The 54820-nt window shown below is 48.7% G+C and carries 47 protein-coding genes and 2 rRNA genes (1 of these 49 only partly in view); 27 read left to right on the plus strand and 22 right to left on the minus strand.

Translation table 11 applies throughout. The features are described from left to right. Nucleotides 1–831: the 5' portion of a translation elongation factor Ts gene (gene tsf / locus GMA8713_RS02050; RefSeq protein WP_062705263.1), read on the minus strand. The gene continues 12 nt to the left of window position 1, outside the view; the window shows 831 of its 843 coding nt (coding positions 1–831); it begins with the start codon at nucleotides 829–831; the stop codon falls past the left edge of the window. A gap of 131 nt (nucleotides 832–962) precedes the next feature. After that, nucleotides 963–1691 (minus strand): 30S ribosomal protein S2, encoded by a 729-nt coding sequence (rpsB, locus tag GMA8713_RS02055; RefSeq protein ID WP_002536376.1) that lies wholly within the window; start codon nucleotides 1689–1691, stop codon nucleotides 963–965. A 319-nt stretch (nucleotides 1692–2010) separates the two neighbouring features. Here rpsB and map point away from each other — a divergent pair, with 319 nt between their 5' ends. The 3 genes from map (at nucleotide 2011) to GMA8713_RS02070 (ending at nucleotide 6027) form a co-directional block, all read left to right on the plus strand. Then, a complete protein-coding gene (gene map, locus GMA8713_RS02060) occupies nucleotides 2011–2808 on the plus strand; it encodes a type I methionyl aminopeptidase (RefSeq protein ID WP_062705265.1) in 798 nt (265 codons plus the stop codon). A gap of 52 nt (nucleotides 2809–2860) precedes the next feature. Then, the gene (gene glnD / locus GMA8713_RS02065; RefSeq protein ID WP_062705267.1) at nucleotides 2861–5482 is read left to right on the plus strand and encodes a bifunctional uridylyltransferase/uridylyl-removing protein GlnD; all 2622 of its coding nucleotides are present in this window, start codon (nucleotides 2861–2863) and stop codon (nucleotides 5480–5482) included. Between the two features lie 167 nt (nucleotides 5483–5649). Further along, the gene (locus tag GMA8713_RS02070) at nucleotides 5650–6027 is read left to right on the plus strand and encodes a DUF3461 family protein (protein WP_062705269.1); all 378 of its coding nucleotides are present in this window, start codon (nucleotides 5650–5652) and stop codon (nucleotides 6025–6027) included. Nucleotides 6028–6069: 42 nt separating this feature from the next. Here the strand turns inward: GMA8713_RS02070 and truC are convergent, their stop codons facing one another. Beyond that, on the minus strand, nucleotides 6070–6801 hold the full coding sequence (truC, locus tag GMA8713_RS02075) for a tRNA pseudouridine(65) synthase TruC (RefSeq protein ID WP_062705271.1): 732 nt from the start codon (nucleotides 6799–6801) through the stop codon (nucleotides 6070–6072). Between the two features lie 11 nt (nucleotides 6802–6812). Next, entirely contained in the window at nucleotides 6813–7133 is a 321-nt protein-coding gene (locus GMA8713_RS02080) for a YqcC family protein (RefSeq protein ID WP_062705273.1), read from the minus strand. Nucleotides 7134–7362: 229 nt separating this feature from the next. Between GMA8713_RS02080 and GMA8713_RS02085 the strand changes: the two genes are divergently transcribed. From GMA8713_RS02085 to GMA8713_RS02100, 4 genes are all read left to right on the plus strand, one after another. Further along, nucleotides 7363–8400, plus strand: coding sequence for a DUF3549 family protein (locus GMA8713_RS02085; RefSeq protein ID WP_062705275.1), 1038 nt, complete (start codon nucleotides 7363–7365; stop codon nucleotides 8398–8400). Between the two features lies 1 nt (nucleotide 8401). Next, entirely contained in the window at nucleotides 8402–8710 is a 309-nt protein-coding gene (locus GMA8713_RS02090) for a DUF3301 domain-containing protein (RefSeq protein ID WP_002536363.1), read from the plus strand. 1670 nt (nucleotides 8711–10380) lie between these two features. Then, a complete protein-coding gene (locus GMA8713_RS02095) occupies nucleotides 10381–10614 on the plus strand; it encodes a DUF2789 domain-containing protein (protein WP_062705277.1) in 234 nt (77 codons plus the stop codon). Nucleotides 10615–10681: 67 nt separating this feature from the next. Next, nucleotides 10682–10960 carry a DUF5320 domain-containing protein gene (locus GMA8713_RS02100; RefSeq protein WP_062705279.1) on the plus strand — a complete coding sequence of 93 codons (279 nt, stop codon included), beginning with the start codon at nucleotides 10682–10684 and terminating at the stop codon, nucleotides 10958–10960. A gap of 16 nt (nucleotides 10961–10976) precedes the next feature. Here the strand turns inward: GMA8713_RS02100 and GMA8713_RS02105 are convergent, their stop codons facing one another. Together GMA8713_RS02105 and syd are read right to left on the minus strand one after the other, a co-directional pair. Then, a complete protein-coding gene (locus GMA8713_RS02105; protein ID WP_062705281.1) occupies nucleotides 10977–11750 on the minus strand; it encodes a Zn-ribbon-containing protein in 774 nt (257 codons plus the stop codon). 6 nt (nucleotides 11751–11756) lie between these two features. Next, nucleotides 11757–12302, minus strand: coding sequence for a SecY-interacting protein (gene syd / locus GMA8713_RS02110; protein WP_062705283.1), 546 nt, complete (start codon nucleotides 12300–12302; stop codon nucleotides 11757–11759). 62 nt (nucleotides 12303–12364) lie between these two features. Between syd and queF the strand changes: the two genes are divergently transcribed. From queF to xni, 5 genes are all read left to right on the plus strand, one after another. Next, complete coding sequence (gene queF / locus GMA8713_RS02115; protein ID WP_062705285.1) at nucleotides 12365–13210, plus strand: NADPH-dependent 7-cyano-7-deazaguanine reductase QueF; 846 nt, start codon at nucleotides 12365–12367, stop codon at nucleotides 13208–13210. 77 nt (nucleotides 13211–13287) lie between these two features. Then, the gene (locus tag GMA8713_RS02120) at nucleotides 13288–15558 is read left to right on the plus strand and encodes a tetratricopeptide repeat protein (protein ID WP_062705287.1); all 2271 of its coding nucleotides are present in this window, start codon (nucleotides 13288–13290) and stop codon (nucleotides 15556–15558) included. 130 nt (nucleotides 15559–15688) lie between these two features. Then, nucleotides 15689–17245 (plus strand): GGDEF domain-containing protein, encoded by a 1557-nt coding sequence (locus tag GMA8713_RS02125; protein WP_062705290.1) that lies wholly within the window; start codon nucleotides 15689–15691, stop codon nucleotides 17243–17245. A 208-nt stretch (nucleotides 17246–17453) separates the two neighbouring features. Continuing rightward, nucleotides 17454–18824: a nucleotide 5'-monophosphate nucleosidase PpnN gene (gene ppnN / locus GMA8713_RS02130; protein WP_062705291.1), complete on the plus strand. Its 1371-nt coding sequence runs from the start codon at nucleotides 17454–17456 to the stop codon at nucleotides 18822–18824. A gap of 63 nt (nucleotides 18825–18887) precedes the next feature. Beyond that, nucleotides 18888–19658 (plus strand): flap endonuclease Xni, encoded by a 771-nt coding sequence (gene xni, locus GMA8713_RS02135; RefSeq protein ID WP_062705293.1) that lies wholly within the window; start codon nucleotides 18888–18890, stop codon nucleotides 19656–19658. Nucleotides 19659–19708: 50 nt separating this feature from the next. Here xni and rlmM read toward each other — a convergent pair whose 3' ends face one another. The 4 genes from rlmM to GMA8713_RS02155 are packed head-to-tail and all read right to left on the minus strand — an operon-like array spanning nucleotide 19709 to nucleotide 22742. Then, complete coding sequence (gene rlmM, locus GMA8713_RS02140; protein WP_062705295.1) at nucleotides 19709–20776, minus strand: 23S rRNA (cytidine(2498)-2'-O)-methyltransferase RlmM; 1068 nt, start codon at nucleotides 20774–20776, stop codon at nucleotides 19709–19711. Between the two features lie 57 nt (nucleotides 20777–20833). Continuing rightward, complete coding sequence (locus GMA8713_RS02145; RefSeq protein ID WP_062705297.1) at nucleotides 20834–21208, minus strand: DUF423 domain-containing protein; 375 nt, start codon at nucleotides 21206–21208, stop codon at nucleotides 20834–20836. Then, nucleotides 21205–21840, minus strand: coding sequence for an alpha/beta family hydrolase (locus GMA8713_RS02150; RefSeq protein WP_062705299.1), 636 nt, complete (start codon nucleotides 21838–21840; stop codon nucleotides 21205–21207). Before GMA8713_RS02150 ends, GMA8713_RS02145 begins: the two co-directional genes overlap by 4 nt. Continuing rightward, entirely contained in the window at nucleotides 21837–22742 is a 906-nt protein-coding gene (locus GMA8713_RS02155; protein ID WP_062705301.1) for a transcriptional regulator GcvA, read from the minus strand. The genes GMA8713_RS02150 and GMA8713_RS02155 overlap by 4 nt, the downstream gene beginning before the upstream one ends. A gap of 385 nt (nucleotides 22743–23127) precedes the next feature. On the opposite strand from GMA8713_RS02155, the gene GMA8713_RS02165 reads away from it, so the two are divergent. From GMA8713_RS02165 to phaC, 6 genes are all read left to right on the plus strand, one after another. Beyond that, a complete protein-coding gene (locus tag GMA8713_RS02165) occupies nucleotides 23128–24351 on the plus strand; it encodes an aminotransferase class V-fold PLP-dependent enzyme (protein WP_062705305.1) in 1224 nt (407 codons plus the stop codon). Nucleotides 24352–24390: 39 nt separating this feature from the next. Then, a complete protein-coding gene (csdE, locus tag GMA8713_RS02170) occupies nucleotides 24391–24816 on the plus strand; it encodes a cysteine desulfurase sulfur acceptor subunit CsdE (protein WP_062705307.1) in 426 nt (141 codons plus the stop codon). A 551-nt stretch (nucleotides 24817–25367) separates the two neighbouring features. Then, nucleotides 25368–26108, plus strand: coding sequence for an SDR family oxidoreductase (locus GMA8713_RS02175; protein WP_062705309.1), 741 nt, complete (start codon nucleotides 25368–25370; stop codon nucleotides 26106–26108). Nucleotides 26109–26124: 16 nt separating this feature from the next. Then, entirely contained in the window at nucleotides 26125–27336 is a 1212-nt protein-coding gene (locus GMA8713_RS02180) for an acetyl-CoA C-acetyltransferase (RefSeq protein ID WP_062705311.1), read from the plus strand. Between the two features lie 49 nt (nucleotides 27337–27385). Next, nucleotides 27386–27733 carry a phasin family protein gene (locus GMA8713_RS02185; protein ID WP_062705313.1) on the plus strand — a complete coding sequence of 116 codons (348 nt, stop codon included), beginning with the start codon at nucleotides 27386–27388 and terminating at the stop codon, nucleotides 27731–27733. Between the two features lie 64 nt (nucleotides 27734–27797). After that, a complete protein-coding gene (phaC, locus tag GMA8713_RS02190; protein WP_062705315.1) occupies nucleotides 27798–29621 on the plus strand; it encodes a class I poly(R)-hydroxyalkanoic acid synthase in 1824 nt (607 codons plus the stop codon). Nucleotides 29622–29681: 60 nt separating this feature from the next. Here phaC and tcdA read toward each other — a convergent pair whose 3' ends face one another. Together tcdA and GMA8713_RS02200 are read right to left on the minus strand one after the other, a co-directional pair. Beyond that, the gene (gene tcdA / locus GMA8713_RS02195) at nucleotides 29682–30482 is read right to left on the minus strand and encodes a tRNA cyclic N6-threonylcarbamoyladenosine(37) synthase TcdA (RefSeq protein WP_062705318.1); all 801 of its coding nucleotides are present in this window, start codon (nucleotides 30480–30482) and stop codon (nucleotides 29682–29684) included. A 76-nt stretch (nucleotides 30483–30558) separates the two neighbouring features. Beyond that, on the minus strand, nucleotides 30559–31464 hold the full coding sequence (locus tag GMA8713_RS02200; protein ID WP_062705320.1) for a LysR substrate-binding domain-containing protein: 906 nt from the start codon (nucleotides 31462–31464) through the stop codon (nucleotides 30559–30561). A gap of 123 nt (nucleotides 31465–31587) precedes the next feature. On the opposite strand from GMA8713_RS02200, the gene GMA8713_RS02205 reads away from it, so the two are divergent. From GMA8713_RS02205 to GMA8713_RS02215, 3 genes are all read left to right on the plus strand, one after another. Then, nucleotides 31588–32907: an aspartate aminotransferase family protein gene (locus tag GMA8713_RS02205; RefSeq protein ID WP_062705322.1), complete on the plus strand. Its 1320-nt coding sequence runs from the start codon at nucleotides 31588–31590 to the stop codon at nucleotides 32905–32907. A 9-nt stretch (nucleotides 32908–32916) separates the two neighbouring features. Beyond that, on the plus strand, nucleotides 32917–33750 hold the full coding sequence (locus GMA8713_RS02210; protein WP_062705324.1) for a beta-keto acid cleavage family enzyme: 834 nt from the start codon (nucleotides 32917–32919) through the stop codon (nucleotides 33748–33750). 121 nt (nucleotides 33751–33871) lie between these two features. Further along, entirely contained in the window at nucleotides 33872–34840 is a 969-nt protein-coding gene (locus GMA8713_RS02215) for a TAXI family TRAP transporter solute-binding subunit (protein WP_062705326.1), read from the plus strand. A gap of 65 nt (nucleotides 34841–34905) precedes the next feature. Here the strand turns inward: GMA8713_RS02215 and mltA are convergent, their stop codons facing one another. Continuing rightward, the gene (gene mltA / locus GMA8713_RS02220; RefSeq protein WP_062705363.1) at nucleotides 34906–35988 is read right to left on the minus strand and encodes a murein transglycosylase A; all 1083 of its coding nucleotides are present in this window, start codon (nucleotides 35986–35988) and stop codon (nucleotides 34906–34908) included. A 235-nt stretch (nucleotides 35989–36223) separates the two neighbouring features. Here mltA and GMA8713_RS02225 point away from each other — a divergent pair, with 235 nt between their 5' ends. After that, nucleotides 36224–36445: a hypothetical protein gene (locus GMA8713_RS02225; RefSeq protein WP_062705328.1), complete on the plus strand. Its 222-nt coding sequence runs from the start codon at nucleotides 36224–36226 to the stop codon at nucleotides 36443–36445. Nucleotides 36446–36448: 3 nt separating this feature from the next. Here the strand turns inward: GMA8713_RS02225 and GMA8713_RS02230 are convergent, their stop codons facing one another. Continuing rightward, nucleotides 36449–36727 carry a DUF2850 domain-containing protein gene (locus GMA8713_RS02230; protein WP_232314322.1) on the minus strand — a complete coding sequence of 93 codons (279 nt, stop codon included), beginning with the start codon at nucleotides 36725–36727 and terminating at the stop codon, nucleotides 36449–36451. 242 nt (nucleotides 36728–36969) lie between these two features. Between GMA8713_RS02230 and argA the strand changes: the two genes are divergently transcribed. Further along, nucleotides 36970–38325 carry an amino-acid N-acetyltransferase gene (gene argA, locus GMA8713_RS02235; RefSeq protein ID WP_198159440.1) on the plus strand — a complete coding sequence of 452 codons (1356 nt, stop codon included), beginning with the start codon at nucleotides 36970–36972 and terminating at the stop codon, nucleotides 38323–38325. Here argA and recD read toward each other — a convergent pair. Further along, a complete protein-coding gene (recD, locus tag GMA8713_RS02240; RefSeq protein ID WP_062705334.1) occupies nucleotides 38291–40288 on the minus strand; it encodes an exodeoxyribonuclease V subunit alpha in 1998 nt (665 codons plus the stop codon). The genes argA and recD overlap by 35 nt on opposite strands. Then, on the minus strand, nucleotides 40275–43874 hold the full coding sequence (gene recB / locus GMA8713_RS02245) for an exodeoxyribonuclease V subunit beta (RefSeq protein WP_062705336.1): 3600 nt from the start codon (nucleotides 43872–43874) through the stop codon (nucleotides 40275–40277). The genes recD and recB overlap by 14 nt, the downstream gene beginning before the upstream one ends. 501 nt (nucleotides 43875–44375) lie before the next feature. Here recB and GMA8713_RS02250 point away from each other — a divergent pair. Next, the gene (locus tag GMA8713_RS02250; RefSeq protein ID WP_232314324.1) at nucleotides 44376–45929 is read left to right on the plus strand and encodes a methyl-accepting chemotaxis protein; all 1554 of its coding nucleotides are present in this window, start codon (nucleotides 44376–44378) and stop codon (nucleotides 45927–45929) included. A gap of 26 nt (nucleotides 45930–45955) precedes the next feature. Here GMA8713_RS02250 and recC read toward each other — a convergent pair whose 3' ends face one another. Next, nucleotides 45956–49351 carry an exodeoxyribonuclease V subunit gamma gene (gene recC, locus GMA8713_RS02255; RefSeq protein WP_062705340.1) on the minus strand — a complete coding sequence of 1132 codons (3396 nt, stop codon included), beginning with the start codon at nucleotides 49349–49351 and terminating at the stop codon, nucleotides 45956–45958. Nucleotides 49352–49477: 126 nt separating this feature from the next. After that, nucleotides 49478–50434: a TDT family transporter gene (locus GMA8713_RS02260; protein ID WP_479687079.1), complete on the minus strand. Its 957-nt coding sequence runs from the start codon at nucleotides 50432–50434 to the stop codon at nucleotides 49478–49480. 133 nt (nucleotides 50435–50567) lie between these two features. Between GMA8713_RS02260 and GMA8713_RS02265 the strand changes: the two genes are divergently transcribed. Beyond that, nucleotides 50568–51476 (plus strand): LysR substrate-binding domain-containing protein, encoded by a 909-nt coding sequence (locus GMA8713_RS02265; protein WP_062705343.1) that lies wholly within the window; start codon nucleotides 50568–50570, stop codon nucleotides 51474–51476. On the opposite strand, the gene GMA8713_RS02270 is transcribed toward GMA8713_RS02265, so the two are convergent. Beyond that, nucleotides 51473–52159 carry a DNA-3-methyladenine glycosylase I gene (locus GMA8713_RS02270; RefSeq protein WP_062705345.1) on the minus strand — a complete coding sequence of 229 codons (687 nt, stop codon included), beginning with the start codon at nucleotides 52157–52159 and terminating at the stop codon, nucleotides 51473–51475. The two genes, GMA8713_RS02265 and GMA8713_RS02270, sit on opposite strands and share 4 nt — an antisense overlap. Before the next feature lie 81 nt (nucleotides 52160–52240). On the opposite strand from GMA8713_RS02270, the gene GMA8713_RS02275 reads away from it, so the two are divergent. Both GMA8713_RS02275 and dapD read left to right on the plus strand, forming a co-directional pair. Next, on the plus strand, nucleotides 52241–52537 hold the full coding sequence (locus tag GMA8713_RS02275) for a YebG family protein (protein ID WP_046303019.1): 297 nt from the start codon (nucleotides 52241–52243) through the stop codon (nucleotides 52535–52537). 227 nt (nucleotides 52538–52764) lie between these two features. Next, complete coding sequence (dapD, locus tag GMA8713_RS02280; RefSeq protein ID WP_062705348.1) at nucleotides 52765–53796, plus strand: 2,3,4,5-tetrahydropyridine-2,6-dicarboxylate N-succinyltransferase; 1032 nt, start codon at nucleotides 52765–52767, stop codon at nucleotides 53794–53796. Nucleotides 53797–53857: 61 nt separating this feature from the next. On the opposite strand, the gene GMA8713_RS02285 is transcribed toward dapD, so the two are convergent. From GMA8713_RS02285 to GMA8713_RS02295, 3 genes are all read right to left on the minus strand, one after another. Then, nucleotides 53858–54220 (minus strand): DUF2799 domain-containing protein, encoded by a 363-nt coding sequence (locus tag GMA8713_RS02285; protein WP_062705349.1) that lies wholly within the window; start codon nucleotides 54218–54220, stop codon nucleotides 53858–53860. A 139-nt stretch (nucleotides 54221–54359) separates the two neighbouring features. Next, a 5S ribosomal RNA gene (gene rrf / locus GMA8713_RS02290) occupies nucleotides 54360–54475 on the minus strand. Nucleotides 54476–54721: 246 nt separating this feature from the next. Continuing rightward, nucleotides 54722–54820, minus strand: a 23S ribosomal RNA gene (locus GMA8713_RS02295); the annotation flags it as partial.

Raw genomic sequence — 54820 nt, forward strand, 5'->3', positions numbered from 1 at the left:
AGCGGCTGCAACTTCTTCTGCGAAGCTCATGCCAGCAGCTTTCTCGATACCTTCACCCACTTCCAGGCGGATGAAAGTAGAAACAGAAGCGCCTTTCTCTTTCAGGATGTCACCTACAGATTTCTTAGGTTCCATGATGAAAGGTTGACCAGTCAGAGAAACTTCGCCAGTGAATTTCTTCATGCGGCCTTCAACCATTTTCTCTGCGATTTCTTTAGGCTTGCCTTCGTTCATCGCGATTTCCACTTGAACTTCGCGCTCTTTAGCAACTACGTCAGCTGGTACGTCGTCAGGAGTTACGTACTCTGGACGTGATGCAGCAACGTGCATTGCGATGTGCTTCAGCGTTTCTGCATCGCCTTCACCAGCAACAACAACACCGATGCGCTCACCGTGACGGTAAGAAGCCATCGCTGAACCTTCAACGTAAGCTACGCGACGAATAGAGATGTTTTCACCGATTTTGGCAACCAGCGCTACGCGATCGTCTTCGAACTTCGCTTGCAGCTCTTCTGCAGTGGCTTTAGTTGCCGCTGCTTCATCAGCAACTGCGTTTGCGAAAGCAGTGAAGTTGCCGTCTTTAGCAACGAAGTCAGTCTGGCAGTTAACTTCAACCAGAGCAGAAACACCATCAACTTCTTTGATGATGATTGCGCCTTCAGCAGCTACGTTACCTGCTTTCTTAGCAGCTTTAGCAGCGCCTGACTTACGCATGTTTTCAATCGCCAGCTCGATGTCGCCGTCAGTTTCTACCAGCGCTTTTTTACATTCCATCATGCCTGCGCCAGTGCGTTCGCGCAGTTCTTTTACCAGGGCAGCGGTAACAGCCATTGTTCATTCCTCGATTCGAAACTATTTGGGTAAAAATCAGGGGCCCATAGTTGGCCCCTGCTAACCTACTTAGCTTACAGTGCTGTCTGTGACAGTCTGATGGCTAAGAACGCTCACAAGGAGCAAGTGTCTTATTCAGCGACTTCAACCAGCTCGTCTTCTGCTTGAGCTACGATGTCCTGGCTACGGCCTTCAGTATATGACTGAGCTGCAGCGTTCAGGTACAGTTGAACTGCGCGAATCGCGTCGTCGTTACCTGGGATAACGAAGTCAACGCCGTCTGGGTCAGAGTTGGTATCAACTACCGCGTACACTGGGATACCCAGGTTGTTTGCTTCTTTAATAGCAATGTGCTCGTGATCAGCGTCGATGACGAACAGTGCGTCTGGCAGACCGCCCATGTTTTTGATACCGCCCAGAGACTTCTCAAGTTTCTCCATTTCACGGGTGCGCATCAGAGCTTCTTTCTTAGTCAGCTTTTCGAAAGTACCGTCAGTTGACTGAGTTTCCAGATCTTTCAGACGTTTGATTGACTGGCGAACAGTTTTCCAGTTAGTCAGCATACCGCCCAACCAACGGTTGTTCACGTAGTACTGATCACAGCTTTCTGCTGCTGCTTTAACAGATTCGCTAGCGGCACGCTTAGTACCAACGAACAGTACTTTACCCTTACGCTCACCAACTTTGGTCAGCTCAGCCAGTACGTCGTTGAACATTGGTACAGTTTTTTCTAGGTTGATGATGTGAACCTTGTTACGTGCACCGAAGATGAACGGCTTCATCTTAGGGTTCCAGTAACGAGTCTGGTGACCGAAGTGAACACCAGCTTTCAGCATGTCGCGCATTGAAACAGTAGCCATTTTAATTCCTCTTGGGGTTAGGCCTCCACATATCCCATACATCCGACCCGCAAAGGGCACCCCGGAGCATGTGCCGATATGTGTGTGTGTTAAAAATAAGTGTTTGTCGAAACCACCTAAACAGAACCGGAAGACCCGATTAACCATTAAGGCGTATTTCGGCGCGCTTTATACCATAAAACGTGCCTTTGAATCCAGTATAAAAAGTCAGTGAGTCACTAAGTGAGGTTCCCACATGGCGATGCGATTGATAATATGTAGTAATAGCAGTCAATTCCTCCCTTGCTATATAGACAGGGGAGCCAACCGAGAGAAAGCAATGAGCGTCACTATTAAATCGGCTGAAGAAATCGAAAAAATGCGTGAGGCCGGTCGCCTTGCGGCAGAAGTGCTTGAGATGATCGAACCGCATGTGAAAGCGGGCGTGACGACTGAAGAGCTGGATGATATTTGCCACAAATACATCACTGAGACACAGCAAGCGATCCCAGCACCGCTAAACTACCACGGCTTTCCAAAGTCAATCTGTACCTCAATCAACCACGTTGTTTGTCACGGCATCCCGAACAAAACTGACGTGTTAAAAGATGGCGACGTCATCAATATCGACATCACTGTAATTAAGGACGGTTATCACGGTGACACCTCGAAAATGTTCATGGTGGGTGAAGTGTCTGCGGAAGACAAAGCACTGTGTCACGTTGCACAGGAAAGCCTCTACCAAGCACTGAAAAAAGTTAAACCAGGTGCACGCATCGGCGATATTGGTACTGAGATCCAGAAATTTATAAAAAACCGTCCGCGCCGCTACTCAATCGTAAAAGACTACTGCGGTCACGGCATTGGTGCTGAGTTCCATGAAGAGCCACAAGTGGTGCACTACAAAAACAGTGACCGCACAGTGATAAAAGCAGGTATGTGCTTTACTATCGAACCAATGATCAATGCGGGTAAATTCGGCACGCTATTGGATGATGAAGACGGCTGGACGGTATATACCGTTGATGGCAAGAAATCGGCGCAATGGGAACACACGATTCTGGTGACGGATACCGGTTGTGAAATCCTGACTCTGCGCAGTGAGGAAAAACTGCCTCGCATTTTGAACAACGCATAATTTGAAAAATAGAAGTCGGCCAATGTGCCGACTTTTTTTATCAAGGATGACAATGAACGACGTTTTGCTCTCGCCCAATGAACTGACCGCAGAGCAGCTGAATCTTACTGAGCTTAAAAATCAGCTGTCACTGTTTGGTGAACAACAGAAAGCCGCTTTTCTTGAACGCAAGCCCGTCACGGATTTGGTTTACCAGCGTTCAGATTACATTGATGCCGTACTCGAAAGGCTGTGGCAACATTTTGAATTCCACCATCATCCCAACCTGTCACTGATCGCGGTTGGCGGTTACGGACGCAGAGAGCTCCACCCTCTTTCTGATATCGACCTTTTGATTCTCTCTGAAAACGGCGTAGATAAAAGCTACCAAACCCGTCTCAGCGAGTTCGTGACACTGTTGTGGGATTTAAAACTGGAAGTCGGTCATTCAGTGCGTACTCTCGCTGAGTGCATTGATGTAGGTCTAGACGATTTGACCGTCGCCACTAATTTGCAGGAATCCAGATTGCTGTGCGGCAGTGAACGGATCTTTCACGAATTGAAAAACCGTATTCACTCTGAGCAGTTCTGGCCCAGTGAAAAGTTCTTCAAAGCCAAAATCAAAGAGCAAAAAGAGCGTCATGCCCGATACCATGACACGGCCTACAGTCTGGAACCAGACATCAAATCCAGCCCGGGCGGCCTTCGTGATATCCATACCCTGAGTTGGATTGCCCGCCGTCATTTTGGTGCCACCAGCCTGCGAGAAATGAGCAAATACGGCTTTTTGACTGACGCTGAATTCCGTGAACTCGACGAATGCCAGACGATGCTGTGGCGCATCCGCTTTGCCCTGCATCTTGAACTTCGTCGTTATGACAACCGCCTCACCTTCGCCCATCAACCTTCTGTTGCTGAAACTCTCGGTTACCAAGGAGAAGGAAACCGTGGCATTGAGCTCATGATGAAAGACTTCTATCGCACACTGGGAAGAGTTTCTGAGCTCAACAAAATGCTGATCCGCCTGTTTGCACAGGCGATTGAAAACGAGCCCGACAGCAAAACCATTGAAGTGCTGAGCGATGATTTCCAGCGTCATGGACGCCAGATTGAAGCGCGCAAGCCTGCACTTTTCCAGGCTCGTCCCGACACCATCATCGACATGTTCCTGCACATCGCTAACGACAAGTCGATTGAATCTATCTCAGCACCGACGCTCAGACAGCTCCGCACCGCGCGCCGACGCTTGAACCGCTTCCTGTGCGATGTACCGGAGGCGAAAGAGAAGTTTATTGCCCTGACCCGCCACCCAAATGCGCTGCACAAAGCCTTCCCTTTGATGCATAAGCACGGTGTGTTGTCAGCCTACCTGCCGCAATGGAGCCAAATAGTCGGCCAGATGCAGTTTGACCTTTTCCACGCCTATACCGTGGACGAGCACACTATCCGCCTGCTCAAACACATTAATGGCTATAGCTACGAAGAAAACCGCGACAAGCACCCAATCTGTTGTGATGTTTACCCTCGCTTGGCGAAACCGGAGCTTCTGTTACTGGCAGCGATTTTCCATGACATCGGTAAAGGCCGCGGTGGCGATCACTCAGAAATTGGCGCAGAAGAAGCCTATAGCTTCTGTATCGATCACGGCTTCTCTCGCCCTGAAGCGAACCTTGTCAGCTGGCTGGTCGGCAATCACCTCCTGATGTCTGTAACCGCTCAGCGTCGCGATATTTACGATCCGGAAGTCATTACTGAATTTGCCCAGAAAGTGCGTGATGAAGAACGCCTCGACTACCTGATTTGCCTGACCGTGGCCGACATCAACGCCACCAACCCAGAGCTTTGGAATAGCTGGAAACGAACCCTTCTGGCAGAGCTTTACTACTCCACCCAGAAAGCACTGCGTCGCGGGTTGGAAAACCCGCCAGATATTCGTGAACGTATCCGCCATAACCAACATTTGGCATCAGCCCTGCTGCGTAAACACGGTCACACACCGCGGGAAATTGAGCTGCTTTGGCAGCGTTTTAAAGCGGATTACTTCCTGCGTCACACCCACAAGCAAATCGCCTGGCACAGTGAGCACATTCTGAGCCACGAAGGTGATGAGCCTTTGGTACTGGTCAGCAAGAATGCCACCCGTGGTGGCACCGAGATTTTCGTTTACAGTCAGGACAGACCAAGCCTGTTTGCCCGTGTGGTCGCCGCGCTTGATAAGAAAAATCTCAGCGTCCACGACGCACAAATCATGACCAGTAAAGATGGTTTCGCACTGGACACCTTTATGGTGTTGGACTCACATAACGAAGCGATTCAACCCGACCGGCACGAGAAAATCCGCGAGGGTGTCACATTGGCGCTCACTCAGGATGGGCCGATCACGATTCCGGTCAAACGTGCGTCCCGTAAGTTGATGGCCTTTAATGTGAAAACGCAGGTCTCTTTCCTGCCGACTCGCACGGGACGTCGCACACTCCTTGAACTGGTCGCGCTGGACACACCGGGCCTCTTGGCACGTGTCGGAGCAGTATTCGCCCGCGAAGGAGTGTCTCTGCAAGCGGCGAAAATCACCACCATTGGTGAGCGTGCAGAAGACTTTTTCATCGTCACAGATGGTGAACGCCAGGCACTTTCTGATGAACTCCAGAAAACGTTGAGAGAAGCACTATTTGATGCCTTAAATGACGCAAGCTAATTGAATAAGGAACTGGGAAATTCCGCCCACTCAGCATATTGGGCGATTTCGACCACAAGTCTCAGACATTGATCATATCAATGGTTGGGACTGGAGAAGGGATGCTGCTAAAGTGAACAATAAGTGATTGAAACCGTAGTCTGATCTGACAAATAGAGGGGCAGTTTATGTATCAGAACCTGCAAAATATCGGTATCGAACATCCAGAGAACATCGAACGTTACACCCTGCGTCAGGAAGCCAATTCAGACACGCTGAAAATCTACTTTCACAAAGCCAAAGGCGAGTTGTTTGCCAAGAGCGTTAAGTTCAAATATCCACGCCAGAGAAAGAATGTGGTGGTTGACAGTGGCAGCGGCCGCTTCCGTGAAGTCACGGAAATCAATCGCAGTTTGTCGCTGGTCGTAGATGAATTGGATAAGATCGTTCGCCACGAGAAAAGCGAGCAGGATACCAAGAAGAAAATCCTTCGTGACCTGCGTCACTTAGAAAAAGTGGTTGCCAGCAAGATCGCCGAGATCGAAGCCGATCTGGAAAAACTCTAGAAAAAAGGTCTCAGGATCTAGGATCCTGGGACCTGCTCTTCCTCAGAGCGCTTTGCCCCATCCCAAACCTTCAAGCACCCTTCGCCAAACTTCATCAACCTTGGCCTCAATCACCAGGTTTTCACCCGTTACCGGATGCTGAAATTCCGTGCGTGACGCATGAAGCAGCAGTTGATGGCATTCAAATTCCTGACGGAACAGGCGATTGTGTCGCCCGTCGCCATGATTCACATCACCCACGATATGGTGACTCAAGTGATGCATGTGACGGCGGAGCTGGTGCTTACGGCCAGTATGCGGTTTCATTTCCACCAGCGTGTAACGGCAGCTTTGGTAACGCCCCATAGGGATCGGTAACTCCGCATGCGCAACCGGTCGGTACTCAGTGACCGCCTCTTTAGCTTCTGGCTCAGCCGTCGCGAATTTATCAGCCACCTTATCCAGTTCTTCTTTGAGTGGATAATCTAGTGTTGCACCTTCTTTAATCCAGCCACGCACAACCGCATGATAGGTTTTGTGAATGTCGCGCCCGGCGAACTTTGGCATCATTTGTGAAGCCATTTCGGACGAAAGTGCAAAAAGCAAAATACCAGAGGTTGGGCGGTCCAACCGATGAAGAGGAAAAACATGCTGACCAATCTGGTCTCGCAACGTTTGCATGACAAAGCGGGTTTCGCCTTTGTCGAGCCAAGAGCGGTGCACCAACATACCTGAAGGCTTGTTAACGGCGATCAGCCACTCATCGCGGTAAATAATTTCTAGTTCAGTTTGCATCTTAAAAACGGTTATTGCGGTGTAAACAGAGCATCAATGCCCATCGAAACACGGGTAATGTCTGCATGCCCTTCCTGACCACGCATGGCTTCTTCCACATAAGGAGCAATAGAAAATGACTCTGGCAGAGGCTGGCCGTGTTGCAACAGAAACGCCATTTTCGGGATAAAAATCCATTGAAGCCATTCAGCGCAACTCAGGGTATCAACCGCGAAAGGCTCGACACTTGAAAGAGCCTCGCTCGAGGGAGGCTCACTTTGCCAGTGACCATGCACTTCAAGCATATCTTTGAGTGCCAACAGCAAGGTACCGACTTTTTCGTGTTTGCTCATAGAATTTGCTCTCTTTTACCCGCTTTTGCGTCCAATGGGTTGAAATATCAAACTGGCGCAAGCATATCACTAATCAACGCTAAACGATCTGAAATCCACACTCCCATCGTTCAGCAGCATTCAGTGAAAAGCGCTGTTACGAATCCTTCGCCGCCAACAGGCGCGAGAATGGTACACTCACCGCTGTTTCACTCATCGCCAATGAAGGCAACACAAATTAGAAGTCATCATGGAAAATACGCTTTCTCTTAACGCCATATTGAGTCAGGCAAACTGCGAATTTCTGGTATTCGATCTCAGCCGACGCGTCACGCCAATCAGTAACAAAGACTTTGTGGCGATTGAAGAAAACCGCATGCCCTATCCTTTTCCTGCGCAGCAACATGCGCAAATCGGCATTGCATTCTGGCAACCGAATCAAGCCCCATGGATCTGGTTTTTAAAAATGCCTTTGGATGAACGTGGCCTTCTCAACCAGGCAGCACTTGGCGATTTCATCCAATATGTGGCGCAAGCCATGGGCGCGACACTGGATAAAACCCCAACGGAAGAAGAACAGGAAAAGCTTGCTGCAAACCCTTATACCTTCAATCCGCAGGATGATAAGAAAGCCATTTTCCATGCTTTCCTGACCGCTAAGCTGAACCAGCCTGCCAGCCAGTATTATGACCATGCGCAACATTACGCGTCAGGTGAGCTTGGCTGGAAAGAGTGGCAAGGAGTAGGTCTTCAGGGAATTGCCGATCTGTGCGCACGCATCGACAAACACAACAACCTTACCCGTTTGCGTAAAGCCCTCTCAAACATGCCGCAGCCACCCAAATATGCATTACTGGGCTGTCTCGAGCATTGCGATATTCCGGACTCACTGGCTGCACATCTTGAAGAAGACATTCAGGCCATGCTGTCTGGCGACGAAACCGACCTGTTCCTCCTCACTGCTCATGTTAGGGCATTGGCCGGCGCCAAGCCGGACGTTGTGCATGGTGTCATTGAACGTATGCTGGCAACTGAAGCGCTCCGTCACCGTGAAATGTTGATTGCGATTGCAGGGCGCTGTTGGCAAGCACTATCAAATGAACCACTATTAGACGCCTTTCTTATCGCTGTTGCTGATCAAAAAGATCAGGCTTTCTTCCAGCAGATGGTGGCAGATCTAGTGATGATCCCAGCACTCCGCCCACAAGTCTTGGGGCTGCTACATGGCTCTGCCTCTCCAGCTTTGCTTGATGCCGTGAAGCAACTCCAGCAATCCGTGAAGGCTTAAAATGACTGCTGATCTGTTTTGGATATTACTTATCGCTATCGTTGCCAGCTTGTTCTGGCAACAACGCCGGCAAAGTGAACTGGCAAAAAACTATATCGTCCGTCGATGCCAGCAAACCAATGTGCAGTTGATTTCGATTGCGCGGGGCAGTCATTCCTTTGGTTGGCCCAAAGGGCCATTGGATATTCAAACCCGCTACTACTTTGAGTTTTCTGTGAATGGTCTGGATTGCTATCAGGGCTATGCCGTGATGAAAGGGATGCGAATCAAAGAGATTTATATGCCGGCGTATCCGGTGTTGGAGGAGTGATACCAATCGTAGTAAATATCTGCTCATCCTAGCTTGTTAAAATGCTCGATAACTGCGTTGAAAAATTTGATTGTAGAACAACCACTTATCGAAATTTTTCGCCTTGTTCTCGAGCATTTTTCCTGCGCTATTTCTGATCATCTACCTACTGTGATTGGTATAATCTTTTTCGTTTTCCAAACGCACAAAAAAAGAACGGGCGCGACTTTCGTCGCGCCCTTAAGGTCTTACTTGCAGCTATCCGGCTACGAAATTTGCTCCCTGCATCAATCCTTGATCAGTAGCTGATTCCTTCAGCGTTATCCTTATCTCTCCTTCCTGGAGGTGTCCTTCGGTCTTACCTTGACCCATCGAGCTTTCCCAGTCTCGACTCTCGTCCTCATCCTGAGGGTGTCCTTTACTTCGTCCTGAAGTGATTCCTTAAGCCCCCAATCCCGGGTTGTCCTAAGTGTCTTCCTGACCAGTAAACTTCCTGTCTACTGTACGGTTACTTCCGTGTCCCTAATCCGCTTTCCTTGCTGGTAATACAATCCTTGCATTACCTGCTCTTCCTGAGCTGCCAAGTTCCGTGGCGTTAGTTCCTGTTCCGTGTGTCAGTATCCTTCCGACACCGCAAAGATTACGCGAACCAATTTCCAAAACAACCAACTACAGGGTGATTAAACTCACATTTTTATACAGAGTCAGATGCAATATATCTATCTATTTGTTTTTTAAAGAATTAAAAAATTAATCTTTCTGGAAATCTTACTTTAAAACAGCGCATTCCCACGCCCTTGTAAGAGATCTCTCACAAGCTTGTAAGTCATCGCCACGGAATAAACATACTGTTCTATAAATCAGAAATGATAAAGATCAGTATATGTCTCTAGATTGTTATCAAGATGTAATCAAAGTAACTAGTGATAGGAAAAAGAGAAGAAGATCCTGAGGTGTAAACACGATGAGGTTTGCTCGTCTAGTACGCTTTAGAAACGCACAAAAAAGAGCGGGCGCGACTTTCGTCGCGCCCTTAAGGTCTTACTTGCAGCTATCCGGCTACGAAATTTGCTCCCTGCATCAATACTTGATCAGTAGCTGATTCCTTCAGCGTTATCCTTATCTCTCCTTCCTGGAGGTGTCCTTCGGTCTTACCTTGACCCATCGAGCTTTCCCAGTCTCGACTCTCATCCTCATCCTGAGGGTGTCCTTTACTTCGTCCTGAAGTGATTCCTTAAGCCCCCAATCCTGGGTTGTCCTAAGTGTCTTCCTGACCAGTAAACTTCCTGTCTACTGTACGGTTACTTCCGTGTCCCTAATCCGCTTTCCTTGCTGGTAATACAATCCTTGCATTACCTGCTCTTCCTGAGCTGCCAAGTTCCGTGGCGTTAGTTCCTGTTCCGTGTGTCAGTATCCTTCCGACACCGTAAAGATTACGCGAACCAATTTCCTAAGCAACCCACCCAAGTCGGACTGCAGTCACAAATTTAGCCTCCTAGAAAAGAATCAAAATTAACTCATTGTTTTTAATTAATTTGATAAAAAGTAAAAAGATATCTCCTTGTGAGAAAACAGGATAATCCCACTGGTTTGTAAGAGATCTCTCACAAGCGATTGAGACAGGTTTAAACACGAACCTCTATACTTTCGAAACATAACTTAAGCTGTAGGACCCACAGAGGAAAACATTAATGGAAGTGTTTAACCACAATCTAGAAAACCTGTTTCAGCAATTAGGACTCCCTTCTGATAGCGAGGCGATTACTACCTTTATTGCTAACCATCATCTGCAAGCTGGCGAAAGCCTAACCTCTGCTGGCTTTTGGTCAGCCAGTCAAAAACAATTTCTCGAGGAAGCTAAGCTGCAGGACGCTGATTGGGTAGAGCAAATTGATACCCTCGATACCTTGTTGCGTAAGAGCTGAAGTTAAGGTATTCATTGCCCTCAGCCACTTCGTGTAAGCCACGGATTTTAAAATTAGGGAAGAGACAATGAGTACTGATTTTACCCCCTTACTTGAACAAGCCATTCAATCTTTAGTGAATGAGGGGAAAGAGCCGACCGTCGCGTTAATTAAAAGTCGGCTTGCCAGCCCGGTGCCTATGCCGCTTGTCATCAGCGCGCTTCAGCGATGGAAGAAAAGCGGCACTGTGCCAAAAGTTGAACTGGTAAAAAAGGAAGACGGTGCGGAAACCCGCATTAAAGCCTTAGAAGAAGAGGTGAAAGCGCTGATAGAACGTCTTGAAGCCCTTGAGCAACGCCTTCCTTAAATGGGTTAAAGCGGGATTACTGAAAGTCCCATGATAAGTTCGATACCAACCGACAACCGTCGCATTTGAAGTGGAATACATCGTGCAGTGGTGACTCAAGCAACCAGTCTCCACCGCATTTCGGGCATTGTCGAGCCAACTCCGATTCCGCATCCTTCCCGCCAACTCGGTACTGATAGTAATAGGTGGGCACTTTGGTCAGATACTCGATACGTCCGCGAATGTCCCAGCCTTTTCGGAACAGCAGACTCTCTACGTCCTGGATTTCTGCCAGCGCCGCGTGTTCGGCTTTGAACGCCCCAGCCATCTGAATTTCATCACACGCTTGCCATTCAGTTTGCCACTTCACTTCCGCTTTATGATCGCCGTTAAAGGTCGCAGGGATGCGGTAAAGCGGTATGGGCAGTAAGGTTTCACCGCAACGCAACGGTGAACAGGTATGAACGTAAGTGGTGTACATCACCTGCCAGCTGCGCTCAATCTCTGGTGCGCTCTCTTCAGAATTGATATCACGCCCTAACACCTTCACCTTGGGTGATAAAAGGCTCGCATCTGCCAGTTGGTTCAGCTTCTGCTTAACCTGCGGGCTACTGTATTTAGGGTTCAGGCTGTCTTTTTCCGGACAGACTGCACGGACATGGAACTGCCCCTCTCCCAACACCATTGGGAACTCGCGCCCCAATACCTGACCATTGTAGCGAAGAGCATCCATTAGCCCATTTACCGCGCGGTCTACTGCAGAAATTGTTGTATCGTCGAAGCACTCAAACGTTAGCTCAACCACATACATAGATGATTATACCTCGGGCTCGAGTTGCTCAAGAAACGCTTCGATATTAGGTGCCAGTATCATTCGCTCCTTGGTACCAATACGTTCCTTGATCACTTCACCGCTGACGTTACAAATAGAGATCACGTCCAGCTCATCATCTGTCGCAGCAATAAAAATGGTCGGGTTTTGCTTGAGGCGCTTTTGCATCAGAAGATGGCCCAGCATGTTCTCCTGAAGTCGCGGTAAATCTTCTTCACTCCACACCTGAATGATTTCGAGTGAATGTCCGTCAAATTTTGCCGCCATGTCTCCACAATACTGAGCCGCGTAGAACGACTTAATATCCTCATGCAGAGAAATACCAATACCTTCTTCCACATTAGAGAAGTCCGCCAGCTCTTCACGTTGAACCGGTTGCCAAATCACCACCTCGTCAGTTTCCTGCACAACACATGGCGATTCCAGATCAAAATACGCATCGCTTTGTGGCTTAGAACCATGTTTCTGATGCCAGGCGTCCACAAAGCGCTCACTGAAAGACCAAAGCGCACGAGAGACAGAGTGATTCATTAGCAAGATTCCTCAAGATTCAGTAAACTTTGCGCATTCTAATCGATCCGTGGCAAAACCGTATGAGCAAATATCAAGATGCAAAAGAACTTGCTGGCCTGACGTTGGGTCAGAAAACGGACTATCAGGAGCACTATGCCCCTGAGCTGCTGCAACCCGTACCAAGAAGCCTTAACCGCGATGACCTTGATTTAGGTGATTCGCTGCCATTTACCGGGTACGATATCTGGACGCTCTACGAACTGTCTTGGTTGAACAAAAAAGGGCTGCCACAGGTGGCAATTGGTGAAGTTCGCCTGCCAGCCACGACACCAAACCTGATTGAATCCAAGTCTTTCAAGCTTTACCTGAATAGCTTCAATCAGACCAAGTTTGAAAGCTGGCAGGAAGTGGTAGACGCGCTAGCAAAAGACTTATCAGCGTGTGCGGGTGCTGATGTGGACGTAACGCTTTCCCCTTTGGAAGAATTCACCAACACTCCAGTGATTGCTTTTGGTGGCGAAAACATTGACGAGCAAGACATCGAAATCGACAACTATGAGTTCGATTCATCACTGCTCGAAGGCGCGGCTGACGGCCCAGAGGTCACTGAAACCCTAAATAGTAATCTGCTGAAGTCTAACTGTCTTATCACCAGCCAGCCTGATTGGGGTTCTGTGCGCATTGCTTATAAAGGTAAACGCATTAACCGCGAAAAGCTGCTGCGCTACATTGTGTCGTTCCGCCGCCATAACGAGTTCCACGAGCAGTGTGTTGAACGTATCTTCACTGACCTGATGAAGTACTGCCAACCAGAACTATTGACCGTTTACGCGCGCTACACCCGTCGCGGCGGCCTAGACATCAACCCATACCGTACTAACATGGGTAAAACGCCAAGCGAAAACACCCGACTGGCACGTCAATAAAGCTTTATAAAGGCTCTGACATCAGGGCCTTTTTCTTTAGTCCGGTCTGTTGACCCAGGGAACGAAAATACTTAGCCATGCGATTCTTGTCAGCCGCACTGCTCTCCTGCACTTTGCTTTTCTCCGCCTATGCTGACGCAAGGCTTTATTCCACACCGATTCTGGCAGAGGCTGAAGCACTGCTCCCTTCTGCTCCGGAAAAAGCGCTCGAAGTGACCAAGCGCTACCTGCTACAACGTCGGTTGGCAGTGTCCACCAACCGACCACACAGCAGCAACGAATCAGACCGTTCCATTCGAACACCGCTGAATACGGTGCACGCCTATCTCATTACTGCCAAAGCCCATAGTGCACTTGGCAACCATGACGCAGCCTGGGAAGCACTAGACAAAGCCAAGAGTATGGCAGAAGAAAACGCCATGAAGCATGCAAAGCTTGAAATCATGCTGACGCAAGCAAATATTCTCTTTTATCTGGATGGTAAACCCGATGATGCCGCAGCCATGCTGGATATCCTCCTCAGCAACATTGCTGAGACAACAGGTCGGCGCCCAACAAGTACCGACCGCCTCGATTTCGAAGCCAAGATGCTAAACGCCATCATCACTACTGAAAACGAAACAGAAGCTGAGAACCTTGCCCAGTTTGCCGAAGTAGAAAAGGCGCTTGGTCGACAGCCTGATATCGAACAGAAAGTTCGTTACCAAATTGCTATCGGTAACTATTATTTAGGGATTAAATCTTATGAACTCGCCCTGTCAGATCTTCTGAGCGCTTACTGGCTTGCAAGCGAAAACGATTTATCTGCACAGATCGCCAGCGCTAGCCTTTCACTGACAAAACTATACAAACAGCAAGGCGCGATGGATAAAGCGCTGCAACACGCCAATCAGGCGGCAGAATTCTACGAACAATACGATTTAAGCCGTGGCTTGTCAGAGACTCAAACATTATTAGCTAATATCTACAGCCAACAAGGCCGTTACAACTTTGCGTTGGTGCATTACTTTAATGTCCTCGACATCGAAAATATGCTGTCACGCGCCACCAATATTGCCAACATCAATGTGTCTATTGCAAGTACGTATCTCAAGCTGCTTCGGTACGCCCAAGCTGACGAGTACGTCAACCGCGCAATCAGTGTTGCGCGTAATCACGACCTCACCCAGCCCTTAGCTCAGGCACTACTCCTAAAAGGAGAACTGGCCATGCTGGAGAACGAACCAGACATAGCGATTGATGCCTTAAAACAGGCTATGCAAAACGCCGAATCACTCAAAAACCGAGGGTTGATGCTAGAATGCCTTGCGCGTTTGTCCCAAGCCTACGAGCAAAAAGGCGATTTCAAACAAGCATTACAAATTCAGCGCCGCTTTGACTTGCTCAATAAACGCAACGAAAGCCAAAAACAAGTACAGGAAGCTGAATCCTTCAAACATCGTCAACGCGTGATCGAACGCCAGCTTCAACTTGAAGACATGCAGCGGAAACAGGCTGAGGATGAAGAAATCATCGTCGAGCAGAAAAAAATCAATCTATTTCTCATTGACAGCCTTGCTGTGATCCTGCTGATATTAGTGCTGAGACACCGCGTTGCGCGATTGCGCCAACATCAACTTGAAGACCTGCAAAAAGAGCTTTACGCCCACCCCAGAAGCGGACTGAGAAACCTGCGTATGTTGAACGATCGGCTCTCCAATTCACTGGCTAAAAGCAGCGCACACTTCGAGCAGTGGTATTTAGGCGAAATGATTCATGAACCATTAAGTGACAAGCTAAGCTTTGCAATGTTCGAAGTGCCTTTCCTAAAAGTGGTGTACCTACAACACGGCTACCATCAGGGATTGGAGTTGGAGCGTAAACTCGGCGATTACCTGCAAACGCACATTGAAAAACCAGCGCGCCTTTATCACTTCTCTGACGCAATGTTCATCTACATTGAGCCGAATGCCGAAACGCTTAATGAACCGGAGAAACTGGCAGGAAAAATTCAGTCGCTGATTGATAACTTTGTCCAAGAAAGCAGACTAAAAGACGTCGATGACCGTCTTCGTATCGGGATGGCGGATTACCCTTTCCTTCCCCGTGCATTTACGTCAATTAACGACAAAGAACTTATCGACATCCTACTGATGGCAACAAGTGCAGCGCGTCAGGCCAGTAAACTGGAACATACCAGTCATTGGGTACATTTGAGTGCTATAGACTCAACGCCAGCCGCCTGTTTTGCTAACAATAACATTCGCCACGCGTGTCTGGACGGCATCAACACCGGCCTTATCAAGGTCAAAACTTCGGCACTCAGAGGAATTAACTGGCAGACGGTTCACGAATCTGATAAAAACTGACGCCAATCTATTGATAGCCCTAGCAATAAACCGTTATAGCTTACCATTGCACACATGTAATGGTGAAATAATGGCTCCACTTGCAGACTTTTATGCGCTGCTCTGGAGATTGGAGATGTAGTCGCGTTTTATGTCCAACTTCTCGTCAGATGACGATGTCATCCTATTTAAAGAAAAGTTGCAGCATTCCCAGCTGGTTTTCCGTGATTTGGCACTTAAATCACGGCGCGAAGCGACGATCCTGAAACGTCTCATTTCACGATTAGTTGCCGCCTCCCAAGTGCATGACGATCCGCTTCTCAGCGAACGACTCTCACAAATCAGACGCGAGCTTGACTCTCAGGAAGATGTCAGTAGATTGATACCGCAGCTTGCATTGGTAGAGAGAATGGTTAATAGACACAATCAGGCAACGGAACGTGCCAAAGACTCGCTGGAATGCCAATTCCAGCAAAGTGGGGAAACGCTTAAATGTCTGCCAGGCCTGCCTGCGCAATTAAAACGCGATTTGCGTACCCTGTTGACCACCCCTGCCGCAGAACAAAAAGGTAGCACCGATAAAATCGTTGCACTGCTTCAGCTATATGAACGCGCCTTAAAGCTGCTCTCTCTTCCATCTAGTGGTCACAGCGCCCGCGATCTCCTGAACATTGACCGGATCAACCAGCTTTGCAGCGAACTTCAACACCTGATCACCGAACTCGACTTTGATGGTGAAGTCGGCGATAGATTATTGGATATCAGAAGCCGCCTGCTGCTGTCGCCGGACGCCCAAACCTTGCTTGAGCTGACCCTTGAATCGGTCCAGCTTATCCTTGACGGCACACGTAACGAGCGCAAAGCCTCTCAAGCCTTCCTTTCACAGCTCAATGACGATTTGTCGATTCTACAGCGCCACAATGGCCGCTCTATCGACAACTCACAGGCCATTGCTACCCAGCGCAGTTCGCTCAATGAGGAATTGGCCGCATCAGTTGACTCTATCCACAACCATCTTCAGGAAGCGGAGTCGCTTGAAGAGCTGAGACCGAACCTGTCTCAGGTCGCCGTAAACCTTGCTTCTCTGGTTGCGCGTAACCGCGAGTTGGAAGAGCGCGAACAGCTGTTGATGGAACAGTTGCAGCACAACGAACAGAAGCTTGAGGCTCTGTATCAACAGACAATGGATTACCGTCGCCGTCTTGGCGATCAGGAGCGCAAGCTGCTGCTTGACCCTCTGACCAAAGTTTACAACCGTGCTGCCCTTGATGACCGCCTGGAACATGAATACCGCTGCTGGGTTCGCTACCAGACACCTTTCTGTCTGGCGATGATCGATATAGACCACTTTAAGAGTGTGAATGACCAATACGGTCATTTGGTCGGTGACAAAGTGCTGAAAGTGGTTGCCCGCACGGTCCACCAGTGTCTACGCGATACTGACTTTATCGCCCGTTTCGGGGGAGAGGAGTTTGTAGTACTATTGCCAGATGCGGATGAAGACACCCGCAAAGCACTGTTGAACAATGTGCGTGAAACCGTTTCAAAACTGCCATTCAAGTTCAAAGATACCCGCTTGACCATTACGGTTTCAATTGGTGCCAGCCTGTTCAAAGATAACGACAATACCGTTGATGTGCTGGAGCGTGCTGACAATGCGCTTTACAATGCTAAACACAACGGCCGCAACAAACTGGTGTGGGCATAGTCGGTCTGCTATCAATTACCTACTCTCTTTTCTTACCCTACAGCGTTTTTATTTTTTAATACCTGAGCTGGCTAAACCGCTTTTCTGTGTGTATGGTTAATTAACACACTGATTTTTAAACCATTGAAAATAAATTCTGATAAAACGAAATGGTGTCACCTACACCCTCCCTCTAATACAGTGTGCTTTCTCTACACAGGAGGTGATTATGATCACTCACATCAGCCCAGTCGGGGCAATGGATCTTCTTTCCCAGCTTGAAGTAGACAGACTGAAAGATACTGCTAAAAGCGACCTCTACCGCCTTTACCGCAACTGTTCGTTGGCGGTGTTGAATTCTGGCAGCCACACTGACAGCTCCAAAGAGCTGCTGGAAAAATATAAATCCTTTGATATCCGCGTAATGCGCCGTGAACGTGGCGTGAAGCTTGAGCTCATAAATCCACCTGAACATGCTTTTGTGGATGGCCGCATTATCCGCGGTATCCAGGAGCATATGTTCTCAGTGTTGCGCGACATCATTCATGTCAATGTACAACTGGAACATGCCAAGGTTTTTAACCTGACCAATTCCAGCCATGTTACTAACCTGATTTTCGATATCCTACGCAATGCCAAAACGCTGGTGCCGGGCAAAGATCCGAATCTGGTGGTTTGTTGGGGCGGTCACTCCATTAACCCTATCGAGTACCAATACACCCGCGAGGTCGGCCATGAACTTGGCCTTCGAGAACTGAACATCTGCACCGGTTGTGGACCCGGCGCGATGGAAGGCCCAATGAAAGGGGCAGCGATTGGTCATGCTAAACAACGCGTTAAAGGCAGTCGCTTCCTCGGCTTGACCGAGCCTTCCATCATTGCAGCTGAACCACCAAACCCTATTGTGAATGAACTGGTGATCCTGCCGGATATTGAAAAACGCCTTGAAGCCTTTGTACGTGTTGGGCATGGCATCATTATCTTCCCGGGCGGTGCGGGTACAGCAGAAGAGTTACTGTATCTTCTTGGTATTTTGATGCACCCAGATAACGCTGACCAGCCAATGCCTGTGGTTCTCACTGGGCCAAAAGAAAGCGCCAATTACTTCCGCGTCATTGATGAGTTCATCCGTGATGTAATTGGTGAGGAGGCCACCAAGTACTACCAAATCGTCATCGGCGATCCGGCAAAAGCGGCGCGTATCATCAAGCAAGGTATGCCTGCGGTAAAAGAGCACCGCCAATCAACGGGTGATGCCTACTCATTTAACTGGTCACTGAAAATTGCGCCTGAATTCCAACTGCCGTTCGAGCCGACCCATGAAAACATGGCAAACCTCGATCTGCACATGAATCAGCGTCCGGAACTACTGGCTTCGGCGCTTCGCCAAGCCTTCTCTGGCATTGTTGCCGGTAACGTGAAAGAGGAAGGTATTAGGGAAATTGAGCGTAATGGCCCGTTCAAGATCAATGGCGATGCCGTGCTGATGAAGAAGATGGATAAACTCCTTCGCGGGTTTGTGGAGCAGCAACGCATGAAGCTGCCCGGCTCAGAATATATTCCCTGTTACGAGATCGTTCAGGGCTCTGATGGGCGATAGGCTTTCATTTATCTCTCAAGCAATTAGAATGGCCCCAACGGGCCATTTTTATTTGGGTAATCCATGTCAATTCACCTTGTCATCATTGATGCCATGAACCTCATCCGCCGGGTGCACGCTGCGCAGCCAGATCCGGAAGACATCGCTTCAACCATCCAAGTTTGCAACCGTGCTTTGACCAAGATTATCCGCTCTTCAGAACCCACCCACATTGTCGCTGTGTTCGACCATACAGAGCAGGACAGAGGCTGGCGGGCTGAGCTGGTTCCCGAATACAAGCAAGGCCGAAAACCCATGCCAGAAGCGCTACAAGCTGGACTGGATAAGATTCAGGATGCGCTTTGGGATATCGGCATTGATTCCCTGCTTTCGTCCGGCGATGAAGCCGATGACATGATTGCAACTCTCGCGATCAAAGTCGCCAGCCGAGATGGTCAGGTCACCATCGTTTCTACCGATAAAGGCTATTGCCAGTTACTGCAACCAACGCTGCGCATACGCGATTATTTCCAGCAACGCTGGCTCGACAGTCCGTTTATTGAAAAAGAGTTTGCCGTTCAGCCTCAACAACTGACTGATTATTGGGGGCTGACAGGCATTAGCTCTAGCGGTGTTTCTGGCGTGCCAGGTATTGGCCCCAAAACCGCAGCTACCCTCCTGCAGCGTTATGGCAACTTAGAACAACTTTATGCAGCTGAAGATGTTGAGCCCAAATGGCAGAAAAAGTTGGACGGAACAAAAGAACTGGCACTTCGTTGTAAGCAAGTCGCGACGTTGAAAACAGATATAACGCTGGGTTTTAACCTTCAGGATATCCGCTACACTGCCCCCTAACTCTTACAGACCCCAAATGCGAAGAAGGCGGCCGATTGGCTGCCTTCTTGTTATTTCAGTACACGAATATGAACTGTAATTTCTTCACGGTCGTGATAAAGATGCTTCGCCTGCATCTCAAATTTCACACCGTTTTCAATCAGGAACTTTTTCAGGTTCTGCAGATCGTCTTTTACCTGATCGAAGCGGCGGCTCATCGGCAATTTAAGGTTAAAAATGGTCTCTTTCGCCCAACCTTGAATTAACCATTCCCCCATCAACTGTGCCACACGGTAAGGCTTTTCAATCATGTCACACACCAGCCAGGTCACGTTCTTACGTGGTGGCTCGAACTTAAAGCCGTCAGCAGCATGGTATTTCACCTGCCCGGTTTCCATCAGGCTTTCCGCCATCGCACCGTTATCCACCGCGTGAACGAACATTGAGCGTTTCACCAGTTGGTACGTCCATCCCCCAGGACAAGCGCCAAGGTCAACCGCCCACATGCCGGGTGCCAGTCGCTCATCCCACTCTTCACGTGGAATAAATGCATGGAAAGCTTCTTCCAGCTTTAACGTCGAACGGCTTGGCGCATCCGCAGGGAACTTCAAGCGATGGATACCCATGTAGTGTGTTGAGTTGTTATTCGACAGTGAGTAGCCGACAAAACAGCAGCCCGGCGCGGTGAAACACACATGCAGCACCGGCTTTTTAGGGTTGTCTTTTGCCAGCAATACACCGCGTTTACGCAACGCCTGACGCAATGGCACAGTGAATTTTCGGCAGAATTTCAGCAGCTCTTTTGCTTGCGCGGTATCTGGCGTTTCTACGCGGATATCACCACATTTAGGCAGCTCTCCGCCGAGCGCAAGAATTGGTGAGATACGGTCACCCGGATCCAAATCGTTCAGGGTATCCACCACAACAATCATCTGACGCGCAAAAATCAATGAGGTCAGCGGCAGCGTCTGAAGCAGTTTTTCTGCATCGCCTTGCTGGTAACACTCAAACAGCACGTAGCCAGTGTTTTTTTCCACACGTGGAAAACCATACACTTCGACTCCTGTCGCTTTGTCCTGAATCTCACCCGCACACTCTTTTTCAAAGCCCTGGCGGCAATACAATAAAATCTGGTTCATCTCTGGCCTGTTACCTATAAAAATGACGCGACATTATGATGAAGCAGGGTGCTAAACTCAAGCTTTGCGCCAGAGTGTGACAGCAGCGAGGAACCATCCCACTAAGAAGCTGGTACCACCAAGTGGCGTAACAGGCCATAGCCATCGCCAATCTGTCAGCGCCAAACCATACAAGCTGCCACTGAAACAAAGCATACCGATGGCAATAAACCCGCAAGCAAACGAAAGCATACGTTGAGGTTGGATATGATTCCAAAACCCCAAGGCGATTAATGCCAGAGCATGCCAGAATTGATACTGCACACCCTTTTCGATAATAGAGAGCTCATAGGCGGGAAGCTGCGCTTTTAAGGCGTGAGCTGCAAACGCCCCAAGTGCCACTGCAATACCAGCAAACACACAACCAAGCGAAGCGTATTGGCGCCCAGTCATTGGCACACCGCTTTGATAAAAGCCACGATGTAATCAGCTGCCATCTGACGGTTACCGGTTTCGGTATGACCCGATGCTTTTCGAGGTTTAAAGCTGTGGTCACCATCAGGAATAAACGTCAGGGTGACCTTATCTGACAATGGGTAGCCTTCCAGCTCAGCACGTTTACCGAAAGTGTCTCGTTCCCCCTGCAAGATCAGTGTGGAAAGTGACAAATCGGCAAGATGCTCGCCCTTGTCTTTTTCAGGCTTACCTGGCGGGTGAAAAGGAAAGCCGAGACAGGTTATGCCTTTTAATCCCTCGACATCAGCGAGGTGGCTCGCCATTCGTCCCCCCATGGATTTACCGCCAATTACCGTCTTCTCTGTGCCATATTCCGCAATCACTTGTTTGAATGCTTCGAGTAACTTAGGCGCGCGGTCTGGCGGACGCTTCTTACCATCTTCGGCACGTTTGACCATGTAAGGGAAGTTAAAACGCACAACGCGGATGCCATGAGCGGCAATCATTCCAGCGACTTCCGCCATAAAATCATGCTCCATGCCTGCTCCGGCGCCATGTGCAAAGATAAAAGTGTGTTCGGCTGACGCTGAGCCATCAATCAACACGCTTGGTTCCAAAACATCATTCATGCAGAAATACTCTCCTGTTCAGCAGCAGCTTTCGCCAATACCCATTCTCTAAATGCAGCAATACGGCCTGAATCCACATCTTTTTGTTGGCTAACAAGATAAAACGCGTTCTTACTCATCAAGAAATGCTCAAACGGACACACTAGTCTGCCTGATTCCAGCTCTGGCTGAGCCAGTACATTGTTACTCAACGCAATGCCCTGCCCGAGCGCAGCAGCTTGAAGCACCATGGTGGAGTGACTAAAAATCGGGCCATAGTTTAGATTAATATCACTAATCTGATAGTACTTGGCATAAACTTTCCAGTCTTTTCGTGTTCTATCGTGAAGCAAAGTATGATGCTTCAAGTCTTCCAGACTATGCAGAGGCTTGGGCCCATTGAGCACGGCTGGACTGCACACTGGCAGCAGAAACTCTGGATATAGCTCATCACAGCGAAGTCCCGGCCAGTTTCCCCGACCATAGTAAATCGCCACATCCACATCGTCAGTCAGAGAACCATCTTCCATGTCTACCGCTTTGATGCGAACATCAACCTCGGGGTGTTGCTGGTTAAAATCCGCCAAGCGAGGTACCAACCATTGAATCGCAAAACTTGGTGGTAAGCTAATAGTGAGCGCGCCTTTAGCACCGCGTTCCAAAACTCTGTCTGTAGCGTCAGCCAAAGAAGTAAATATATCCTTGATATCAAGAAAATAACTCTGCCCTTCTTCTGTCAATAAAAGCGAGCGGTTACGACGACGAAAGAGCTTTAACCCCAGAAATTCTTCCAGCGCTTTAATTTGGTGACTGACTGCAGCTTGCGTAACAAACAGCTCTTCAGCCGCGCGGGTAAAACTCAAATGACGTGCTGCGGCTTCAAACACACGGAGTGAATTGAGGGGGGGAAGACGTCGAGCCATTGTGCGTCCTTAATGAATTAGTTTTTCTAATGCACAGTATTATAAATTGTCGATTGTTCTGGCTCCAGAGAAAACCTATAGTTTGCTCGCACCACGGGATTATCGTTTCCTACGTACGATAGATTTTGTGGTTGCGATGTTGTGTTTGCATATTTCGGCAGTGCCGAAATTCGGTAGAAACATCTACCTTTCATACTTGCTATATTTTTTGAGCCCTATCAATCAAAAAATTTGTCGTAGCACTGAGCTGATTGCCCAGTGCTTTTTTTTTGCTCCTCATTTCGCCCTGAAACCAACTTAGAACTATTACTTTCTCTTGAGTTAACATCACTAAAAGGCGATCATTCGGTTCCATCAATCGTGTCAGTGAAGTGAAGCCGAGATCATGACCAACCGCCATTTTGACGTGAACATTACCCGACGTGATTTTCCATCGCTGGCACAGAAAATACATGACAAGCCACTGGTTTATCTGGACAGTGCAGCCACGTCTCAAAAGCCACTGGCAGTGATAGAAAGCATCAGCCAATATTACTCTGGTGCCAATGCCAATGTGCACAGGGGCTCCCACTCACTAACCGCATCGGCAACCAACCGTTTTGAAACCGCCCGTAAAACCGTCGCTGATTTTCTAAATGCGCCGGTTGAAGGTATTGTCTGGACACGTGGAGCGACAGAAGCGTTAAACCTTATCGCCCAAAGTTATGCCCGCCAAAACCTGGACCAAGGCGATGAAATCATCGTGACTGAAATGGAACACCATGCCAATATTGTTCCCTGGCAGTTAGTGGCAGAGCAAACTGGTGCAAAAGTAGTGAAATGGCCAGTAAATACAAAGACTTGTCAACTAGATCTGGCAGAGCTCGATAACCTTCTCACACAGAAAACCCGAATGGTGTGTATTGCTCATATCAGCAATGTGACTGGTACCAGAAATCCTGTGGAAACAGTTATTGAAAAAGCTCATCAGGCTGGCGCGGTTGTCGTGGTTGATGGGGCGCAAGCAGTCGTGCATGAAAAGATTAATGTGACAGCGATGAATCCTGATTTTTACGTTTTCTCTGGACACAAGCTGTTTGCCCCAGCGGGTATTGGTGCACTTTATGGAAAGCCGTCATTGCTTGAAGCTATGCCTCCCTGGCATGGAGGTGGAAAAATGGTGGAGAAAGTCAGTTTTTCAGGTACCCAATATGCGCAGTCCCCAGCAAAGTTTGAGGCGGGTACACCTAATGTAGCAGGCGCTATAGCGCTCGGCGAAGCTATCCATTGGCTCAGTAGCATAGATAGGAAAGGAGCTGAAGCACATATCGCCGCCCTTCAAAACCAATTGATCGAAGGCATCCAGGGAATCGAGAATTTACGTGTTGTCGGATTGCAAAATGGTGCCAGTGTGGTCGCTTTTAACATTGATGGTGTCCACCACTCAGACATTGCAACCCTGCTTGACCAACAAGGCGTTGCGGTGCGCTCAGGCCATCATTGCGCACACCCGCTGATGAATGCACTTGGCATAAACGGGTGTGTTCGTATATCTATCGCGCTGTACAACACCAAAAAAGACATTTCACACTGTGTTGCTGCCATTCAGAAAGCCAGTGATTTGCTTTAAAATATAGACAATTTTGTTTCCTGACCATTGAGCCAACCCATGACAAGTACATTGCCATCACACCCATTTGGTACTGACATTTCTACTGACGACATTTTGAATGAGATATCGAAATGCAGAAGCTGGGAAGATAAATACCGTCTGGTTATTCAGATGGGAAAAAAGCTGCCAAACATGGACGAAACATTAAAAGAAGAAAGTATTTCCGTGCCTGGCTGTGAAAGCAAAGTTTGGCTTACATGGAAAAAATGCGAGGGAGTCTACTTTTTTTCCGCAGATTCAGACGCGAGAATTGTTAAAGGTTTGTTATCAATAATTCTAGCTGCCGTCGAAAGAAAGCCTAAAGAAGAGATCCTGGCTTTTGATTTCGAAAGCTATCTAAAAGCCATGGATCTTCTGAGTCATATAAGCCAATCCAGAAGTAATGGTATCCGCGCTATCATCAACCAGCTAAAAGCCTTATAAAACCTGACTTTTAGCGGTATTTTTACCACAAATTCACAGCCTTACCTGACCACTTTACCGTACAAGTAACACTTTAAACCTGAGAGCTTGGTCAATTATTCTGTGTCTATATTTGCAGAATTAGAAGTTACCTCCTTAAATTCACCTGATGTATTTTTAAGCAGACTAAATAACTCTTTATTGTATCAACAAAGAGGGGTCAAAATAAGAAAACTGCTTATTAAACACAATCTCTACCTAATTAGATCTGAACAAAAACCATAAATTAACATAACGTTAACTTATGGCGTTTTGTTGTAGATCAAGATCTTGTTTCTATAATTCTCTCCGAATTCCTTTTGCCTTACTCATGAGATTGTATATCTTTAAGTCCGGTGGTCATAAAACCATCACACATAATAATTATTCTAAGCTCGAGACTAAATGAGTTTCCATAGTCTCAACCCTTACGCGCTAAAACTAATAAATTACAGGTGCCTGTATTTTTGGATAACCAAATGCAGTTACAGGGGTCAAAGTTCAATTGCTTGTTGTTAAGAATGGAGTCAACAATGAAGAAACTCGCGCTCATCACCGGTTCAAAAGGTGGTATCGGCTCGGCGATCACAGAAAAATTGGTAAGTCAGGGCTATCGCGTAATTGCTACCTACTTCACCGGAAATCTGCAGTGCGCTGAAGAATGGTTTGAAGAGAAGAAATTCAACTCAGATCAGGTACGTCTCTTCGAACTGGATGTAACCAGCACAGCTGACTGTGCAGAGCGTCTCCCCAAGCTTCTTGAAGAAGAAGGCACTATCGATGTTGTTGTGAACAACGCCGGTATCACACGTGACGGCCTTTTCAAGAAAATGGCAGCGGATAACTGGCACGCAGTTATCGATACCAATCTCAATAGTCTTTTTAACGTAACCCAACCTCTTTTTGCCGCTATGTGTGAAAAAGGCGGTGGCCGAGTCATCAATATCTCATCAGTTAACGGCTTGAAAGGTCAGTTTGGTCAAACCAACTATGCAGCAGCGAAGGCTGGCATGATCGGTTTCACCAAGTCACTGGCATTTGAAGGTGCGAGATCAGGAGTGACTGCCAATGTCGTTGCCCCAGGCTACACAGCAACCCCAATGGTAGAAGCCATGCGCGAAGAAGTGCTGGAGTCTATCAAAGGCGAGATTCCAATGAAGCGACTGGCCCGTCCAGAAGAAATTGCCGATGCGGTCGCGTATCTTGCTAGTGATGCTGGTGCTTACATCACTGGGGAAACGCTGTCGATCAACGGCGGCTTGTACATGAACTAACTGGGAAAGGTTAAAAATGGAAACAGTGTATATTGTCGCGGCTAAGCGTACCGCGATAGGCGCATTCACAGGTTCTCTCAAAGATGTTCCAGCAGGAAAGCTGGCAGCATCTGCTATCAAAGGCGCTCTGGAAGCAGGCAATGTTACTCCAGACGCCATCGATGAAGTGATTCTCGGCAACGTTGTCAGTGCTGGTCAAGGCATGGGTATTGGTCGTCAGGCTGCCATCTATGCTGGCTTACCGGAAACCGTTCCGGCTTATGCTATTAACATGGTTTGTGGTAGTGGCATGAAAGCGGTTATGGATGCAGTTGCTCACATCCGCTGCGGTGACGCAGACGTTGTCGTGGCAGCAGGTGTTGAGAGCATGTCTCAAATCCCGTTTGCAGCGTCAGGCTCCCTGCGCGGCGGACAGAAAATGGGCGATATCGGCCTCAAAGATCTTCTGATCAGTGATGGTCTGACTGACGTCTACAACCAATATCACATGGGCGTTACCGCTGAGAACGTGGCTGAACTCGTAGGCTTAAACCGCGATCAACAGGATGCGTATGCTCAGCAGAGCCAACAAAAAGCCGTTGCAGCTATAGAAGCTGGCCGTTTCAAAGATGAAATCGTGCCGGTTGAAGTAAAGCAACGTCGCCAAACCGTCACTTTCGATACTGATGAATACCCTAAAGCAGACTGCACGCAAGAAGGTTTGGCGAAACTTCGCCCAGCGTTTAACCGCGAAGGCACAGTCACAGCAGGTAATGCATCAGGTCTTAACGACGGTGCCAGCGCAGTCGTAGTAGCTTCTGAATCTGCGGTTAAGCGTCTTGGTCTGAAACCGTTGGCAGAAATCACCAGCTATGCGCAAGTTGGGTTAGATCCAAAAATCATGGGCCTTGGCCCTGTAGGTGCTGTAACAGAAGCTCTGAAAAAAGCAGAGCTGTCTATTTCCGACGTGGATCTGTTTGAGCTCAACGAAGCCTTCGCTGCTCAGGCGCTGGGTGTTGTTCACCAATTGGCGGACACTCACAACGTAAGCACTGACAGCATTTTGGACAAGGCAAACGTCAATGGTGGCGCAATCGCATTGGGCCACCCACTCGGTGCATCAGGTAACCGCGTCTTGGTTTCACTGATTCATGAGTTGGAAAAACGCGGAGGCACATACGGTGTTGCTTCGCTTTGCATCGGCGGCGGCATGGGTACGGCAGTTGTCGTGAAACGTGCCGACAGCTAAGAACGTTAAACCCCCCTTGGATCTAATTAATACACTTAGGAGAAACACCATGTACACAGATATGTTTAAAGCATTCTCTGAGCAAACTGAAAAAACGCTGGCACCTTACGTTAAGTTTAACAAACTGGTCGCTAAGAACGTTGAGACTCTGACTGAACTTCAACTGAGCGCAGTAAAAACTTACAGTCAAATGGGCCTGGCACAAGTTAAAGCAGCAAGTGAAGTGACTGACGTAACTTCTATGACTGCTTACAGCAGCCAACAACTGGCAGCGCTGACCAAGCTGTCTCAGCAAATGATGGATGACAGCGCGAAGCTGCAATCTATCGCGAAGGAGTTTAAAGACGATCTGGAACAACTAACTACCGAAAACCTGAAAGCTGCTCAACCAGCTTAATTTTAGGTAGGCCCGCCCTCTCGTTGCAGAGGGCGGTGTTGTTTCCGATCAAGAGGGTTTACACATGTATCAGAACTTCTTCTCGGACTACCTTGTAAAACTCCAAGAGAGTAACCAGCAATGGTGGAAGGATCTTGAGCAAGGCAAGGCAGCCGTAAGTACTCCCCTGAACAAAGCCATGCAAGAGCAGAGTCTTGAAGATACCGCAAAACTTCTTGAGGGCGCTGCAAATCAACCTGCCGCGATGCTGCAAATACAAATGCAGTGGTGGGAAAAGCAAATGCAAATTTGGCAAAACGTTGCGCTAGCGGCAAACAAGGAACAAATTGTTACGCCGGAGAAAGACGACAAACGTTTTCAGGACAAAGGCTGGCAGGATGAAGTGTTCTATAACTTCATCAAGCAATCGTATCTTCTGTTTGGTCGTACCTATCTGGAAACCATCAATGCGGTTGAAGGGCTGGATGATAAAGCAAAAGAACGTCTGAACTTTTTCTCTCGTCAGGCAATCAATGCCATGTCTCCGAGCAATTTTGTGGGTACCAACCCAGAACTGCTCAAGCTAACGATGGAGAAAAATGGCGAGAACCTGGTGAAAGGCCTGCAAAGCCTGCAAGAAGATATCGAGTCCAGCTCTGATATCCTCAAAGTACGCATGACCAACAACAACGCATTCCGTATTGGTGAGGACGTTGCCAATACACAGGGTGATGTTGTGTTTCAGAACGAACTTTTCGAACTGATCCAGTATCGTCCACTGACTAAAACAGTCAACGCAACGCCGCTGCTGATCGTGCCGCCGTTCATCAACAAGTACTACATCCTCGACCTTCGCGAGAAGAATTCGATGGTGCGCTGGTTGGTTGAGCAGGGTCACACCGTATTTATGATGTCTTGGCGTAACCCAGGTGTTGCGCAAAAAGACGTCGAATTCGGCGACTATGTGACGGAAGGCGTTGTGAAAGCCGTATCTGCGATTGAAGATATTACCGGTCAATCACAAATCAATGCGGCAGGTTACTGTATCGGTGGCACTGTGCTAGCAAGTACCATCGCGTACTATGCAGCCAAACGTATGAAAGCTCGCATCAAGTCTGCATCTTTCTTCACCACGTTACTCGACTTTGCGCAACCAGGTGAAGTAGGTGCTTACATCAATGAAAGCTTGATCAGTGCCATCGAGATGCAAAACACGGCGCGTGGCTACATGGATGGACGCTCTTTGAGTGTCACTTTCAGCCTGCTACGCGAAAATAGCCTTTACTGGAACTACTACATCGACAATTACCTCAAGGGTAATAGCCCTGTAGATTTCGATCTTCTGTACTGGAACAGTGACAGCACCAACGTTGCCGCGGCTACGCACAACTTTATGCTGCGCGAGTTGTACCTCAATAACAAGCTGGTTCAGGACAAAGGCGTGAAAGTGGGTGGTGTTTGGATTGATTTGAACAAAATCAAGGTCCCTACCTACTTCATCTCAACCAAAGAAGACCATATTGCTCTTTGGCAAGGGACTTACCGCGGCGCACTCAATGTGGGTGGCAACAAGACCTTTGTATTGGGTGAGTCTGGCCACATTGCTGGCATCGTGAATCACCCAGCGAAAGGCAAATATGGTTATTGGGTAAACAGCGAACTGAGTGAGTCAGCTGACGAATGGTTTGAGTCTGCGGATCACAACTCAGGTTCGTGGTGGACGCATTGGGATGAGTGGCTCTCTTCTTACAATCCGAAGGAAAAGATCGAGCCTTATCCACAAGGCTCAGAAAACTTCCCTGTGATCGGTATTGCACCAGGTGACTATGTGAAGGAAGTACTTCCGATTCAACCGGAAGCAGAAGAAAAGCCAGCAGCCAAAAAGCCTCGCGCTAAAGCTGATGCTTAATCGCTAGAAAACGAAGAAGGCCGCGAAGATTCGCGGCCTTCTTTTTTATCTTAATGCAGTTTATTTTTTCGCTGTCAGTTTGGCGATGATGCGCGAAACAGCAACAAAACCAAAGGTTGCAGTAACCATGGTTGCAGCGCCAAAGCCACTGGCGCAATCCATTCGCTTCGGGCCTTCTGCCGTCGCTTTAGTTTCACACACTGAGCCATCAGGCTGGGGATACTTCAACTGCTCGGTCGAGAACACGCAATCAATACCAAACTTTCGCCCTTGTGTTTTGGTGAAGTTATGGAAACGGCGCAGGTTATTACGAAGTTTTGCCGCCAGCGGGTCCTGAATCGTTTTAGTCAGGTCAGCGACCTGTATTTGCGTCGGATCGATTTGACCGCCCGCACCGCCGACAGTAATGATTTTGATTTTGTTGCGCTTACAGTATGCCAGCAACGCAGTTTTTGGCTTGATGCTGTCGATGGCATCCAGCACATAATCATAATCTTTGGTGATGTACTCAGGAATATTGTCTTCCGAGATAAAATCATCAATCAGATTTATTTTACAGTCGGGGTTGATTGCGCGAACACGTTCAGCCATCACTTCAACTTTGCTCTGACCCACAGTGCCGGACATCGCGTGAATTTGGCGGTTGATATTGGTGACACACACGTCATCCATATCAATCAAGGTCAATTCCCCGATACCACTTCGAGCCAATGCTTCAACGGCCCATGAGCCCACACCACCGATTCCAATCACGCACACATGCGATTGGCGAAGGACCTCAAGCTTAGTAGCGCCATACAGACGGCGAGTACCGCCAAAGCGTTGCTGATAGCTTTCAGATGCAGGTTGAGTCGTTGCCATAATAATTTGCTCTATTTCTCGATTGCCGACGTGGATTGCGGGTTATACTCGCTTGAACGCAAAATGTCCATTGCCGTCACGCCGTCTTACATTCCCCTACTGTTGGCAGCAGTTCCTGCTTCAACCAATCTATAACCTGTTTTACTGGTCCCAGCCTTCGCTTATATCCATGGCTGAAAAGGAAGTAGCCATAAAGACTATTAAAGCTAAGCGAAAGAGGGTTGCTTACGTCTCCACGCTTTAACGCTTCCCGGATAAGGAATTGAGGGATCAATGCCATTCCTTCATGGTGTTTAACCGCCTCCAATGCCATATAAAAGTGCTCGAAGCCCGTCCCATATGTCGGGCCACTTGGAGCTACATCCAACTCATGCCAAAACTGGTTCCAGATTTGGGGACGTGTAATGTGGCTAATCGCATTCAAGGGCAACAAATCATCAATCGATTGGGTATTTTCAACCAATTCTGGTGATGCCACTAGCATCAACCTTTCACGGATCAATAACTCCGCTTCCTCTTCATGGGTTGATAATGGCAGGCAGTGGATCGCGATATCACTTTGATAGAGGTTCTGACTGTCTGATGTCACACTCGCCCTCACTGCAAGCTCAATATTGGGGTAAGCATTCCTAAAGGCCTTTAACCTCGGAACCAGCCACATACTCGCCAAAGAAGGTGGTACCGAAACTTCGATGCGGCTTTTCGTTTCGGAAGTTTGCATAACAGTAGAAGTCGCATACTGAAGGTTTTCCAGTGCCTCCACAACAGAAGGAAGATACCGCCTCCCCGCTTCTGTCAGCTCCACTTTCCCTCCTGCGCGTTCAAACAGAGAACACCCCATTAATTCTTCCAGATGAAGAATTTGTTTGCTTATCGCACTTTGCGTCAGGTTCAACAGCTTTGCTGCTTTTGAAAAGCTCAGTGTCTGCGCCACGACCGTGAAAGTTCGCAAGGTCTTCATTGGCGGAATGGGCATAGCCATATATTGTCCCTATGAATTTTTGGCATACCCTCTGAATTTATATCGTTTGCTGTTCAATTTCCAACCTGTCCATACTGAGTAATATAAGAACAAGTTTTAATCAATAAATAGCTCAAGGAAATCATGACAAACATACTACAAAGACACTGTCATTCAGAGTTACCTGTTATCGCAAGTGGTAATGGCGTATTTCTAATCGACAGTGAAGGACGTCAGTACCTCGATGGATGCGGTGGTGCAGCGGTATCCTGCCTCGGCCACAGTCATAATGGCGTGTTGGGTGCAATCGAAAACCAGTTGCGTACCATTCCATTTGCTCATACCAGTTTTTTTACCTCTCCAGCAGCTGAAGAATTGGCAGCGCGTTTAGCAGACAAAGCACCCGGCCCACTAAACCATGTTTATCTGGTCAGTGGCGGTTCTGAAGCAGTCGAAGCGGCCTTAAAAATGGCGCGCCAATATTTTCTTGAAAAAGGCGAAACCTCGCGGACCCGCTATATCGCGCGCCGACAGAGCTACCACGGCAACACACTGGGTGCACTAGGTGTTGGGGGTAATATGTGGCGAAAAGAGCCGTTCGCTCCACTGATGCACAATGGTGAGTTGATTGCACCATGTTATGCCTACCGTGATAAGAGCAACGACGAAACCCATTTCGAGTATGGCCAGCGTATCGCGAATGAGTTGGAAGAGCGACTACTCGCTGTTGGCCCGGAAACTGTCATTGCATTCGTGGCCGAGCCCGTTGTCGGAGCGACCGCTGGCGCGCTGGTGGCTGAGAAAGGCTACTTCAAACGCATCCGCGAAATTTGCGACAAATATGGTGTGCTGCTCATCCTTGATGAAGTGATGTGTGGTTGTGGCCGCACTGGCACCTATTTTGCGTATGAACAGGAAGATATCGTGCCTGACCTCGTGACCATGGCAAAAGGGCTGGCTGCTGGCTACCAACCTATTGGTGCAGTCATGATCCACGACAACATCTACAATGCGATTTTCCACGGCAGCGGATATTTCCAGCATGGGCACACTTTTATGGCTCACCCTTTGGCATGTGCTGCTGCCTGTGCCACGCTTGATGCGTTAGATGCAGGTGTTCTTAGTGAAGTGACTGAACGGGGACATTATCTGGTCAAACAATTAAATCAGACGTTCGGCGATCACCCATATGTCGGGGATATTCGCGGAAGAGGTATGTTTATCGGGCTGGAATTTGTTGAAGACAAAGCGTCCAAAACATCGTTTGCCTCTTCACGTCCCCTCCATGCGCAAGTGAAGAAAACCGCCATGACAAATGGCCTGATGTGTTACCCCATGGGTGGCACGATTGATGGCAAGCAAGGTCATCACGTTTTGCTTGCACCACCTTTCATCATCACGCAGAACGAAATTGATGAGTTGGTGAAACGCTTGGCTATCACACTGGATAACGTATTCGCATAGGAAAATCGGGTGCAAAAAGGAAGAACTATTATCGTTGCGCCAAATGGTGCGCGACGCAGTAAGGATGACCACCAGCAACTGCCAATGACCATCGAAGACATGGCTGTGTGCCTGACGCAATGTAAAGATGCGGGTGCAGCGATGGCGCATATGCATGTGCGCAATGAGCAAGGCAAGCACTCGCTGGATGTTGGGCTAAACAGAGAGTGGCTCGTGGAAACACGGGCCCGTTTTGATTCCGACATGGTGATACAATTAACGACCGAGGCAGTAGGTCTCTATCAACCGGAAGAGCAGATGGCGCTGGTACGAGGCACCGAGCCAGAAGCAGTCTCCCTCGCCCTTCGCGAACTTCGCCCCAATGCTGCGTTTGAAAAAAACGCCAGCCGCTTCTTTTACGAGCTCAATGAGCGCTGTATCTATGTGCAATACATTTTGTATGATGCTGCAGATTTGTCGCTTTACTTTCAGATGGTTAATGACAGGATGTTGCCTAATAACGGTCATCACCTACTATTGGTACTGGGAAAGTACAAAAAAGACATGTTGTCAGTGCCTACTGATTTGCTCGAGTTTGATATTAAGCGTATAACCCGCGAGGAAATTTCGTGGGCAACCTGTGCTTTCGGTCAATATGAGCATCAATGTCTAAGCGCAGCGATATCATTAGGTGGAGATATACGCGTTGGTTTCGAAAATAACCTAATGAATTTAATGGGACAGTATGCGGATAACAATGCTGAACTTGTACAGCAAATCGCCGCTATGTCTCAAAACGTGGGTTTATATATCAACTCTGCGGAGGATTTAAGAAAAAATATCTTCCGTAGCTTTGAATCGTGAGGCGTATCTCTTGCGATCGAAAAACTAACTATCAGATAATTTCGGCGTAATATGGACTCACAAACTATTAACAGCGGCTTCTCACCGCGTTAGCAATCACATCATCGACAAGGACTAAAGCATGAAAGCGTTAAAACCAACTTTGGCCGCAATGAGCTTTGCAGCTGCTTTAACTGCCCTACCAGCACAAGCTAATCAATTCGTTACTATCGGTACTGGTGGTGTCACTGGTGTTTACTATCCTACGGGTGGTGCAATCTGCCGTTTGGTAAACAAAACCAAGAAAGAGCACGGTATCCGTTGTTCGGTTGAGTCTACCGGTGGTTCTATTTACAACATCAATACCATTCGTGCAGGCGAACTGGACATGGGTATCGCCCAGTCTGACTGGCAGTTCCACGCTTACAATGGTTCAAGCAAATTTAAAGACCAAGGCGCATACAAAGACCTGCGTGCAGTCTTCTCTGTCCACCCAGAACCGTTCACAGTTGTTGCGCGCGCTGACGCGGGCGTAAAAACATTTGATGATCTGAAAGGTAAGCGCATGAACGTGGGTAATCCGGGCTCTGGTCAACGCGGTACTATCGAAGTGCTGATGGATGAAATGGGCTGGACTATGGATGACTTCAAACAGGTTTCCGAGCTGAAAGCTGCTGAGCAGTCTAAAGCGCTGTGTGACAACAAAATTGACGCCATGGTTTACACAGTAGGTCACCCAAGTGGTTCAATCCAGGAAGCAACCACCGCGTGTGACAGCGTGATCGTTGAAGTGAATAACGCTGCATCTAACAAGCTGGTTGAAGCGAACGACTATTACCGTACTGCAACCATCCCAGGTGGCATGTACCGTGGTAACGATAACGACGTTCAAACCTTCGGTGTCGGTGCAACCTTCGTTTCTTCTGCTGAAGTGCCGGAGGACGTTATCTACAACGTGACCAAAGCTGTATTTGAGAACTTTGATGACTTCCGTCGTCTGCATCCTGCGTTCGCAAACCTGAAGAAAGAAGAAATGGTAGCTGACGGTTTATCTGCACCTCTGCACCCAGGCGCGGCGAAATACTACAAAGAAGTTGGCCTGATCAAATAAGTCACTTTTTATAAAATAGCAAAAGGCGGGTTCAGAACCCGCCTTTTTTGTCACTAACAACTTGGTTACGGCTTTGGTTGCTCTTTACTCTCAGAAGGCTTAGTCAGCTTCCACACACGACCGAAGTGTTTGTGATGGCCTGCTTTAATCCCCGCCTCTTCCCCCATACCATGGTATAGATCAAGATGGTTTTTCTTCACCGCACCGCCAGTATCCAAAGCCATCAGCAGCTTCAATACGTGCTGACCATTCCAGTTCCCCTCTTCATTAAGCTGAGGCACTTCAGCCAGCAGTACAGTGCCCATCGGTAAGAAGTCCCGATCGGCTGCCACTGAAGCACCAGACAACAGCGGGATCCCCGCAGTGCCAGTCACAGGATGCGCCGCCTTGGGAGCAAAGAAAACAAATGAAGGGTTTTGATTTAGCAGCTCCATCACAGTTGCTTCATCCTGCTGCGCTACCCAGTCTTTGATGGCTTTCAGTGACATTTTCTCACGTGGCACTTCGTCGCGCTCAATCAGCACTTTGCCAATGCTGACATAAGGGTGGCCATTTTTGCCGCCATAGGCAAAGTACTCAAGCTGGTCATTATCACCGAAGTGGATGAAACCACTACCCTGCACTTCCATAATGAAATTATCAATCAGTGAAGCGCTGTAACCAAGCTCCAGCCCCAATCCTTCTAACGCTCCGTTGTAAATATCTTCACGGGTAGGGCACTTTTCATCGCATAGAGGCATTGCATAAACCGGATAGCGAAACAATGCATTAGGTTTGTGGCGCATTTCAATCACAGGAGAGAAATAACCGGTAAACAGCACGTTGCCATAGCCGTCACCACCACCCATTTGCTCAAGGGAAAGACCATAATCGCCAAGTGTTGTCGGCTCACCGCTTTCAGCAAGCCAGGCTTTTACACTCTGATAAACCGCTTGGTTAGCCTCGCTCAAGGAAAGGGAACGGGATTCAACTTTTTCAAGTTGAGCTGGGAAAAGAGAATAATCACGCGCTTTGTCGGTAGCAACTTGCTCAACCGGGTTAAGAACATCATCAAAGCGTCCATCTATGTATTGTTGACCGCGGTCAGTAGGACGAACACAAGCGGCAAGGAGTAAAGAAATACCGACAACAGAAAGAGCTTTTTTCACAGGTGTACCTGAGTAAGAAAACAATAAAAAGAGGGTGACAGAACCCCACTCTTTCTGCAATCAAAAGGCGATATTGGTAGTATAAGCCCACAGTTTAACTGGGAGTTATAATGCAATCGAAAGCATATGCCCCAAAATTTGAAATGCTTTGTCACATTTCTGTCATAAAAATTCGTTTAAATCCGATAAAAAGAAAGTGTCTTAAAAATTAAACAAAACTGTCAGGGAGCTTTGGATGGACTTAAAAGTAGGGAGAAAGACGCTACTTGATACTGAATCTATTGAGTATCAATGGATTCGGACTTTGGCCAGCGACGGCAGTAGCGATGAGATGATCAATAACAGCATTCGCCGCTGCCTAGGCGGCAATGAGGATGTTGCAGATAGAATTCGCCGTGTCGCACTTGGGTTATGCCCGGTCACGGAGCTTCTCAGGGTTCTACCGACAAACTACTGATTGTCAGCGTTTGGTAAATGGCGTGCTGTAGTGATAAGGCTTTTCTCTCTGGAGTGTATTTCTGTCTTCAACGGTGTAGAGGTAAGTATTGTTACCGACTGTATAGATAAGTTTGCTGCCAGTATATTCATAGTGGCTGGTAGTTCGCGCCCCTTTAATATAAATACCGTCCTTCCGCACTTCAAAACTATCAGCCGCGTAACTTGGCACGCCCTGCTCCACCCATTCACCATAAATAGCTGTTGGGTCTGCCTCAGAGAAGATTGGAATGTCATTCGCCACGAGGTAGCCTATGGCCCCCGATATTAGCACGGCGAAGAGGACTAGAGATTGTCCGACAATACCCACAAATAAGGTCTCATTTTAGAGATGCATTCTCAATTACTATCAATACTATTATAAAAAGTACTTTAGTGCCGACCAAGTCAGGCATTCAATGTTTGAATCCGTATCACGACCCTTGCCAAACAAAGAATAATTAGTCACTATCTAAGCATATAAAATCAAAAATATGGAGTAAGGTGTTGAAACTTCGTAGTACAGCACTCGTAAACGGATTTAGACAATCTGCACCCTATGTGAATGCACACCAGAACAAGACCATCGTGGTCATGCTGGGTGGTGAAGCGATTGCTGACCCCAATTTTGGTAATATTGTCAATGATATAGCCCTTCTTAATAGCCTCGGTTTAAGGTTGGTTTTGGTGTATGGCGCTCGTCCACAAATCAGCCAGAACCTTGAAAAACAAGGGTTCGAGACGCCGTATCATAAAGGCGTCCGAGTCACAGACTCAGCCGCACTGGAAGTTGTTAAACAGGCTGCCGGTCAGCTTCAACTCGATATCACCGCGCGCCTCTCCATGAGCCTGAATAACACGCCCATGGCTGGTGCTCAAATCAACGTGGTAAGTGGAAACTTTGTCATTGCTCAGCCACTTGGCGTCGATGAAGGTGTCGACTACTGCCATAGTGGACGAATCCGCAGGATCGATATTGATGGCATTCATCGACAACTCGATCAGCACTCGATCGTTCTGCTCGGCCCAGTTGCCAGTTCGGTAACCGGTGAGTGTTTCAACTTGACCTCAGAAGAAGTTGCCACCCAGCTTGCCATTCGCTTGAATGCGGACAAGCTCATTGGCTTTTGTTCACTGCAAGGAGTCATTGGCCCTAACGGCAATGTGCTATCAGAACTATTCCCTCATCAGGCGGAGGAAATTCTACGTCAGCGCGCCACGGCGGGTGATGAGAATTCGGGTACCGTTCGGTTTTTGCGTGGTGCTGTCGCAGCCTGCCGTTCAGGGGTTCCAAGAAGTCACCTTCTCAGCTACAAAGTTGATGGTTCCTTGATTCAGGAGCTTTTTTCAGTAGAAGGTATCGGTACGCAGATTGTCACCGAAAGCGCCGAGCGTGTTCGCCAGGCAACCATTGATGATATCGGTGGCATTCTGGAGCTTATCCGCCCTTTAGAAGAACAAGGTATTCTGGTGCGACGTTCTCGGGAGCAACTCGAGCAGGAAATTCCCCGTTTTACCGTTATCGATCGGGATGAACGGATTATAGGCTGTGCGGCGCTTTATCCGTACCCAGACTCTCAAACAGCAGAGATGGCCTGTGTGGCCGTTCACCCCGAATACCGAGACAGCGACCGTGGCACCAACCTGCTGCAATATATCCAGCAGCAGGCGGTTCAGTCAGGGATCAAAACCATATTTGTCCTGACCACCCGCAGTATTCACTGGTTTCGTGAACATGGTTTTGTGGAGGCTGATGTGACAGCACTACCGGATGCCAAGCAAGAGCTCTACAACCTGCAGCGCCGATCAAAAGTACTAACGTTGACGCTTAATGGACGCGTAATGCGTCTGCCAAGCCGCTAAATCGCTGCGTTTTACGCTTCACCGCCCGCGCCAAACTGGTGCGGGTGGCATACACATCCAACCTGTCTTTTGCCCGTGTAACGCCCGTATAAATCAGTTCCCTTGTCATCACGGGTGTTGGAGTCGGTGGTAACACCAAAATGGTATGACTGAATTCAGAGCCCTGAGATTTGTGGATCGTCATCGCGTAGGCAGTTTGATGTTCAGGAAGGCGACTTGGCAAAAAGGCTTTTACTGAACCGTCCGCCATTTCAAATACTACGCGAAGCCCTTCTTCCTGTTTTACCACAATGCCGATATCACCATTGTACAAACCAAGACCATGGTCGTTCTGCGCGACCATAATTGGCCTTCCCGGGTAGAAAATCTCTTCTCCAGGAGCAATAAGCCCCTTTTTGGCTAGCGCTTTTTCAATCGCCACGTTCAAGCCTTTGACCCCAAACGGGCCATCAGACAGCGCACAGAGCAAGCGGATATTAGAGAAATGTCTAAGCAAGGTTCGGTTATCTGCTCCCTCGGATAACGCCGCGAGGTAGTTTCGATATCCATTGACCGTAATTGCGATAGCTTCGCCATACACGTCACCGTCAAGGTCGTGAAGAGCAATATCGCCGAAGCCCTGCCGCAAGACTCTATCAACCCAGCGTGTTTCGCCCGCATTAATGGCATAAGCCAGTTGGCCAACGCCGGATTTAGCATGGAAGCGGTAGCTTTTGCGTAGCAAACAGACGCCATCAGAGACAGCAGGGACTGAATCTTCCTGCGGCAAACGAAAGCCTGTCAGTGACGCTAAGGTCCTTGCGCGATCAGCACTAAAACCACTTCCGGCATGCAGACAGATATCACCCAACACAGCACCCGCCTCAACAGAAGCTAACTGGTCGCGATCTCCCAGAAGAATCACTCTGGCATGCTGAGGCAATGCCGCGAGCAATCGGGCCATCATAGGCAAATCAACCATGGATGCTTCATCGACCACCAGCACATCAAGGTGAAGACGGTTGCCAGCATGATGTCGAAACTCAACACGGTTTGGAATGGCACCAAGCAGTCGGTGAATGGTTGATGCCTGAGTCGGAATTTTGTCTCTCACCTCGTTACTCACCGGCAATGCCGCAACGGCTTTTCCGATAGATTCCGTCAGACGGTTTGCCGCTTTCCCCGTCGGTGCCACCAGCTTGATTTCAGGGCCATTCGGTTTGTCGCTACTGCTGACGATCGCTGCCAAAAGCTTCGCCACTGTTGTCGTTTTCCCTGTTCCAGGGCCACCAGAGATAACTGCAAAGCGATAACTTAGCGCCACGGCTGCCGCGACTTTTTGCCAGTTTAATCGTGAGGTTTCCGGCACCAGACTCAGCACCTGGGTATCCGTTGCTCCAAAATCTAGCGCCGTTTTCAGTCCGTCTACATCAACCTGCGTCAAATCGTTGATATCGAAGAAGTCGACCAGTTTCTCCGCTTTTTCGCTGTCTTCCCATGTGCTGTAGAACTGACGGAGCAAAGCCATATCCGGTAGGAAAAGATCGTCCAACACGCCGCGCAGCGTCATCGGCAAAGGAAGCTCAGTGGCACGTGCAGTAATTTCGTTAGTCACCAGGCACTCTGCAGCCCAATAACGATAAAGATAGAGGCGGGAGCCACTCAGCACCATCGGTGTCGGTTCACTTCCATAACCGACAACCGGAGATCCGGACACCAAAGCGAGCACATTTTCTGGTGTCATCAAGATTGCCAGTTCCGCGGATTCCGCTGGCATCAGGTCAAAGAGCCTTGCGCTGTCTAAGGCTGCCAGATCAACACAGACATTACCTTTACCCAGCTCAAAACTGACTAAAGCAGCCCATCCCACCATAGGAGATTCAACGTCCCCAAGCTGCTCACCGATAAACTGGGAAAACTGACGGTCGATAGCTCTGATGGCTTTTCGCTTATACAGCGCGTTGAGTTTTTCACTTATCGCCATTTAGGCTCTCCCCATCAGAAAGCTTTCCTTCCGCGGATAACAATGCCTCTCCAGAAAAAATGGCATCAAGGCCATCGAGAAGCTCAAGGGAAGGTGAGGTATAAAAAATACCGTGGCGAGTACCCGCTTCAATACCACGAACAAAAAGATAGAAAACACCGCCCAGATGACGCTCAGGCGAATAATCTGTTAAACGCTGACGCAGGAAACGATGCAGAGCGAGAGAGTAAATCTGGTATTGGAAATCGTAGCGGTGATCAGCCATGGCATCTGCCAGTGCCTCCTCAGTGTAATCGGCAGGCGAATCTCCAAGATAGTTCGACTTCCAGTCCAACACGTAATAACGCCCCTGCCAGCAGAACACTAAGTCGATAAAACCTTTCAGCATGCCACTGGCGGTATCAAAGTGCAGCTCACCAGCCTGCCCTGAAAGAGGATCGTGTTCGGCAATTAACCGGTTCACACGGCCACTATCAAGTCTTTCCACCGGCATCACGAATTCCATCTCGGTCAATCTTGCGGGTTCATCAACCTCAGACAGCATCAATCCTTCGTCATTAAGCGGTTGAGAGACAACATCAGACAACAGTTTCTGCAATACAGGTATCCAGCTTTCGTCGTAATTTTCGAGCAGCAGGTGATGGCGGATCATTTCGGCCACTTCCTCACTGAACATGTCTTGCCCAAACTCCACGTTCTCAAACAAGGTGTGTAGGAAAGTCCCCGGACGGGCACCTTTCGGAAACTGGAATATGGTAGGCGCGCTGTCGGTCTCCGTGTCACTTTCATCGTGCTGCTCTTCAGCGGCATCAATATCAAAGGCTGGTAAATCAGGCAGCGCACTGCTGTGACCTTGCTTGACCAAACCGGAATAACTGGTCAGGCGCCAATCACGGCGGATACGTCCTTCGAAGGTTCGCGCTTCAATGACGTCATCATCAGCCAACTCTGGCTTCAGTTTTCCGTCCGATACTCTGGGTGGCTCGGTTTTCTCAATGCCGTCGCAACCCGCTGCCAACGAATCAACCTCAGCACCCAACCCCGCGGCATCTGAGGCCTCACCTTTTTGAATCAGGTAACCCAGTGCTGATTTATGAAGCCCGGTATCTCCGGAAGATTTCCTGCCGTCTTTTAGCGGTGCAAGACCTATAAAGCAGCCGTAGACGGCACGGGTCAAAGCTACGTAAACGAGTCGAAGATCTTCGGCCAAACGCTCTTTATCTGCCTGTTCAATGGCGAAGTCAGGCTCGGTCAATGACAGCACAGGCGTGTGGTCTTCATCATGGAAAAAAGGTCGGTCTGATGGGCGGAAATTACAGGCGAACGGCAAGTAAACCAGATCGTATTCCAGACCTTTAGATTTATGAATGGTGACGATTTGCACCAAGTCGCGCTCAGACTCCAAACGCACCTGTTGCTCTTCACTGTTGCCGTTAGGGTTGTCGATATGGTCAGCCAGCCAGCGGATCAATGCATGGTGACTATCCAGTGTCTGACTTGCCTGTTGCAGCAGTTCACCAAGATGCATCAGGTCAGTGAGTGCCCGCTCACCATTGTCTTCACAAAGTAAGCGTTCTGCGATACCACGGCGTTGCATCACCTGACGGAGCATGGGCATCACACCTCGGGTAAACCATACCGTTTGGTAGGTAGAAAACTCCATCACCGCCCTCTCCCACGCTTTTTCGTCATGGTTCAAGGTATCGATTTCACTGGCCGTCAGCGCAAATAGGCCGCTTGCCAGTGCAGCACGAAGTTTTCGCTCACTATCAGGCGTCAGTACCGCAGCAAGTAGCCTTTGAACATCCGCTGCCAGATGGCTTGAGAACACGCTGTCGCGGTTCGAGAGATAAACAGAAGCAATGCCCTGCCTTGCCAGTGCAAGCTTCACTTTGGCTGCTTCGCTGCCGGTTCTCACCAGCACTGCGATGTCTCCGGCATGAATAGGCTTGCGTTTGTCGCCTTTGCAGAAATGCACGTTACCTTCCTGCGCTTTCGTCAGCACTTCGCGGATGTTGCTCGCAGTGGCATGGGCCATTTGCTTTTCGTAATCAGCTTTCGAAACCAGATCTGCCGTTTCATCCAGCCAAAGGGTCATCGAGGCTTGTTTAGTGCCATTCACTTCCCAATAGCGCTCATCAGCACCCGGTGAGTAAGCAACAGCAGTAAAAGGAATGTCATCGTTGTAGATAAAAGGCGATTCCGCATTTTTGAAGACATGATTAACTGCTTCTACCACACCTGCCGTCGAACGCCAGTTAATGCCTAGGTTGTAATGGTCGACGACCTGACGGCGCGCGTGGATATAAGTGAAAATATCTGCGCCACGGAAAGCATAAATCGCCTGCTTAGGATCCCCAATCATAAAGAGGCCACATTCAGGCTGTTCGGCATAAATATCGCTGAAGATTTGGTATTGCTGGTGGTCGGTATCCTGGAATTCGTCAATCATGGCGACCGGATACAATGTGCGGATACGCTCGGCTAGAACACCTTCACTGTCGTTTTCCAGCGCCGATGAAAGCTGTGACAGCAAATCATCGAATGACAACCAGCCAAAGCGTCTTTTTTCCTGAGCCAGTAAAACTCTCACCTGACGAATGGCATGCGCCGTCAGCGCATCTTTCAGCGTTGGAGGGTTCGCCACCAGCTTATCTATTGCATCAAAAACCGGATGCGTTGGCACTTCGCCTTTCTTGGTTTTTTCTGCCAACATTGACGCAGAAAATCGCTCAAGGTTTTTCGGCAATTCATAGCTGGAAGTTATCCGGGATGCCCAGTCTGAGACCTCTGAAAGCCAGTTTGGCATCGACTTTTTACTGTAGCTGCGTTTGTCAACGCCAGATCCTGAGATCAGAGCTTCGAGATCGCCCGCAGCTTCTAGCCATAACCTTTTTACTTCTTCGATTCTCGCCAGGTTCTCCTGATGTAAATCATCAAGATTATCCGGCATATCAGGCGCTTTGATGGTGACCAGCGGTCCAGAGAGATAAGTGCTAATGTCTTTCAACAGTGACAGTGGAGATTCCCAGTAACCCCGAACGACACCCGCGAGCGATTTGGGCAATGGATAGAACTGGCGTCGCCAGTAATCCGAGACCGCGCGTTCACGTAAAGCACTTTCATCAGTAATGAACTCGTTGGTAAACAGGCTGCCAGACTCGAAGGCGTTTTGGGTGAGCATGCGCTGACAGAAACCGTGAATGGTAAAGATTGCCGCTTCATCCATCTGGCGTTCGGCTTGCAGAAGCAAGCGCTCGGCGTATGAATAATCCTGCACCTCATCCAGCAGAGGTTTAATCACAGGGTCTTCGCTGTGCCCTCGACTGAATGCGAGACGTGAATCATGGATACGTGCTCGAATACGGTCACGGAGCTCCTGCGTGGCAGCCTCGGTAAAGGTCACTACCAGAATTTTATCGACACCCAACGGCGAAACATGTGCAGTATCTTCGCTGCCGTGCCCCAACAATAGCCGTATATAAAGACCCGCAATGGTAAAAGTTTTCCCCGTACCGGCAGACGCTTCAATCAGTCTCTGTCCGTGTAGAGGGAATGACATGGGGTCAAGAAGTTGGGTTGACATGCACTGTTGGCTCAAAGGGGAATAATGTCCCTAGTTTATACCCAAACCACCTGAAAATGCTCGCTTTCAGAGGTCATTGTTCCGTTCAGTCCGAGGGCAATTTCGCGATAAACATTCATTCCATTTCCGCAAAAGCGAATGAAGGAATGCAGAAATTGAGGTTCTCTGTTTAGCCCACTTACCTGAGTCCTAAACACGTAGTGTATTTAGAGATATTAACACCGTGACATTTGACATTGGTTTACCACCTAAACCTATCAACTTCCTCTACATCAATGATTACAAAACCAGACATTTTGTGTGACGGAAAATAAGTCTGCGAAGCAGATCAATCAAATACAATTCTCATTACGAATCGCCCTATTGATACTTTGCTTCAATTAAGTAACCCTTCGTGTTTAATTTTCGTTACGGACATCTAAATACACGTATATACTTAGTATGAAATTTGTTGCGAACTTATCTGTACGATATAAGCTACTGCTTATTGTATGCATCTCAGTGATTAGCATTGTCCTGCTAACAGCTTTCCAAGCGAGAAGCCTGCACAAAGACCTCCTGTTGGAGAGAAAATCCAGCTTAATGCAAACCATCGAGCTGGCGATGCAAATTGTCGACAGCCACTATCAGCACGACCCATCCGAGGCCAGTCGCCAGAAGGCGATGACGGCGATTCAGCCCCTAACCTTCGGTGCTGATGGCTATTTCTTTGCGATTGATAAAAAAGGAACCATGCTAGCCGGTGCCAAAAGCCTGATTGGTAAAGACTTCAGCAGTTTCAGGGACAGCAAAGGCACACCACTTCTCAGGGACTTCAGACGAGTCGCTCAACCTATCGAAGGTGGATTTACCAGTTACTGGTTCCCTAAGCCCGGAGGCAAAGAGCCTCTGGAGAAAGTGAGCGCAGTAAAACGCTATGAACCGTGGGAACTGCTTATTGGTACCGGCCTATACGTTGACGATCTCGAAGCACTGGTGTGGAAAGAGGCCTCTAAGTCGGCACTATTCGCAATGGCTATTGCTGCCGTTCTGGTGTTACTTGCGACTATGCTTTCACGCATGTTGCTCAACTCTGTCCGTGAAATTCAGCGCGCGCTCAGTATCGTTGCTAGTGGTGACCTGACAGCCCGTGCCAATGTAGACAGCACTGACGAGCTTGGCGAGATGTCACGAAACTTGAATACGGCTTGTGAGCAGCTTCAGGGTCTGCTTTCCAGTGTCGATGCCACACTTCACCAACTCGACAGCGACAGTAAAACCATGGCGGATCTGGCAAACCGTTCAACGGATGGGATTCGTAACCAAAGTCTGGAACTAGATTCCGTTGCCAGTGCGATGGAAGAAATGTCTTCTGCTATCAAGGATGTTGAATCCAGCACACTTACCGCACAGGAGAGTACACGTCACTCCCGCAAGTTGGTGACTGAAGCGGAAGCATCACTCTCTGCCTCACTGGGCAAGTTTGAGCAAGTAAATGACGATGTGATTGATGCAGAGCGCAGCATCCGCGAGCTGGCAGCATCAAGCGACCAAATCAGCGATGTGGTCACTGTGATTAACGATATCTCTGAGCAAACCAACCTGTTGGCGCTCAATGCCGCGATTGAAGCGGCACGCGCTGGCAGCGCAGGCAGAGGTTTTGCGGTGGTGGCGGATGAAGTACGTAAACTGTCGCACTCCACCAAAGAGTCAACCACTCAAATCAATGCCATCATAGAACGGCTGCAAGAACGTGCTCAGGTAGCAGCAAAGATAATGAGTAGCGGCACAGACAAAACGGCACAAAGTCTTGAACAGGCCAGGCTTGCTCAAACTCAGTTGACTGCGTTAGCTGATCTGATTAACGAGTTGGAGCAAATGAACACAGCGGTAGCAACATCTACTTCGCAACAAGTCAGCGCCTCTCAGGAAGTTGCCCGCAGCGTGGTCAATGTCAGCGACATTTCCCACACCAACCGTGAAGCGTCGGAAGATACGCTGGGACTGAGCGATAAGGTAAAATTCCTAAGCGACACTGGACGCAGTCAATTGTCGAAGTTCAAAATCACCAGTTGAGTATGCGAAGAAGGCTGACTCCATAGTCAGTCTTCTTTTTTCTCACCATTTAGCGCGGGTAGCAGCAAGGTTTTTCCAAGCTCAAAAACCTGATCGAGCAGCTCATCTTCTACCTGTGGCCAGACCCGAGCCACGTAAGCATTTTCTCCTTCACCAGACACCATGTAGCCCCCTTCAAAGGCTGAGCGCATTTTGCTGCGCGCTTTATCCAACGTGGCATCGTCTTCAAACCAGTGACCTTTCTTATCAATACAAGCCGCCAAGGCTGCCAGCGCAGTATTTGGCAGATAAGCCAATGGTACTTCCGTACCCGCAAGATAGTATTCGATGTAAACCGCAAGGCTCGATAAAGCGTCCTCTTTGGAAATTGGACTCCACACCACATCATCATCCACTCCAATGAAGCGTGTTTCCAGTTGCTCACCTGACGCGCACTGACAAAGGTGCTCAATCCATGCTGCAAGCTTGTCTCTCGCCCTGACTTTTCCGCTTCGATACAGAATTCGTCCAGCGCGGTAACGTTCATCCAACCAGCCCTGAAGTTTGACTGTTCCCCGGGTTGTGGCGATAGAAAGATTGATTTCCAATGCCTGTCGTTTGTCGGTCAGCAGCGGCTTTAATTGTGCGTATTGAGCCAAAATTCCAGCTTGTTCCGTTTCAAGTGCCAGCTCACCAAAGTGATTGAGCGGTAAACTACCGCTCGCTTTTTGCTGCCTGAAAAAGGCGTCCAATGAGGCTTCACTGTCATCATAAGCAAGAACATGGGAGAGGAGCGCATCCCGCAACTGGTAACGGTGAAGATTATCCAGCGCAAAAGGCTCGGCTTCTTCCATTGCCCCTTCCGGCGACTCAAAGAACACCTTTAAGCGGCGGTTGAAAAAGTACTGAACAGGTAAGCGCCAAAATCGCTGAAGCTCCGCAAGTTCAATCACACCGGATTGCAGATCAGGCTCTTCACTTAGCGCTTTGCCATCAAGGAAAGGCGCTGCAAGTTGCCCTTCGCCACGCGCTGCTGGTAACCATTCCGCGGCGTAACTTTGACGGCTTTCAGTAAAGGCCTGTCGGCTGAAAGGAACAAGTGGATTATGGTGATTCAAGGCGTTGAACAGACGCTCGCCGGACTCGTGTTCCGGCAGAACTTGGTCACCTTCAAGACAATATCCCAAACGGCAATAATCGAGTAATTCAGTCACCAAAACAGAAGGCACTTTTTCTGTGTTGTCCTGAACGGAACGGCCTACATAGCTAATGTATAGGCGTTGCTGAGCTGATTGCAGTGCTTCGAGGAACAGGTATCTATCATCATCCCTACGGGAACGGTCACCGGCGCGGGTGCGACCCGCCATCAAATCAAAGCCAACCGGCGCGATGGTGCGCGGGTAATCGCCATAATTCATACCAAGCAGGCACACCACCTGAAACGGGATAGAACGCATTGGCATCAGGGTACAGAAGTTCACTTGACCGGCAAGGAAGCGCTGGCTGACACGCTCGCCCCCGAGCTTTTCTTTCAGGTAATCACGCACGATCGGGAGCGCGAGAGTTTGGTTGAATCCAGCGTCATCCAGTTGGGTCAGCCAGTTATCCAGTTGAGTGCGAATAAGCTGCCCAGCTAGCTCTTCATCCGTATCCAGTGCAAACATCTCGTCAAAGAGTGATGTCAGTGCCTGCACCCAGGCATGTCCGTCTTTCTCGCCGAGCAGCACTTTTTGCGTCGCCGACATCACACGGAAGAACTCACCCAACTTACCTGCCAGCTCTGCTTCCAATCCTTGTACTTCGTCATACGCCAACACATCGTTGTAAAGCCCAGCGTCGCTCGGCATGGCGTAACCCAGCAACATGCGGTTAAGACCAAACAACCAGGTGTTCTGATGTTGATGAGGCAAGGAGAAATGTTCCGCCGTCGAATCATCGAGTCCCCAGCGAATGCCGGATTCTTCTACCCAGAATTTCACCTTCTCAAACTGTCGGTTATCAAAACCAAATTGACGCATCACGGAAGGCACTTCGAGGATTTCAAGAAGCTCGGCTGCGCTGCAACGGCTGTCCGGAAGCCCTAATAATCGCAAGAACGTTGTTAGGATTGGACTTTCCTGATCCGCGGTGCGGTCGGAAATTGAGAACGGAATAAAACGCTCACCGGGTGCGTTGCCGAATACTGCCTGAATTGCCGGACTATAGGCATTAATGTCGGCGACCATCACGATAATATCCCGCGGAGATAAATCCGGGTCTTGTTCTAGCATCTCAAGCAGCCTGTCGTGCAGCACTTCCACTTCACGCATCGGGCTGTGGCAAACCTCCACCATGACAGAGCGATCTTCAGCGGAAATGCCCAGCTTACTCTCACTGGTAAGGGTTTCCTGTATGTTGCCCGGTTCAATCAAATCAAGAATATCAGCCTGAATATGATGAAGTAAGCTGTCACGCTGCACATCAACAAAGCCCTGATCGACCTCATTACACTGGAGTTCAGAAATCAGCAGCAGGTTGTCACGGCCAAGCTTACCCATAGACGCCAGCAGGCTATTACCGACTTCGGCCGAGTCATCTTCACTGACTAATGGTAGGGCAAACTGCGCTGGCTCCTGAGTATCGCTGGCTCGGCTAATGCGTGAATCCATGCTGGCTGCACGTCTCGCCAGATAGCGTTTGTCACGGATATCCCCCCAGTAATAACGACAAGGGTTAGTGAACATATAGTGGACATCGACATGCTCACCCAGCGCTTTGAGAGCATCAAGATAACGCGGCGGCAAAGCGGAAATGCCGAACACAAAAACGCGCTCAATACCTTTCAGTCCTTCCGGTTTGTTTTTATGCGACGCTAGCGCCTCGATAAACTCTTCATAAAGATTGGCGCGGTGAAACGGGGACTGATCCTGCTGAAGGGTGTAATCGTAAAGCGCCTGCCAAAGCTTGGGCTGCCAGCTTTTCTCCTCTGCCAACTCATCAACTAACTGCTCGTTTTCCCATGCCTTTATCCACTCTGGTCGGTACACCAGATATTGGTCGTAGATATCGGCAATCTTACCCGCCAGTTGGTAAAGCTTCTGATTGTCACCATCGCCTTCAAGGTAACGCTTGAGTTCATCAAAGTCTGGTTGTTCGAGGAGCTCTGGCAGCACTGTCATCAACTTCCAGGTCATCGCTTCTTTGTTGAAAAAGCTTCGCTGCGGCACATCATCCAAAATCTGAGTGAACATCTGCCAAATGAAAGTGGCGGGAAGTGGGAACTCAACGTTCGCAACTATCCCCTGTTCTTTGGCCATTTCCAGCTTGAGCCACTGCGCCATGCCCGGGCTTTGCACCAGGATTAATTCCTTTTGGAAAGGATTATCCAATGGCTTTTTCTGAATAATGGCGACCAGCAGACTTTTCAAAAGATCCAACTGGTTAGAGTGATAGACAGTGAACACGGGCAAGACTCTTGAGAACGGTATTGGAGAGATTGTGGCGGAATGCCCTCAAGAGTGCAATTTCATGCAGTTAGAAATGAAAAAGCCTGCACAAGATGCAGGCTATTTTTAACGATTTCGCGAAGGTTACGCTGTGGCTGGCATTTTCCATTGCAGTGAAATGAAGCGGCGGTAATGCATGGCCACATACCCAACCACGATGGTCGCGACCACCAATTCGATGATACCCAGCACATAAACCTGATTCACGTAAGTTGCCGCCACGCCAACCGACTCTAACCAAGCCGCAGTTTTAAACAATGCTGTCGCGCCGATCACCATTGGGAAGGTAAACGCGGCATAGCCCGGTGAGAATGGCAAACGCAACAACCTGGCAAATGACACGTAAATCACCAGTGTCATCAGCAAGGCAATCCCCAGAAGCACTGCCACAATGACAGGTGAGGGAGATTGACTCACGGTTAAGTAACCAGCCAGAGACAGACTTGCCGGAGCGGCCAGAATCGCAATGGTTGGTTTCGCCGCATCTGGCACCTCACCACAGAAAATCAGGCGGTAAAGCATGAGTGGCAACAATACAGCATAAGCCAGTAAACCAAATAGCATAATGCCGTCCGCCACGGGACGCAGCGCAGGGTTACCTGAGAAAGCAACATCCGCAACTATCAGGCCCACAGGTGGCACAAACCAGCTCGGTACCATGTGTGTCAGTGAGAAGTCACGGGCACGGTGATAAACAAAAGAAACAAGGAACGCGACGTGGGCGACCACGGCCAGCATCCAAAGAGAATCGCCCGCAAGAGGAGACACTTTGCCAACAGAAGCAGAAACAATCATCACGCCCATAGCAAAAGTAGGCACCACACTGCCGACAACAGGGTGCTGCAAATCGCACCAAAGACCTTTGGGAGAAAAAGTAAATTTCAGTGCGATCATCAATAGCATCACACCACCGAGCACCGCCCCTAAAACCTGAGCATTTCCACCGAAATTACCGACATTTTCCCAGCTCCAACCAAGGCTTGCGATTGCCAGCGCGAGGCCAGCCATTGGAGTAGGAAGTAAGTTGAGACGTCTACGCATTGCTCTGCCACATCTTTAGAAGAAAAACACATAAAATATGATAGAACGGCATTATTATTTAGTATATCTGAATATCTTTAACCTAAAGTTAAGTTAAATTTAAAATAGATTAAATAGACGGGTAAATATCCATATGTCATTGTCTCTTCGCCAGCTACAGGTTTTTGTCGCCGTTGCCCAGGAAAAAACCATTACGGCTGCATCCAGTCTGCTTTTCCTCTCCAAACCTGCTGTCAGCATGGCGATCTCAGAGCTGGAAAGTCAGCTCGGGCACAAATTGTTCGAGCGGGTCAACAACCGGCTGATACTCAACGATCAGGGCCATCGACTCCTCCCTATGGCAGACGAGCTGCTTACCCGAAGCGATGAAATCACGAAGGTATTGAACTCTAATGGCGAGCTCTCTGGCCTCCTTAGGTTGGGCGCGAGCGATACGATAGGAAACCAACTGGTGCCATTTTTGCTTAGGGATTTCAGGGCACAGAGTAATCATATTGACCAGGAGCTGGTGATCTCGAATAGTCAATCGATCATCAACAGGTTACTCGCATTTGAACTCGATATCGGACTCATTGAAGGACAAGGCGAGACTAAACATCATTTGGGAAACGATGATTTGCACATGGAGCCTTGGCTCTCAGACGAAATGTGTATTGTTTGCGCCATCGACCATCCTTTGGCGCAAAAAGAAGAGATCACACTGTTTGATTTGGAAAACCATGCGTGGCTGTTGAGGGAAACAGGCTCCGGTACCCGTGAGCATTTCCTCTCACGAATCGCCCCAAGGCTAGAGGACTGGACGGTAGCTTTTGAGCTTCGAACCACTGAAGCCATTATCAATTGTGCAGCTGCAGGACTCGGTTTGGCTTACCTTTCAACACTGGCCGCCAGACATGCCATCAGCAATAAAAGACTTCATAAGCTGACATTGCCACTCGATCTGCGCCGTCAGTACTGGTTGGCACACCACAAAAGCAAACACCACTCGCTTCTGTTTGAACGTTTTCTAACCTTTACCAGCGAGTGGCAAGTTAACGATTAATAGCTGTTATCACCCACGCTGAAAGCGATAATCTGGCTAATTTGGCAAAGTGGACGTCCACTCTCTTCCTGCCATTGATTAAACGCTTCCTGCGCCGCATGCAGAGATTTTCGGGTATCCCGGCCGCCCTCAATGATCTTGTGAGCCCGCAGATATCCCTCAACATCGCCAGACAAAATAAAAGTATCTTTACCCATCATACGAAGTGAATAAGGCCCGGTATTACCTCCCAAGCGACTTCCATGCTTTTTCAGGTGTGCCCATAAGCCAATGATGTCACTTTCCGGCCACTCCGCGACAAACTGGGCAAAGCTGCCGTGTTGCTTCGCTGCACTTTTCATCATCTGGGCATTGTGGGGAATGGTCATGACTTTACCCAGATGACGAATGATCGCTGGGTTTGTCGCTTTCTCTTCCCACATCTCAGGCGGAGTTAGGCACATTTTTTCAATATCAAAGCCCCAGAAGACTTCTTCAAAACCTGGCCACTTGTTCCTCACCACCTGCCAATTCATTCCCGACTGGAAGATCTTTTGACTGAATGTTGCTAGCCATCGATCATCCGGGATCTCGCTAAGTTCTTTTACGCTCTTAGGGTGTGCCAGACGCTGCTCCAGATCGCTGTTACTTCCCTTTCTTGTTGCTGCTCGATGATAAATCTCTGAGAATTTTTCCAATGCCATCACAGTAATCACGGTTAAACTAGACAGGTAACCTTACTCTACTGTATAAACAGACAGTAAACAAATTAAGAGAGGTTAACCATGGCCGTTATCGTCAAATATGTGGTTGAACGCAACGGAGAAGAGAAGATGACTTTTACCTCTAAAGCGGAAGCTGACGCGTATGACAAAATGCTCGACATGGCAGATGAGCTATTTGAGCTGCTGGGTAAAAGCGAAGTCACAGGCGATGAAGCGCAACGCGAAGAATTGTCCCTTTTCCTTGCGCAAAATCGTGAAGAAGTACTCTATGCACTGGGAGCTAAACGCAAGCCAACCCCAAAGCCAGCAAAGAAAAAAGCTGAAGCGCCAAAGGAAGATGACGCCGAAGCGGCTTAACTTCTCAATAAACGCTCCCATACGGAGCGTTTTTTATTTCAATATTGTCCTAATTTTCGGTCTATTTAACCCATATTCACTGCAAGAGCCGTTAATATAAAGGATTCTCTCCACTCACCCTTCAATCTCGAAGCACTTCACTTTAAGATGTCTCCATCTATCACAATTATCATGCAGCATCTGATATCAACCGATGCTGGTGGAAGAGACAAGGAGACTCCCGGATCATGGCCAGTTTTGCTCTAGCGTTTGGCACCGCGACCAAAAACAAAGATGGAAAAATCATCGAAGCATTTTTCCCAACCCCAGTTCTTAACCCTTCAGATACTCTGGTTTCAGCTCTTGCTGACGTTGTCGGTTATCAGGGCGGTAACGAGGCGTTTGAAGTGGAAGCAGCACAATGCGCAGCTATCGCTTCTGCTTTCTCCGCAGCTGACGAACAAGCAGCAGCATCATTTGCGACCAAAGCAGCGGAGTCTAGCCAACCACTCGTTCTGACTATTCTTGTGACTGACGAAAAGCCAGCAAGCGTGGCAGAGGGCTTCCTCAAGCTTCAACTCATTTCTCACCGTCTTGCTAAGCCTCATGGCATCGTGCTGGATGGCATTTTTGGTCTACTGCACAACATCGCTTGGACTAACCAAGGACCAATCGATCTACCAGAGCTGGCTGAACGTCAAATGGAAGCTCGCTTGAAAGGTGAAACCCTGACAGTAGATTGCGTAGACAAGTTTCCTAAGATGGTTGATTATGTGGTTCCTGCAGGCGTCCGTATCGCAGACACCGCACGTGTTCGTCTGGGTGCACATGTGGGTGAGGGCACCACTGTTATGCACGAAGGCTTCATCAACTTCAATGCAGGCACTGAAGGCGTCAGCATGGTGGAAGGCCGTATTTCTGCAGGTGTGATGGTCGGTAACGGCAGTGATATCGGTGGTGGTGCTTCAATCATGGGCACCTTGAGCGGTGGCGGCCAAATCGTTATCTCTATCGGCGAAAACAGCCTGTTGGGTGCGAACGCGGGTCTTGGTTTCCCACTGGGTGATCGCTGTACCATCGAATCAGGTCTGTACGTGACTGCAGGTACAAAAGTCTCCATGCTGGATGCAAACGGCCAAGAAGTGGAAACTGTAAAAGCACGTGACCTGGCAGGCAAAACAGACCTTCTGTTCCGTCGCAACTCAGTGACCGGTAAGATTGAGTGTCTGACTAACAAATCTGCGGTTGAGTTAAACGCTGAGCTACACGCGAATAACTAATTTGCAAGTTAAAGCAAAGATTGAAAAAGACCAGCCTAAAGCTGGTCTTTTTGTTTGTCATTTAGAAGATACTTCCCGCTTCAAGCCCTGTTCTCCAATTTGCTTCATAGTCCCAACCTGTCGGGGAGTCATCTATACAAACCGAATTTCTTGGCTTGCCTAATATCCCTGCGTGATATGCATTTTCGGGTTGGCAATACACATCCATATGGGCTTTATAGGCAGAAAGATAGTCTTCTTGCACTGACTCAGAAGTCGCACCAAGCTCCCTCAATGCCTTCGCAGAGCGAGGTTTATTCCCTACTTCAACATCATAGCTTGCAAGTGCTGACCAGTTTTGCTCTTCAGCGTATTGAGAAATCACCGAGCTTGAGCAGCCTATAAGACCTAGAAGAACAAACATCGCTATAACTAAAGCTCTCATGACAACCTCCCGCTTCATTTACAAAAAGTATATGGGATAAGGCTGAACATAAACCATACAAAGTAGTCTTTTAGATAGCCAAAACATACAAATGCAAAAAAGCCCTGACCGTCAGGTCAGGGCTTTTTCTAAATTAGAAGCCTGGCGATGTCCTACTCTCACATGGGGAGACCCCACACTACCATCGGCGCTGTTACGTTTCACTACTGAGTTCGGCATGGAATCAGGTGGGTCCATAACGCTATGGTCGCCAAGCAAATTCTGTGGCTTTATCCCGCTGGCTATAAAGCACGCTAGCGGCGTTACTTTGCTCCCTCACTCGGTCATGTACAGTCGTACACTCCCTCGTTCGGCTCACAAAATGCCTTGCTTTCGTACTTTATCCCTGCGCTGTTCTGGCGCTAGCTGGATAAATCCATCATCTGAAAAGTGACTGTCTTTGTTCTCGTTCTTACACATTCAATGTTCTATCTGAGTCCGTCAAAACCCCTTGGGTGTTGTATGGTTAAGCCTCACGGGCAATTAGTATCAGTTAGCTCAACGCCTCGCAGCGCTTACACACCTGACCTATCTACGTCGTCGTCTCCAACAACCCTTTAG

Source organism: Grimontia marina (genome assembly GCF_900060185.1).
Taxonomy (GTDB): Bacteria; Pseudomonadota; Gammaproteobacteria; order Enterobacterales; family Vibrionaceae; genus Enterovibrio; species Enterovibrio marinus.

What these genes read in the sequence shown, in the direction of transcription:
- GMA8713_RS02260 (WP_479687079.1), bottom strand. Translation starts at nt 50,434, where the DNA reads ATGCGTAGACGTCTCAACTTACTTCCTACTCCAATGGCTGGCCTCGCG.
- recB (WP_062705336.1), bottom strand. Translation starts at nt 43,874, where the DNA reads ATGTCAACCCAACTTCTTGACCCCATGTCATTCCCTCTACACGGACAG.
- GMA8713_RS02145 (WP_062705297.1), bottom strand. Translation starts at nt 21,208, where the DNA reads ATGACTGGGCGCCAATACGCTTCGCTTGGTTGTGTGTTTGCTGGTATT.
- GMA8713_RS02200 (WP_062705320.1), bottom strand. Translation starts at nt 31,464, where the DNA reads ATGGCTATGCCCATTCCGCCAATGAAGACCTTGCGAACTTTCACGGTC.
- GMA8713_RS02100 (WP_062705279.1), top strand. Translation starts at nt 10,682, where the DNA reads ATGAGTACTGATTTTACCCCCTTACTTGAACAAGCCATTCAATCTTTA.
- tcdA (WP_062705318.1), bottom strand. Translation starts at nt 30,482, where the DNA reads ATGGCAACGACTCAACCTGCATCTGAAAGCTATCAGCAACGCTTTGGC.
- GMA8713_RS02155 (WP_062705301.1), bottom strand. Translation starts at nt 22,742, where the DNA reads ATGGCTCGACGTCTTCCCCCCCTCAATTCACTCCGTGTGTTTGAAGCC.
- GMA8713_RS02085 (WP_062705275.1), top strand. Translation starts at nt 7,363, where the DNA reads ATGGAAAATACGCTTTCTCTTAACGCCATATTGAGTCAGGCAAACTGC.
- GMA8713_RS02265 (WP_062705343.1), top strand. Translation starts at nt 50,568, where the DNA reads ATGTCATTGTCTCTTCGCCAGCTACAGGTTTTTGTCGCCGTTGCCCAG.
- GMA8713_RS02120 (WP_062705287.1), top strand. Translation starts at nt 13,288, where the DNA reads ATGCGATTCTTGTCAGCCGCACTGCTCTCCTGCACTTTGCTTTTCTCC.
- GMA8713_RS02270 (WP_062705345.1), bottom strand. Translation starts at nt 52,159, where the DNA reads ATGGCATTGGAAAAATTCTCAGAGATTTATCATCGAGCAGCAACAAGA.
- phaC (WP_062705315.1), top strand. Translation starts at nt 27,798, where the DNA reads ATGTATCAGAACTTCTTCTCGGACTACCTTGTAAAACTCCAAGAGAGT.
- map (WP_062705265.1), top strand. Translation starts at nt 2,011, where the DNA reads ATGAGCGTCACTATTAAATCGGCTGAAGAAATCGAAAAAATGCGTGAG.
- xni (WP_062705293.1), top strand. Translation starts at nt 18,888, where the DNA reads ATGTCAATTCACCTTGTCATCATTGATGCCATGAACCTCATCCGCCGG.
- GMA8713_RS02225 (WP_062705328.1), top strand. Translation starts at nt 36,224, where the DNA reads ATGGACTTAAAAGTAGGGAGAAAGACGCTACTTGATACTGAATCTATT.
- GMA8713_RS02205 (WP_062705322.1), top strand. Translation starts at nt 31,588, where the DNA reads ATGACAAACATACTACAAAGACACTGTCATTCAGAGTTACCTGTTATC.
- GMA8713_RS02180 (WP_062705311.1), top strand. Translation starts at nt 26,125, where the DNA reads ATGGAAACAGTGTATATTGTCGCGGCTAAGCGTACCGCGATAGGCGCA.
- GMA8713_RS02285 (WP_062705349.1), bottom strand. Translation starts at nt 54,220, where the DNA reads ATGAGAGCTTTAGTTATAGCGATGTTTGTTCTTCTAGGTCTTATAGGC.
- GMA8713_RS02125 (WP_062705290.1), top strand. Translation starts at nt 15,689, where the DNA reads ATGTCCAACTTCTCGTCAGATGACGATGTCATCCTATTTAAAGAAAAG.
- queF (WP_062705285.1), top strand. Translation starts at nt 12,365, where the DNA reads ATGAGCAAATATCAAGATGCAAAAGAACTTGCTGGCCTGACGTTGGGT.
- GMA8713_RS02090 (WP_002536363.1), top strand. Translation starts at nt 8,402, where the DNA reads ATGACTGCTGATCTGTTTTGGATATTACTTATCGCTATCGTTGCCAGC.
- truC (WP_062705271.1), bottom strand. Translation starts at nt 6,801, where the DNA reads ATGCAAACTGAACTAGAAATTATTTACCGCGATGAGTGGCTGATCGCC.
- GMA8713_RS02080 (WP_062705273.1), bottom strand. Translation starts at nt 7,133, where the DNA reads ATGAGCAAACACGAAAAAGTCGGTACCTTGCTGTTGGCACTCAAAGAT.
- GMA8713_RS02175 (WP_062705309.1), top strand. Translation starts at nt 25,368, where the DNA reads ATGAAGAAACTCGCGCTCATCACCGGTTCAAAAGGTGGTATCGGCTCG.
- glnD (WP_062705267.1), top strand. Translation starts at nt 2,861, where the DNA reads ATGAACGACGTTTTGCTCTCGCCCAATGAACTGACCGCAGAGCAGCTG.
- recD (WP_062705334.1), bottom strand. Translation starts at nt 40,288, where the DNA reads ATGGCGATAAGTGAAAAACTCAACGCGCTGTATAAGCGAAAAGCCATC.
- GMA8713_RS02095 (WP_062705277.1), top strand. Translation starts at nt 10,381, where the DNA reads ATGGAAGTGTTTAACCACAATCTAGAAAACCTGTTTCAGCAATTAGGA.
- GMA8713_RS02275 (WP_046303019.1), top strand. Translation starts at nt 52,241, where the DNA reads ATGGCCGTTATCGTCAAATATGTGGTTGAACGCAACGGAGAAGAGAAG.
- GMA8713_RS02150 (WP_062705299.1), bottom strand. Translation starts at nt 21,840, where the DNA reads ATGAATGATGTTTTGGAACCAAGCGTGTTGATTGATGGCTCAGCGTCA.
- rlmM (WP_062705295.1), bottom strand. Translation starts at nt 20,776, where the DNA reads ATGAACCAGATTTTATTGTATTGCCGCCAGGGCTTTGAAAAAGAGTGT.
- csdE (WP_062705307.1), top strand. Translation starts at nt 24,391, where the DNA reads ATGACAAGTACATTGCCATCACACCCATTTGGTACTGACATTTCTACT.
- rpsB (WP_002536376.1), bottom strand. Translation starts at nt 1,691, where the DNA reads ATGGCTACTGTTTCAATGCGCGACATGCTGAAAGCTGGTGTTCACTTC.
- GMA8713_RS02215 (WP_062705326.1), top strand. Translation starts at nt 33,872, where the DNA reads ATGAAAGCGTTAAAACCAACTTTGGCCGCAATGAGCTTTGCAGCTGCT.
- GMA8713_RS02105 (WP_062705281.1), bottom strand. Translation starts at nt 11,750, where the DNA reads ATGTATGTGGTTGAGCTAACGTTTGAGTGCTTCGACGATACAACAATT.
- GMA8713_RS02185 (WP_062705313.1), top strand. Translation starts at nt 27,386, where the DNA reads ATGTACACAGATATGTTTAAAGCATTCTCTGAGCAAACTGAAAAAACG.
- syd (WP_062705283.1), bottom strand. Translation starts at nt 12,302, where the DNA reads ATGAATCACTCTGTCTCTCGTGCGCTTTGGTCTTTCAGTGAGCGCTTT.
- GMA8713_RS02070 (WP_062705269.1), top strand. Translation starts at nt 5,650, where the DNA reads ATGTATCAGAACCTGCAAAATATCGGTATCGAACATCCAGAGAACATC.
- dapD (WP_062705348.1), top strand. Translation starts at nt 52,765, where the DNA reads ATGGCCAGTTTTGCTCTAGCGTTTGGCACCGCGACCAAAAACAAAGAT.
- GMA8713_RS02165 (WP_062705305.1), top strand. Translation starts at nt 23,128, where the DNA reads ATGACCAACCGCCATTTTGACGTGAACATTACCCGACGTGATTTTCCA.
- ppnN (WP_062705291.1), top strand. Translation starts at nt 17,454, where the DNA reads ATGATCACTCACATCAGCCCAGTCGGGGCAATGGATCTTCTTTCCCAG.